The sequence below is a fragment of the Cohnella caldifontis genome, from assembly GCF_029360585.1.
GTDB lineage: Bacteria > Bacillota > Bacilli > Paenibacillales > Paenibacillaceae > Cohnella > Cohnella caldifontis.
In genome coordinates this window covers 1-57,671 of record NZ_JAQZSJ010000026.1, presented here as the reverse complement: position 1 = coordinate 57,671, position 57,671 = coordinate 1, and the positions used below count along the sequence as shown (strand labels likewise).

Sequence of the window (57,671 nt, the reverse complement as noted above, 5' to 3'; positions counted from 1 at the left end):
GATAAAAGCCTTGATCGAGCACGAGCCGCTGAAACACCGATTTGCCGTTGATGCGGAACGCCATGCCGTCCAAGCGGATCGATCTCAGGCCGAAGTACGAGTCGACCTCGTCCGGAGCCGACGGGCCGCCGCTCACCTTCAGCTTCAAATCGTAGAGCTTCGGATCGCCCGGCTGCCAGAGGTGCACCTCCGATACGGGCAGCGTGAGCCGGACGGAAGGTCCCGAAATTCGGGCAGAAGTCCGGCCGACCTCCTGCCCTCCGTAAGACGCCGCCGCCTCCAACACGCACCCGGCCGCCGGCCCCCGAAGCTTGGCTTCGATCTGGACGCACGCGTTGTCCGGGTCCGGATAGAGCCTGAAGGAAGCGATCGAAACGTCCGGCACATGCTCCAGCCACACCGTCTGCCAAATTCCCGTCGTGCGCGTATAGTCGCAGCCGTGGGATTCGTAGCGTTCGCTTTGTTTGCCGCGGGGCTGCAAGCCGGTCCGGTTGTCGTCTTCCGCATAGACGGTTACCGTATTCGTGCCCGGGCGCAGTTGGGCGGTAATATCGAAATGGAACGAGCTGTACCCGCCCCGGTGCTTGCCGACGGACTGGCCGTTGATCCAGACTTCGGCCTCGTAATCGACCGCTCCGAAATGAAGCAGCACGCGGCCCGCAGACCAATCCGCGGGAAGCTCGAACGTCCGCCGATACCAGACGGCCGGCATGAAATCTTTGTGCTCCACTCCGGACAGCTTGCTCTCCGGACAGAACGGCACGAGGATCGTGCGGGTCAAAGCCTCCTCGGTGGCAAACCACCCCCGCTCTTTGCCGCTGCGTCCGGCATCGATTTCGAACTGCCACTCTCCGTTGAGATTCATCCAGGAGGTGCGCGCCATTTGCGGGCGCGGATGCTCCGGACGGGGAATCGCCGTTGTTGCCGACATCGCCGACACTCCTTTCCGTAACCGATTAGAAAACCCTAACTACGATCGTTAATAGACATATAAGTTCCGGTCTTCCGCCTCCCGGATCCAGACCTGCATGAAGCCTTTCTCCCGGTTATCCCACGCATAATAAGGAACCAGCAGGCACGGCTTTCCGTCTTCCGCTCTCCCCATCAATACCGTCACGCCGCCAAGCAGTTCCGGACGGTGACGGACGATCAGCGGTTCCCGCGCGGAAAGGGCGAAGGCGTCATAGGTGAGATCCGGATTATCCGCTTGCTCCACGCAATAAACGATGGGGCCGCGCTGAATCGCGATTCGGCCGCGATCGGCTTCGACTTCCGCCCGGGCGCGCACGGCCTCCACCGGCATGTCTAGTTCAAGCACGACGGAATCTCCCGGCGACCAACGCCGATCCAGAACGAGATACCCCCGGTCTGTCAGCGCTTCGGCTCCAGAGATAGGCGCACCGCAAACCTCGAGCCTGTAGCCTCTGCACCACCCCGGAACGCGCAATCGAACGGCGAAGTTCGCCGCCCGCTCCGGGTGAACCGTAAGCTCGATCCGGCCGTCCCAGGGGTAATTCGTCTTTTGGCTCAGCTTGACGTTCAGACCGTCGCCGATCGCGAACTCCGCTTCGCCGTTCAGGAATTGATTGACGGCAAGCCCATCGCCGGTCCTCGCATACGCATACTGGCCGATGGAAGGCAAATACCGAACGAGATTGGTCGGACAACAGGACGTGCCGAACCATTCCACGCGGTGGTGGTCTCCTTTCGACGCCAGCGGATTGACGTAGAAAAACTTGTCGCCGGACAACGAAATGCCGGCCAAAGCGCCGTTGTACATTTCGCGCTCCACCACGTCGGCATATCGGGCGTCGCCGAACAGCAGGTTCATCCGGTGATTCCAGAACGCCATGGCGATCGCGGCGCATGTTTCGCAATAAGCCGTCTCGTTCGGAAGATCGTAGTCGCGGGTAAAGCCTTCATTGTGCCGGGAAGGCCCGATGCCCCCCGTTACGTACATATTGCGCTCCACCGTATGCGCCCACACGCGATGCAAAGCCTCGACATAGGCCGGGTCGCCCGAAGCGTGAACGACGTCCGCCATGGCCGTATAGAGATACATGGCGCGGACGGCGTGCCCGGTCACTCTCTCGATGTCCCGAACCGGAACGTCGTCCTGGCAGTAGGCCGGCCCCCATTCTTCTTTCTCCCAGATTTCCCCCTGGCCGTAACCGTGACCGCGTTCCTCCAGCAGCCATAGAGCGAGCTTCCAATACCGTTCCTCATGCGTAACGCGATACAGCTTCACGAGAGCGAGTTCGATTTCCTCGTGCCCTTCTACCCAATGGCGTTTGCCCGGGCCGAAGACGCGGTCGTAGTGATCGGCCAACCTGCAGGCTGCGTCAAGCAGCTTGCGTTTGCCCGTCGCCTCATAATAAGCGACCGCCGCCTCGATCAAGTGCCCGCCGTTGTACATTTCGTGCTTTTCCATGTCGGTCCATTTCTTATCGGGCGCCGCCAGCGTAAAGTAGGTGCACAAATACCCGTCCGGTTCCTGCGCCGAAGCGATAAAATCGATGATCCGATCCGTTTCCGCCTCCAGCTCCGAATCCCGGTTCGACATCAGCAGATAGGCAACGCCCTCAAGCACCTTGTACACGTCGGAGTCGTTGAAATAGATGCCCTCGAACGGTCCTTCCATCCGGCCGCCGGCCTTGGCGAAGTTCGAGATCCGCCCCGTCGCCTCGCACTGGGCCAGGCAAGCCTTGATCGTCACTTCGTTCAACGTCTCGAGCCGCGGACGCCAGAAAGCGTCCTCGATGCTCACTTTCGTAAACGGAACGGGTTGCCAACGCATGAGCGGGGGTGCGGTACGTTTCATTTTCCGTTTCTTCCTCTCTTTCGTCCTCTCATCCTTTCAGACCGGTCAACGTAATCCCTTCCAGGAAGTAACGCTGCCCGATGAGGAACACGACGACGCAGGGCAGCACGACGGCTGCCGAAGCCGCCATCAGCAGATCCCATTGGGCGGTATAGGTCCCCTGGAACATCTGAAGCCCGAGCGCAAGGGTAAACAGACTGTCGCTTTTCACATAAATGAGCGGACCCATGAAATCATTCCAGGATCCCAAGAAGCTGAATAAGGCGACCACGATCAGAACCGAACGGCTAAGCGGCAGGATCACTCTCAGATAGATTTGAAAATAAGTCGCTCCGTCCACGAAGGCGGCTTCGTCGAAATCCCGCGGAATCGTGAAATAGAATTGGCGCAGCAGGAAGATATTGAAGACTCCGCCGCCGAAATAAGCCGGTACGATAAGCGGATAGTACGTATCGTAGAAGCCGAGCATCTTCCAACCGAGAAAGCTGGGAATCAGCGTGACGGCCGCCGGCAGCATCATGCTGGACATCAGAATGCCGAATACGGCGTCCCTGCCTTTCCATCGAATCCGCGAGAACCCGAACGCCGCGATGCTGCTGGTCGCCACGGTGCCGACGAGAACGCCGGCCACGATGATCAGCGTATTGGTAAAGAAGGTGCCGAACGGCAGGATCGTGAGCGCGCGATGGAAATTGTCCCAGTGGAACGGCTTCGGGATCCACTCCGGCGGCATGGTGAAGATCTGGGACAAATCCATGAGCGAGCTTCGCAATAACCAAACGAACGGAATGATAAACAGGGCGGAGATCGACAACAGCGCTGCATAGCCTGCCGTAATCGCAAACTTCGATTGCCTCACGCGCGCTCCCCTCCTTCGTAATGCACCCAGGTCTTCGAGGTTCTGAACACGATAAAGGTGAAAAAGAGGATGATGACGAACAGCACCCAGGCCAGCGCGGAAGCGTACCCCATTTCGGTATCCCGGAACCCCGTCCGCCAAAGATAGAACACGTAAAACAAACTCTTATTATTCGGTCCGCCCTGCGTTAAAATATATGCTTCGTTGAACACTTGGAAGGAGCCGATAATCGTCATGATCGTATTGAAGAAAATCGTCGGGGTAACCATCGGAATCGTGATGTGGCGCAGCTTGCGGTACCAGCCGCCGCCGTCCACCTCGATCGCCTCGTAATACTGCATGGGAATGCCCGACAGTCCCGCGAGGAAAATGATGACCGTACCGCCGATTCCCCACAGCGTCGTGAGCACGACGGACGGGATGACGCTGCCCTCCGAAAACAACCAGTTGCTGGTCGGCAGATGAAGCCACCTAAGCGCGGCGTTGACCAGGCCCAGATCGGGGTTCAGCAGCCACAACCAGATCATCGCCGAAGCGACCGCGGGCACGATGCTGGGCAGGTAGATGATCGTGCGGAATACGGCTCTGCCTCTAACATTCAGGTTCAGAAGCAGGGCGATCGCGAAGGAAAGGAGAATCACGGCGGGCACCCGCAGCACGACAAAGTAGAACGTCACGCCGAGCGACGGATAGAACAGATCGTCTTCGCCCGAGAACAAATTGACGTAATGGTCGAATCCGACGAACGAAGTATGGTCTTTGAAGACGTTATAATCGGTCAGGCTCAGCGCCAGACTGGCGACCATGGGACCGAGCGTGAAAAGGATGAACCCGAGGATGGCGGGCGAAGTGAACAACAGACCGTAGAAGAGTCCTTTTCTCATGCTTAACCTCCGATCGCGAAGCTTCCCGCCTAGGACAACGGCGTTCTTCCGCAAGAACGCCGTCTCCTTCATGATCCGTTATTTTCCTAATAACTTTTATGGATTCACGTCGCGACGGCCCTGCACCTGGGCTTGCGCTTTCGCCGCGATCGCGTCCAGGGCTTCCTGGGCGGTCTGCTGGCCGAGCCACACCTTATCCAAAGCGGGATTCACGATATCCATGATCTTGTTGAAGTTTTTGACATACCCCGTAGGCGTCTGGTGGCTGTTATTCAATAGAACGTCGATGACCGCGTCTTTATAGCCCGACGGCCGGGAAGGGAGGTTCTCCGTCCATTTGGCGATCAAAGCCGGTTCCGTATACCAGTCCCGATAAGCGGGCATCCAGGTTCCGGCCGTCAGCAGGTCGATCGCCGCTTCCGGGTCGAGCAGCGCTTTCATGAGCTCCCAAGCCTCCTGGGGATGCTTGGTGGACTTGAACATGGAGAACATCCCGCTGACGACGGTCGTCATCGGTTGTTTCATGACCGGCAACGCGCCGACGTTGTAGTGGACTTTCGATTGGGCCAATCCCGCGCTCGCCCATTGCCCATCCACGACCATGGCCACTTTCTTCGTCTGCAGCGCGACGTTCGTGGCCGGGATGTTCTTGGCTTGAACCGGGGAAGGCGCGACATGATGAACGTTGATCAAGTCCGCGATTTTCTGCAGGGCTTCTACCGCGGCCGGTTGGTTGAGCGCGAAGGTCTTCCCGTCCTCGGAAAGGAAGTCCCCGCCATTGGAGTAGACGAAGTTGCTGTAGTTGCCCCACCAAGTCCCGAAGTTGACGCCGTATTGCTTGATGTTCTTGGGATCGAAGCCGGGATCGGAGGCGTTCCGGCCCTTGTTGTCGATCGTCAGCTTCTTGGCGGCCTCGACGAACTCCTCCCACGTCCACGCTTCCGATGCTCTGGCCGGCGGCGGCGCCATTCCCGCGTCTTTGAAAATATCTTCGTTATAGTACAGGACGAACGTCTCCGGCCCCGGGCCTAAGCCGATGACGTTGCCCGGTTCCAGCGAATACGTGATATTCGGCACCAGCCGGTCCGCCGTGATCTCCGAATCGGCCGAGAGGAAATCCTGCAGGTTGTAGAACTTGCCTTGCTCCGCGAGCGGGAACGCGATGCTGGCGGATTCCATCTGCGCGATATCCGGCTCGTCGTTGCCCGCGACCATCGTCGTGAGTTTGGTATCGTAGTCGGTGGGAATGTGCTGAAGCTTGACGGTGATGTTCGGATACTTCGCTTCGAACTTGGCAATGGCCGACTTGTAAGCCGCCACTTCCTCCGGCGCTCCCCATACCGTCATGCGCAGCGTAATCGGTTCGCCCGGCCCCTCTCCGCCGGACGATTCCGAGCTGCTTGCCGAATCCGCCGGAGCGGCGGAGGAATTCTCGCTCGCCGGGCTCGAGCCGGACTTCGAGCATGCGGATAGAATCGCAACCACGACCAGGAGCAAAGCAATCAGAACGGATAGGGACTTGCGAGAACGCGGCATCTTCCGGAACCCCTTTCGGTTTTACCCCTCATGGATTCATAGCTGCAGTCTATGATGCCTAAATTATAAAACCGGATGCAGCGCTTACATAACCCGAACCTGTTTGGAATGGTGGACTCTGTTTGGGTTTAGAGCGGAAGCGTGATCGTCACTTTCGTCCCGATCCCCGGTTGAGAGGAGAACGCGACCCCATAGTTCTCCCCGTAGGTCATCCGAATCCGGGCGATCGTGTTCTTGATGCCGACCGAAGACGATTCCTCGAACAGGATCGCATGAACCGTATCGCCGCTCATTCCCCGTCCGTTATCCTCCACCTCGAAATACCGGGTTCCCTGCTCGATCCAACCGCGGATCCGGATCCGCCCCCCCGATTCGATCTGATCGAAGCCGTGCAGGATCGCGTTCTCGACGAACGGCTGGAAGAGCAGCCGAGGCACTTTGTAATCGTACAGCGCCGATTCGATCTCGTAGCTGACCGCGAATTTCTCCTCGAACCGGACGGACATGATATAGAAATAGTTTTTCATCCATTCGATTTCCTCGGACAGATGGACGGCTCCCCATTCCTTCCGGGACGTATAGTGCAGCATGTTCGACAAGCAGACCAGCATTTTGCTGAGTTCCTTCTGATCGTTCTCGATGGCCATCCAATTCATGACGTTAAGCGTGTTGTAGAGAAAATGCGGATTCATCTGCATGTTCAGCGCATGGATTTCCGCTTCCTGCTCTTTTAATTTGATCTCGTAATTTTCCGACACCAAGAGACGAATCCGATCGTTCATCAGATTGAACCGCTGAAGCAGAATCCCGAACTCGTCGTTGGTGCTGACCGCGACCCGGGTCTGGAAATCCCCTTCGCCGACGGACCTCATCGCGCCGAGCAGCTTCTTGATCGGATTCGTGATTTTGCCCGAAATGAAAAAAGCGAGCATCAGCGCGACGATTCCCATGATGACGGCCAAGACGGTGGTGGACGAACGGATGATGGGAACCAGGCCGCCGACGAGCGCGGATTCGGGCGTCAGGACGATGGACATCCACCCGGTGACTTGCGAACGGTCGAAGCAGACGATCGTCGGCACGCCGTCCAGTTTCATCCTTAACGTTCCGCTGCCCATCCGTTGGACGCGTTCCACCCAATCGCCCCGGTACGCTTGCGTGATTCTGCCGGACTCGCTGCCCGCCACGATGCGGTTGTCCGAATCCAGCACCATGAATCGGGAACCGTCGGGAATGCTTTTCTCGTACAGCGACCGCAGCGTGTCCGATTTGAAGCTGATCGCGAGAACCGGCCGCTCGATGCCCGGACCCAGCTTCTCCAAGGTCGTGTTGTCCAGATAGGAGAAATCGAGAACCCGGGTCGCGGAGTACAAATAGCGGAATTCGATCGTTCCGGTCTTCAGATACGGTTGATGGAACATGTCGGCGAAATCGTAGGTAGGATACCAGACCATCTTGCCTTCGGCCTGCCTTGCCGCGCGGTAAATATCCGAATCGGTCGGATCGCCTTGAGGCAGCATCTGGCCGAAGGTGAAATAAGACGTCCACAGCTGGTATGCGTACACTTCGTCGATCTGCGAGAAATAACTCCTTAAAGCGTCGGACACCTGGCGGTCGGCGGCAAGCAGCTCCGCCTTGTTGTCCGGGTTCAGCTGATCGAAAATGCGGAACAAATCCTTGTCCACGAACAAAGCCATGCTGTTCTGGTCGATGATCCGCAGCTTGGTGTCCATGATCTCGTTGTTTTTCTTCACGATCTCGTAGACGTTCTTCTGCGCCTGTTCCGTCACGACGTACAGGCTGGTGCGGTAGAAGATCAACCCGAGCACGACCAGCGGGACCGCGATCAGGAAGATGAAGCTGGCTAGCAGCCGGGAGCGGAAGGTCATCTTCATCCTTCCCTTCTCCTTTGCGGGAAGGACGCGTGTTTATAAGCTTCCGGCGACACGCCGTTCTGTTTCTTGAACACCCTGCAGAAATACTTCGTATCCTGATACCCGCACTCCGCGGCGATTTCGTATACTTTCAGCCTGTTCTCCGCAAGCAAATCCTTGGCCCGCCGCATTCTGGCTTCCGTCACGTGTTCGGAGAACGTTCTTCCCGTCCGGTTTTTGATCAGGGTGCTGAAGTAGGACGGATTGAAGAAGAAATGTTCGGCCGCGCGTTCCAACGTCAATTCCTGCTTGGCGTTCTCTTGGATCCATCTCAAGCATTCGGCGACGATGAGCTCGCTTTTGTCCGCCTGCGCGCGCCTCAAAGCCTCGTGCACGTCCTGGAGCCGCGCTTCCAGAATGGCCATGAGCTCTTGAAAGGTCGCGCAACACGGGATCTCTTTCACGGCCGAATCCGTGACAGCGCTTCCAATTTGCCGGTCCACGTAATCGCCGATCCTGCTTTTCAATTGCATCAAGGCAAGCGCGGCGCATTCTTTCATCAGGTTCGGATCCGCATGACCGTTCTCCGCGAGTCGGGCGAAAGCCGCCCGGCACATCTCCACGGCCGCATCCGCATCCCTTCCTTGCAGCGCTTCGAATAACCTCTCCCCGTCAAGCAAGATCGGATCGCTTTGGGGGAGCAGTTCATCGTGAAATACGATTCCGTTCCAACGCTCGTGAAAGTTATAGAGATTGGCCGTCTGGGCGGCCTGGTAAGCCTGGGGCGCATCCGTCCATAAAGATCGGCATGCCGGCCCGATCCCATGTGTAAGCCGTCCGCATGCGGCCCACTCCGCCCCCAAGGCGGCAACCGTTTGACGGATATCCGGCTTTCTTTCATGGATGGGCTTGGAGGTTCGGAGAATCGTGACCGCTTGGAAAACGTCCTTCCGAGAGACGTTGACGGAGAGCGTGCTCGCTTCGCCGAAAACCGCCCACGCCCGTTCCAAATGCCGCGACATGGCCGCAGGATCAAAGCCCTCCGGTCTTCCCGGTCCGATTCGGAATTCCGAGAAGATGACCGTTCCGCTCCCCTGAATCCCTTCCATCGTTTCGAGTTCCGTACGCTCCGTATCCGACAAGCTTCCGTTCAACCAGGACAGAAGCAGATGGTTCCGATAGGTAGAGGAAGCGAGGCTCAGCCGGTGCTTCAACTCTTCCGATTCCGAACGCTGCCGGGACTCCGCGGCAATCTGGCCTTCGATGCGCCGCAATACCTCCTCGACCTTCTCCGCTTCCACCGGTTTCAACAGATAATCGTAAGCCCCGTGGCGAAGCGCGGTCTGGGCGTATTCGAACAGATTGTAGGCCGAAATCATGACCACCTTGGCCCGAAGGCCTTCGTCCGCCAGCATTTTCAGGAAAGAAAGACCGTCCATGTTCGGCATCCGGATATCGGTTAACACCGCATCGGGTTTTTCGGACCTGACGAGCTCCAGGGCGTTCTCCCCGTCTTTGGCGACCAGAACTTGATCTTCCGGCCGCAGGGCATGAATCAAATTATCCATTCCCCTGCGGTGTCTCGGCTCATCGTCGACGACTAAAATTTTCATCCCGCTCAGCCCTCTCGTCTGAATAAGGCAGTGTGAAAGAAAGGAATCAAATTTTATTATAGGCAGTTGCCGAGCGTATAAGAAAGGCCGATTATGTTTAGAATGGTGGATTCTGTTTCGGTGTTTGGGGTTACTCGTCGTCCTCCCATTTTCTCGAGTACGCTTTATTGAGCACCCAGAACGTGATCCAAGCCAACACGGCGATAATAATGGCCGCGGCAATCCACACACCGATCGGAACGTGCATATAATATCTCCTCCGGGTATCATGTCTTGTCATGCACTAATCCTAACTATACCAACAGTGAACGTTGTAACGCAATAAAGCGCGCATGCTTTAAATGGTGTACTTGCAGGAAATTTTTATAAGCGATACACTGGATCATAACGAAAAGCGATGATGGAGAGAGTAAGCGGACCGAGATTCTTGACAGGGACGGCGTGCCGACCGACTGAGAGCACCCGAATGAATCCAACCGCCGAAGTTCACTCCGGAGCCGGATGCTGAACGAACGCCGTTCTGAGTTCGCTAGGCATTCCCGTCCTGCTCTGCGTTAAAGAGCCGAAAGCGAGAAATGGCGTCGTGTCTATGGGCGCGCTCCATTTCTAATAAGGGTGGTACCACGGCTCCTCGTCCCTTGCGGACAGGAGTCTTTTTGTTGTTTTAAAAACATGATCCTAAAGGAGCGGATTGTAATGGCCAAATCCGGTTTGGAGCAATTGAGAGATCAGTTGGACAACATGAATCATCGCCTGTTGGAACTCCTATCCGAACGGGCGCGCATCGTCCAGGAAATCGGGGAGGTGAAGGAGAAACAAGGTACGCCTAAATTCGATCCCGTCCGGGAGAAGGAAATGCTGGCGGAACTCGTTGCCGCGAATCGGGGCCCGTTTGACGATAAGACGATTCAACATTTGTTCAAGCAAATTTTTCAGGCCTCCCTCAATCTTCAAGAATCCGAGCATAAGAAGCATTTGCTGGTGAGCCGAAAAAAGCAGAAGGAAGATACCATCGTCCGAATCGGCGATACAGCCGTTGGAGGGCTCAAGCGGCTGATGGTTGCGGGTCCGTGTTCGGTCGAAAGCTACGAGCAGGTTCGCATTGTGGCCCAAGCGTTAAAAGAGGCCGGCATCGAGGTGATGCGCGGAGGCGCGTTCAAGCCCAGAACATCGCCATACGATTTCCAGGGGCTCGGCGTGGAAGGGCTGAAAATTTTGAAGGAAGTCGCCGACGAGTTCGGGTTAAAAACGATCAGCGAAATCGTAGACCCCAGGCATATCGAGCTGGCTTCCGATTATATCGACGTGATTCAAATCGGGGCCCGCAACATGCAGAACTTCGAATTGCTCAAAGAAGCGGGCGAGACGCGCACGCCCGTGCTCCTCAAGCGGGGGCTGGCCGCGACGATCGACGAGTTCTTGCATGCGGCGGAGTACATCGTTTCGCGCGGCAATACCCAGGTGATGCTGATCGAACGAGGCATCCGCACGTATGAGCGGGCGACGCGCAACACGCTGGATATTTCGGCGGTTCCGATTCTGAAGCAGGAAAGCCATCTGCCCGTTCTCGTGGACGTCACCCATTCGACGGGGCGCAAAGACATCATGGCTCCTTGCGCGAAAGCGGCTCTCGCGGCGGGCGCCGACGGCATCATGGTCGAAGTGCATCCCGATCCCGCTACGGCTCTATCCGATGCGGCGCAGCAGCTGAACATCGAAGAATTCAACCGCTTCTATGAGAGCGTGAAGCAATCCGGGCTTCTGTAAAAGCAGGAAACGAAAAACCGCCCGTTTTGGGCGGTTTTCTTACGGGATTCATCTTTTATGGTGTTAATAAGCCGTCCAGCCCGCGTCCGCCGTAATCGTGGTCCATTGACGATGCTGGAATCAGCTTGGCGTATTGATAGCCGACGTTTTTCGTCAACCCGACCACGGCATGCTTGGAAGCCGTATAAGCGGCACCGGCACGGGAACCGATCAATCCGCCGGCCGACGCGATATTCACGATGACGCCTGCCTGCTTCTCCGTGAAAATGGGAAGCACTTTGCGGATCGTCCGCATCGGCCCCGTCGCGTTGACCGCGAATACTTTCTCCCACTGTTCATCCGTCAGGTCACCGGCAGGCACGAAATTGTCCATGATGCCGTCCTATATGCAGGAGCAATTGGTGAAGATCATCAAACTGTTGCCGTCCGGCACGAAACTGGGGATCAAATCGAAGAAGATTTAGGCCAGGCGGCTAACTTCCAAGCACAGATGATTGTTGTCGAAAAACACGAACGATCCCAGTTGAGGAATGTCCGTGATGGAGACTTGAGCATGGCTTAAACGCTCCCGCAAGGCGTTGGCGGACGTTTCATCCGGGAGCTGCAGGGCAACATGGGGGACGAAACTCAACGCGTGAATGTCCGAAGCGCCGAGCGTTGTTTTTTCGATCGGGCGTTCGAAGAAATGGAAGCCGCAAATGTCATCGTCTTTTCGTTTGAAGAAAATAAGACAATGCCTGCCGCGTCCCCCTTGAGACGGGGCGATATCGCTGATTTGCATCCCCAGCACGTCCCGGTAGAAGCGAATGGTCGCGTCCAGATCCGCAGTATTCAAGGCAATGTGATGAATACCCTGCCAGGGAATTTGTAAGGATTGTTCTGTGTTAGACATCCTATTTTGCTCCTTTTCTTTTTTTAGACGATATATAGGGGCGCATATTGAGATCGAGGGTCGGGAACGATCGGCCTTTGTTTCTCCCTCTGTTTCGCCCGCGCGAGAAACGCCGATGGCGTACAGCCCGCCCATTTCTTGAATTCATGGATGACATGGGCTTGATCATGATAGCCAAGATGGGAAGAGACGTCCGTAAAAGAAACGGTCGGCCCTTGGATCAGTGAGGTCAGCAACGCCTCGAAGCGGAGGAGGCGTGCGAACACCTTGGGCGATACGCCTATGAGCTGCTTAAATCGTCGTTCGAATTGGCGCAAAGAGAGCATGCACTCGGCGGCAAGCGTACTCATAGGGATTTGACCCTGTGAATGGTAAAGCAGCTCTAGCGCAGAACGCAGAAAGGTCAAATCGGCAAGCGTCCAGCGCGTTCGCGCGGCGTTAAATTGCTGCGGGCCAAGGATTTGCCCGGCGTAAGAACTGCGGCGCGCCGTTCCCTCCAATGTGCGGGCAAGGCAGAGCCAGATTCCATCGCGCGGAACCGTGACGGGGATTTCCATCGTGCGACTCACCTCTCTTTTCAAATCAATGTTTCACTTGTGTATCGATGTGGAGGTTCTATGACAGATCGTAGCATAAGACGCCATCGGGAGTATTGTGAAAAAACGACGTTTTTTCAAGAATAACGAAAAACGGATCAAGTTCTCGTCTGGGCATCGAGAACTCGATCCGTTTGAAGACTTTCTCTCGGGCGGCTTCGTCAAGCCGATCTTCTCGTAATACCTCAGCGTATCGATGCTAAAACCCGTCAATTCAGCCGCCTGCCCGATCGAATACATGGGAACGCCTCCTGCTCCTGCACCGTATACCCGTATTCTAAACGCTGGAGTCAACTCCAGGTCAATATCGGATGGATTGAAATTGAAATAGGGCCGTCCTAGCCTATGTAGGACGGCCCTGATATCGAACAATATCTTCATTCGTAGCACTTTGAAAAAGTATCTAAAAGCATCATCGGGACAGTTTTAGGAGCTCAACGGTTTTTTACTGGTTCCACACTTTTTATCACCAGATAGGTGTTCAGTGACATTATAGTTGGTTCCTCAAAAAAACAGTGATATCAAGCATTTTTGGGTCTTTGACTACATTTTCAAGTTACATTATTGTTGGTATCTAAGAACAGACTGCTAACTTCGTAATTACAATAAAGTTTGTATCTTATTGTTACATTATAGTTGGTTATTGCATAGTTGGGCGTGAATAGCATATTTTTAGACCTTTTCGTGTTACCAATCTTATAAACGGTTTAATCATAACTTAAACTAATCTTCTCCATCCTCTAATCCGGGATTTTCTTTAATCATTTTCATTAATTCTTCTATACTAAACCCTTCATTTGGATCATTTGATATTTCATACCCAGCCGCAAGTAATGCCACTCTATTGTATTCCTCTTCCGTTATATCTTCTTCATATTTTTTCGTTACGGAATTACGTTCTATTTCTTGAACCATTATTTGTTTCATTTCTTCCAAGAGCTTAGGGTGTTTTTCAATTACATTGAATAACCTCTCGATGTCTAGAGCATCAGTAGCTTCTGGGTAAAGTGCTGTGCCACTAAGAGCTAACGAAAAATCATTTAATATGCTATGAAGTAATTCGAAGAGATTATCAATTTCCTCATACCTAACTTGCGCATCACTATGGATTCGCTTGCGGTCTAAATAATATTTCTTATCATAATGAGCAAAAACCTTGTCTCTCCATTTAAATAAATTATCTAAAATTGGTTTTTGCTCCTCAAGCTGTTTCTTATATCTTTCAAGAGTTGATGTATTTATTATCGAGATACCTGTATTATTTTGTTCCTCATAAACAGACGAACTAATTCCTTCTGCAACGCTTATTAATTTCCTAAGATTGCCAGCTGCTTTAGAATCACTATCATATAGTTTGGTTAGTGAAATAACAAAATCAGTGAATAACGCTGATGTAGTCATATTAAAATATGCTGGAGATATTCTATTCATAAGGTCATATCGTTCTTTAGATGAATTAATAATTTGCTTCCATACATGATATTTAGATTTAACTCGGATGGTGTCATGATACATTTGCATTATTAATCGTTCCAAACTGCTTTTATCATACGTCATAACCTCACCACTTTCGCTAATATTATCCCAAAGAGGTAACTTAAACCGACTCACTACTGCCAATAAAAAATAGCTCCTGGAGGACATCCAAGGGCTCCTTTTGATATGTAGTAACAATCGATAAAGGCAAGGTCTAACCCAGATAAACATGCTTGTTTAAAGCATGTGATGCAATCACCAGTCGTCCCCGCTGAAATTGAATTACAGTCATAATATAAGACCCAGCTTCACCCTATTTGAAATTCAGTGTTGGCTAATATGTCGAGTATACCAATCATGAAGTGCAATCCAAAAGCGCGATGGCTTCTGATACTAACCTCATTCCTAATATTACTATAGTTTCAAATTCCAGTCCCTTTGAGGAATGGCGAGTGCTTATATTCACTTGGTTCACGGGATTACCCATCCCATTGATAATACACTCCTAAACTGGCATCAAAGCATACTCCTAGGTTAGGAATGTTGTCAAATTGCTTTAGAAGGGGCGTAATTAAAAAGGGCGAAGAACTGTGTACCAGTTTTTTCAAAGTTCTTCGCCTGAGGGAATTCTTTCTCAATCATATCTCAATTAATAACTACCTCTTTTATGATTTTTGATAGGGAGCAAAATTTGATTAAAATTTTTATTAATCTGACGTTCAACATCTTCATAACTACAGTTCCAGACCGAACACAAATATTTCTGAACAAGCGAGATATCTTGGGTTGTAATTACCTTATCACGAATTTTGATAAATGGACCATCCGTTTCAGTTAATAATCGATCTCGAGGTATCTTTTCGATGATCTTACATCCGTTAGTGGAAAGGAGCATTGCAGGATTAACTGAGAAATAGTGACCTGCTGCGACAATTTCTTTAAGAACAGATAAGGAGCCGCTGTACCAATGAAAGATTGCTCCCTTTATCGAGAATTCATCTAACATTTCCAGCACTGTAGATTCGGCTCTTCTAGAATGCAGCGAAATAAACCTCGGACGTTCACTGATATGAGTTAACACATGCCGAAAACTATCGATTTGTTTTGCTTTTGTAGCAATGCCTTCTCGTGAGAAGTCTAAACCTACCTCACCAATGTATGATGTCTTGTGCACAAGACCAACAAATTTCTTCAATTCTGAAGGTGTGTGTTCTTTGACGTAAAGAGGGTGTAGGCCTAGCGCCACCCGAACATGCCTAAATTTCTTTAAGTGGGCAAACCCCAACTCGAAGTGGCTCGGTAAATTTGTAACAGCGATAGTGGGAATACCTTCACTTTCAATTTCTTTCGCCACCATATAGGGACTTCTGTACAAATCTATATGGCAATGTGCGTCGATCAATTATTTCACATCCTTAAGTAAGACCAATCAATCGTTTGATTTCTGTTGTTCCTTTGTCATTTATTAGTTTCTTCACCTCGTACATTGCTCGATCAACAAGGCCAGAATATTCATCAACTTCGTCGATAGTCACACCACTTGAAATCAACAACCTTTTTATTTCCTCAATACTATAGTTATGCCCAAGAAAAGCCAGTACAGCCCTAAAATCATTGGCAGAAGTTTTGCGCCCGTTCAAATCAATTTCATTACTACAAATATCTATCCCATAACTTTCAGTATCTGCATTGATCACATGCAATGATGCTCTTCTAAAAATACATGGAACGCATCTCCCACAACCTTTTGCATCTCTTCTAAGCCAGCTGGATTTGTGCCCACTTTTCCCACAGGACACTGAATCAGGAATCGCATTTCGCAAAATCTGTTGATTTTTACACTGGCTAATTGCCTCACCTTTTGTTTTCATACCTAAAGGATTTATTATTGGATTAGATATCCCGACACTTTGGAGGATATTATCCAGCATTCGTAAATAATTCGGATGAGCAGTTCTAGTGCTGCATGTTCCTCTTCGAGATGGTGTAAGTGGTATATTTAATGCGATTGTCCCATTCTCCGGTATCATCAATGGAATCTCCTCACCAATACTCGCAGCCGCATAGATACCTATGGCAAGAAACAAAATGGAACGGCTTCTGAAAGTTGTCTCCTTTCCTGACGGATTCTGGCCGGCCCTAATTTGTAACGAATCGATTCTATTAGTATACTGAGGCTTTAAAAGGCCGATAAGATTGCTCTGATCTGTCTTTGGTCCGCTAACCTGCCCATCATAATGTCCTACTAACAAAATATTTTTCTCTGGGTTACTCTCCAGCCAGTCAATAGCACCAACTAATGAATCTAATCCGCCAGAGAATAAACAAACCATGTCTGCTTGCACATGTGGCAGAACTCGTCTTGGCGGACGCCTTCTTTCAGTTGGTTTATGTAAAGGAGAGGTATTAAGATAAAACTCAATATCCCAAACGTCTCCGGTTAAAAATGACATGCACTTTTCCAGATCTTCCTTTGTCATTTGCCACTTTGTCAGCTCATAAACCGGGATTTTAATCTTGATATCACGAGTCCATCTATCATCCGTTGCTTTTCTTCCAACAAATTTGTCTGTAGCATAGAACACAGAAGCTATAAACAAGAAGTCTAATACTGTTAAGTTTGGAATTCCGCATCTTTGATGTACTGTTTTAAAATCAACATCGAGATTACAGATTTCTTCAGTTTCGGTATTATGAATGGATACTTTCGCAAGTTCGAGTCTGGTTTTCTCCGTCGCACTTACTGTTACGTTTATCACGGCTAACCTCCGAATACATCTAGTGTTTTTTCTAACACTTGAACACAAATTGCTTCGCCTTCATGTCCGTTCCAATCGACTTGTGTAATGTCTCTATCAAGGGCTAAGACTGTAATTTCGGACTTGATATAATCCAATATATCATTGAGAAAGGCATCAGCTTGAGCGTTTCCAACTTTAGAAGCCAATCTTTCGTAAAACGACCGACAAAATTGTTGATACACATAGTACCCAAAAAATCTTTCCAACAACTTTATAAGGTTGTCCGGCTGAGCGCATCCTTCTAATACTTGACCAATCCCATCAATCCCCTCGACTTCCTCGAACATTTCGTCCATAAGTTGGGAAAGGGCATTTCTAGCATCTACTTGATCAATAGTGCTCGCATCTTCCCCGAAATAGTCGATAAGAGATAGAACAATATCCGATAATGGCTTTCCCCTCAGATGCACTAGTCCTGTTTGTTTCAATGCGTCGTCGAGACCAACACGGTTAACTAACGAAAGGAAAGAACCTAAGTTCCTCGCGACGGCCACTGCGCTTTTAGCACCCATTCCTCCATTTCTTGCCACACCTTGTGAACCGCCATTAGCACGAATAAACTGTCCCACTAATTGCTTAGAGTTATCAATGCCTGGGAGGCCTTCTTTAGCAAGCCTCGAGACTTTCCCCTTCAAATCTCCCCATTGAGGGGTTGTAGGGGCATCATAGCCTTTAGATGTGCCCATTTAATGTTACCCCTTTCTTTCCCTTGGTCTTAAAGCTCGACCTATTCTTGTATCAGTAGATCTCAAATGACTCATTACAGGTTCAAAATGTTCTTTCAGCTTTGGATCACTTATACTTAAGGCGGTCAAATCACTACCAACTGCTGGAGGGATTGCTCCTGCAGGAACATTAAATAATGCACGAGCAAGACATTCTATACTTTCAACAACATCCTTTTCAATCAGTCCCCTTAATGCGTCGTAACCAACTTTTTGATCTGGATTACGCTGAATATGCTTCTCAATCAGGTCCAGCAGTAGAATACGCTCGTCCGCGTTTAACTTCAAAGCGGAATCAACTGCGCGCCCCATCCTTCCTGCATTAGCAGAAAGTATGTCGTCAAGTATGGTTCTTACAAATGGTGGAATCATAGATACCCCGGATAACGTTGAGCTCAGCTTATCTCTCGCTACCCAGAAATAATCCCTTAGATCGATTTCACTCAAGAGCGGTTCCATCACGACCCAGCGACGCATAAAAGAAGAAGCCCATTGAGAATCAATTTTTTTAGCCTCTTCTTCATTATCGATATTACCATCAGGCGGAGCCAAAACCGCTTCAAGCTGCTTTAATTCGCTAGACCTACCTTCTTGTTTAGCCTGCCATTCAAATAAATCCAAAAATTGCTTAGAGTGCCCGTATTCAAGAACCATCAATTTTACCAGAACGTCATCCCGTATATTTTGCAACCCTGCAACTTTTGCCAATTCCTTTCTCAGGAAATAGGCATTTAAAAACCGCTTAACTTGCCTTGGATTCCCCTTGAGTCCTTCTGTAATGAGCGGAGCAATGCTTGAACTGAAAATCAAACTCTCACTTAGCGTAGCTGGAAGTTCTCTCTCGCCAAATGCTTCTTTCACGGCAGCGTAACCAAATACGGAATAACGATTCGCACACCTCTGATCTTCGCAAGCCTTGTGTACCTTTCCAAGTAAGGTTTCATCTTCTATGTCCCTAGCACAAAACAAAAGGGCCATATAGCTTTCAACTTCTGCTGGTGACAGCTTAGGTAATCTATATGGAATTTGTATCAATTTCTCCAAGTAATCAGTAACAAGCCTCTCAGATGCCTCAACTGGGTCTCGCTCATCCTTGAATTTCATTTGCGCATACCTAACCTCAATTGCATGACGTACTATCCGAGGATCAGCTCCTATTACGAATGCAGTTCTTTCAACATTTAAAAATAGTTTAATCGCTTCTAAATTTTCTATGATGCGTTCGTTCGAACATCTGTCTAAATCATCGATTAATACGACCAAGGATTCAATATTTGTTTCTTTAAGTAGCTTTTCGAAGTCATGACGGAACGTTCTTACGTCCATAGCGCTTGCTTCGCTCTGATCTTCCTTGATCATTTCCTCCCAATTAAACTCGGATTTAGATTCCTCCGCCTCTGTTTCTGCTTCCTTTTCACTTTCTTTTTGGGGCAGTATTGAACCCAATATTTTCTTACCAGAACCCACTAAACTCGGTACAATACTTGCCCCCCCTGTGATATATGCGGCTAATGCGGGGAGGCCGATTTCTTTTACTCCGAATTTTGCCACTCGCATCCAATTCACAGACTTTAAGAGCCCAGCAACTTTTTCTTTAATTCTAGGACCAAATCTTTTATGTTCGCCGAGTTGTAATAGGATCGAGCTAAGAAGCGCTGACTTGGCATCATCATAACCTTCGAAGAGCCAACCATTGAAATATAAAACTGCTATTTTTTCATATTTTTCTTTTTCCGGCGAACCCGATGGATAATTCTCGGGATCTAAGTCGTACTCCAACATTTTCATGATACTTGTTTTTCCACTACCCCAGTCTCCAAAGACCCCTAAAGTTACAGGCAACAGTTTTGGGTTTGTAACCACCGACCTAATCAAGTCGGCATGTACTTTAAAACCAAGCAAGTCTTGCGATGTCTCATTATCAGCCCACATATATTAATGCACCTCTAAAAATTAGTATCGAACACACTCAGCTTCTAATCTCAGACTTTCGACATATTTCCTCCAATTTCCTGCCAATTCAATGTAGTACACCATTTCCAATCTCGGTTCTTTGGACTTTATGCCTAAGACTTCAATCGAAAATATTTCTGTGATAATATTGGAAGTGTTGTGAATATTTTTCGAAGTAGAGTGATAACATGCAAACCTTTCCGAAAGATATAACAGATGCGATGCGTACTTGTATCTTGGCTATTTTTTGGCCAAAAGAGCAGATCGTCGACTTTTTTAGAAATAATGGCTGCACAAAACGCGACTTAAAAACGGTCCTAAGTAAAGGTGTAGAAAATATAAATCGAGCTGCTATTGTAGATGAGGTATTTGGTCAATTAAATGCACGCGATGATAAAGGAATTGGGCAGTATAGGGCAATGCTTGCCTCTATTATTAATTGGAATCATTTTGACCCATATTATTTTAAACAACTTAAACGTCTAGATGAGGCTGAAGCTAGACGCAGTATAAATCATTTAAAACAAGTTCAAGAGATACGCGATGCAAAAACAAAAGAATTAAGAAAACAGGCAGATGAAAGAAAAGCCGCCGCAGCTCCTAGAGTTTCATTAGTCGATTTGGAGACAGAATTTATAAATCTATACCGGGGAATTTCTTCAAATCAAAATAGGGGATATCAGTTAGAGATTCTTATGAAGAAACTATCCGAATTCTCGAATGTGCCATTTTCGGAACCGTTTAAACTTAATGGGGAACAATTAGATGGCTCATTAAAGTTTGATGGGGAAAATTACCTAGTAGAAGCAAAATGGCACGATAGTTTAACAGCGAGCGATGCTCTTTATCATTTTGCATATAAAGTCGAAGGAAAAATGTATGGTCGCGGTTTATTCATTTCAGTAAACGGCTATTCTCGAGATGCAGTACGGGCCTTAATTGCCGGAAAATCTATTAAAACGATATTGATTGATGGTGGGGATCTTTCTGTAGTATTTTCCGGAAATATATCCTTCTTTGAAATGCTGGATACAAAAATTAGAGCCGCCCAAACAAAAGGATTAATTTATGTTGATCCGCTAAGTTTAAGGAGTAAGATTGAATAGAAAACACCAATGGGGACTGGTAAGCCCTCACAGGTTTTAATTACTATCCCCAGTCCTCGCTAAGGTCCAATTCTCTATTGCAAATATCACACCGGACTTTAATAACTAAACCAATGCTTGTCGGAATAAAAGTATAAGCAAACTTTGCTCCTGCCACATCAACTGCTTTACAGGAGTCCCACTCCCGAATTCTGTTCTCCATTTCTTCGGTTATTTCGAATACCATTCTAGACCCTCTTCATTAATTAATTTTCGTCATCCTTCATAAAACCATCTATTTTCCTGCCTAAACGGTAAATTAAGAACATCAAAAATCCAATCACTATCGATTCAACGGCATTTCCCCATTCATGATTTATTGTAAAACCTATACCTACTCCCAGCATTATTACAATAAAGACCTTGAAAGATGGATTCTCAAGCTTATCTAACCACCGACTCATTAACAACCCCCCCTTAAAACGTCAACATTTTAAATTGCGCCTTACTCTTTACTATTTCCCACTTTAAATCCATTTAAAAACTGTGTAATTCCAAAATTCCACAAAAACTCATTTGTCTTAAACTTCATCGGAATCCAGTTCTTCTATATTTGCAGATATCTCAAAGTACATTTTGATCCCAGCCACCAAGGATGCATCCTCATCAGGTAACGGCCCGATATTCAAGGTATATCGTTCATCGAATTTCTTTATCCTCAAACCATGCAATAAGATCCGAGCTTCTTTCTGATAACGATACTTGGGAAATTTATAAAACAGTTCTTTTCTTTGATCAGTTGGCTCAATAAAAAACTCTTCATTCTCGAATAATGTGTAGTTAATGTGAGATAACTCAGCTCCAAAACCTTCACGATGGACAGCCTTCATAATCTGTTCGTGAAAAGGTCGTGCTTGAATAATCAAAGTTGCCGGTACATCGTCAGGGCGTGCATTGAGGGCTGCATTTGAGGAAAAGCCACTATACATTCTTTCATCAAAGTCATAACGAACTTGCTGCAGACCAGGTCGTGTTACGTTTTGCAATAAATCAAGGCCACGAAATGAATAAAAACAGAATGTTGGTACAGAGTAGGTGGATTTTCTTCTCAGCAATACATATTCCCCATCGGGCAATACTTCCAAGTCATCCCCAAATTTCCTCCCACATTGCTCAATCCTTGGGTCCTTCTTCTTTAATCGTGCAAAAACACCCTCATACAAATCACCTTGTTCACTGTTACCAGTTTTTTTGGCTATATTGATGTATTGACCAGGACATGAGAAACTTACTTTCCCATCCTTCAAAGCTTTCATCCATTTTGTAGCACCGAACTTAAATAGAATCAATGAATTTTCTTCTGGAACCATAGAACTAATTCTCCTACCTATGATTATCTCAACCCTTTTCGTCCGTATTTTAGCACAATCTCAGAATAACTACCCGTTATTTCGTTAAACGATTAAAAAGGTAGTTGAACCGTTATCTGGATACCTACTGATAATTCTGTAAATTTGGCGAAACTGCTATAATAATAGGAAACGACAAAAAGGGTAGATTCTGTGAACAAAGAATGGCTATTGAACTATTTGAACAACCAAAAAAACCGTACTTTTGATATCCATCGGCTGGAGAAAGCATTTATGTCCGCCGTTGGTATAGATGCCTTTTCCTATAAAAAGTTTGCCGATTTTGTGCGGGATTTAGAATATGATGGGGAGATTACACCTGTAAAAAATAAACAAAAAATCCACAATGGAAAGGACCCCCAACTCCCTGTGGAATGGCGATTGATAAAAAAACAGATTGAATCTAGGTGGAATATAGGGCGGTTTATGACCTTGGCTTCGCTCATTGATTTGTCCTTTTATCAATCCCACCCAGAAGAACAAACGGAAGAAGCCTGGAGTCGCATTTCGGCTGTAGCTGCTTTCTTGGAAAGCCAAGACCCAAAAATTTGGGTTTCCCGGGAAGAACGATCATACCAGTTATTCCATGATGAAAAATGGTTGGATAACAGCGAGGGGAAGGAATTTTTGCGGCGGATTAAAAAGACTCTTCCCGACCTTTATGCTCGTGTCTATGGTGAGCCTTTTGTGTATTGGCTCCAGCCTCGTATGCTGACAGAGGACGTACGCCGCATTTTGATCGTGGAAAACCGTTCCCTCTTTCACTCATGCAGAAGGGTGCTAGAGGAAGGCGGGAACATATATGGCCTAAGCCCAGAACTTCTGATTTTTGGACGGGGGAAACATATTGTCTCTTCCTTGTCATACCTGGAAGACTTGCGAGTCCCTGTGTCTTTAACAACCATTTGGTATGCAGGAGATTACGATCCTAGCGGCTTTGCTATCTACGATAGTTTGAAACGATCCTACCCCGATTATCCCATTCAGCTAGCGATATCCTTCTATGAAGAAATTGCTCAGATGGCAAAATCAGCTGTTCCTGTAAAACCGGGTCAAGTTCAAAACCGGGAACAAGTCGCACAGTTTTTTGAAGAAGTAAAACCGTATCCACTTATTTTGGATAAGGCCGAACAATCATGGAGCAAACGGATTCGCTTCCCTCAAGAAGCAATCTCCTATGAAACGATGCAGAAAGGGGGCCTCACATGAACGTTGAAATTTGGGAAGGGTTCCGGGAACGAACCACCATGCTAAACCCCATTTTTATGTTAGGAAAAGGGATGGAAGTCGGGGCAACCTTAACTCCTTATCTCCCCCAACTGTTATTGGCGATATTACTCGAGGTCTTTTATCGGGAAATCAAAGATGACGAGAAGCGATCCCGGTCTGATCTCGTTGCCATCGCCAAAGCAATTATGGAACATCAAAACTTGCCCCATGACGATGACAAAGCCGAACGGTTAATCAGTGGCCTTGTGTCCTACGGAAATCCCAATCTACGGAACCCGTTTAGCGCCAAAGTGTTTGACCCATCTAGTGGGATGTTTAGTGATAAACCATTCTTATATTTGACGATCGATACAGAATACAGGAAACGGGAAGCCATCTATAAATTGACGCAAGCTTCTCAAAATATGATCTTTTTAAGTCGAGAGGTCATTTTGGAGTTTTCCATTGAGTTCGAACAGCTTTATACCCTTAAACTGATTCGCAATAATAATTTTCGGTCCGCCCTTCAGTCATTGGATGTATTGATTACGAAAATCAAGCAACTGATCGCACAAGAGCATGATTACCGGAGGCATCTGCACCGCAATCCTAAAATCCTCATGGAACAAGGAACGCAGGCAAGAAAAGAACGACGGAATGAAATTGAGCGTCAGTTTGAAGAGTCCAATCAGCGATTTGATAAAATGATTCGCATGTTGGCAAACGTGGATTTGGCCACACCGGAAGCCCGTTTCCACATTCTCGAAATGGAAATGAAAGTCCATGCTACCATGGCTTTATCGGCCAAATTGCATGCGGAGCTATATCAAAATATTGAGTTGGAGCTTTCCATTCGGAAGTACCGGCCATCCGCCTTTATGAAACGTCGTAACGTTTCTTTTAAAACCGATATTTGGGAAAATGAGCTTCTCGCAAAAGGAATTCCGGCCAATACGATGGGGAAGCTGCTCTCCCCCTTCTTTTCCCCTCGGGCACCTTTTATTTATCCAATGGGGTTAATTTGGAGCGAACAGGAAGTACGTCATCATGACGATGAGATTCATGAAGAGGATGAGCCGGAAGAACAGTCCTTGGAACCAAAAGAAACCCGAGACTGGTCCGCCTTATGCCGGTATTGGGCCCCGGTCATCCGTGATTTGATTTACATGGAAGAAGTCAGTTTACGGGACATCCCTGCAAAAGAATGGACTATTGAAGCACTGGAGTTATGGATGATCTTCAAAACGGATGTGCTGGAAATCCCTCACCTGTTTACAACCCATCAACCTTATGAGGATGAGCGGATGGAGTTGATTCGACATCTCATCATCTCAGATCCGTTTTTTAACGAGATTGCAGGAAAAACCATACGGGCCCGTTTTGAACGAGGTGCTCCCCTTCAGTTTTTTGGGGTTCGCATCTCCCCTATCGTTATCAGCATCAAAGATCCTGCCGAGGAGGATACCGCCCATGCCATTTACAGCAGAACAACTTCATAAAAGCGCGTCCATTTATTTTTATTTGCTCCGTCATAAAATGGTCGACCGCAATCAAGATTTTCTGGCTCCCTATTTTTCCGAACAAGAAATTCACGAGGCCACGAACATTATTGCCAAACAATCTGGAACTATGATCCTGGAGACGCCAACGAAACTCCATTTGGTTGTGGAACCAGAAGGCAGTGTGTACGCCTCTTCTTTTACACAGTTAAAGGACAAGCATTCCCGAATCAAAAACCGGGATGAATTGGATTTGCTTCACATCCTTCTCATGGTGCTGCTGTGTGAGATGGACGGGGATTTATTGATTCGTAACGAGCAGGAAATTAGCGGGGTTACAATTCATAAATGGATTGATCTGGTGGACCAAACCATGGCCCGATGGGACCAAGAGTTGCAGAAACAGCCGGAAATCGAAGCCGAATGGGGCATCGCTATTGTCCAGATTAAGGACATGTGGTTTGCCAAACAGCCGTATGAAGATGGAGGGGGTAAGCCTGTAGCGTCTACGAAAACAAAGTATTCGTATTGCACCTTGGCCGCAAACTTGCTGGTGGAAGAACGGCTTCTCCGAATCGTCGAAGATGACGATCAAACCATTCTGCTTCCAACCGATGATCTTTATGACCGGCTTGATCTTCTCTATCACGACCATGACCGGTTTAAACAGCTCAAATCCATTATTGATGCGGGGAGGAACCAAGATGCCAGCCATTAACGCCTTACGCATAACCGGGCCGCGCTATAACAAGCAGCTTAAATTTTACTTGAACAGCGTGTTCGATTTCAATGCCGACCACTCCCTTCTATCCATGATTAACAGCGGCGGTAAGGGCGTATTGCTGCAATTGTTGTTTCAAGTGGTTCTTCCCATGGTTTCTTGGGGAAAAGAGGGGACTTCCACCGTACGCCACTTCTTTTACGATGAGAAGGGAAACTTTAAACCATATCCTTTTTATGTGTCCGTCGAATGGGTACTGGATACGACTCCAAAGCGCTATTTAGTTACGGGGATTGCATTTTTTGCAACGAAATCCATGAAAAAAGAAGATAACAACGAGAACGTTGAGGTGGACTATACAACCTTTGTTCGGGAATACGGGGAACACGAACGGTTTTCTATTCGTGATTTGTCATATTACGACGAGCAGAACCGCTCAATTATGCCTTATAAAGAGTGGTGCGATCTTCTTCACTCCGGAGTATATGAATTCCGGTATTTCACAAACTCTTCCAAAGATAAAAGAAGGTACAAGGAAACGCTAGCGTCCTACGGCATTTATGCGGATGACTGGGCAGAGATGGTCAAAATGAATCGAAATGAAGCCGGCATTCAGGATTATTTTGAGAAGGTGTTTCCCAATTCGCGTACCAATATGGGGTTGTTTAAAGAGCTTTTGATTCCGACGATTGCCGAACGCTTGCACAACGAGGTGGAAAGCAGCACAGATCTGGCCAAATTATTTAAAGATGCAGCTGTTATCGCTGAGCAGCTTCCCTTTTTGCGAAACCGGGAAGAGGCGCTACATGTGCTTATCGAAATGTGTAATGAGCTGGAACTTGCTGTTTCTGCTTGTGTTACCGCCAAAGAGGATTTGGAGAATACCAGACGTGAAGGTGTCCAGTTGTTCAGGTCGATTGAGGAGCTTCTCCGCATGACCAAAGCGAATATAGCACAAAAGCAAACCGATCAGAGCGCCTTACTGAAACAAAAAGAAGACTTTACTTGGCAGCAAAGTAATCTAGGCTATGTACGCGCCTTACGGGCGGAACAACAGCAGCTAGAAGTGTGCAAAGAGGCAGAGAACAGAGACCGCGAAGCCAAAGCTGATTTGAAGCGTAAACAGGATACCCATAAAGAAGCCCAGCTCCAAAAACTAAGAAAAATTCAGCACGACTGTTGGCAGAGTGTCCAAACCATCAAACTTCAAATGGAGGCCATTGAAAACTCGGCCGAAGTGAAAGCGAATAAGCAAAAGTTGACGGAACTTCGGCAAAAGGCCCTTTCCGAGTGGGATATCCTCCGTCAGGAATTGCAGAACGTTCAAGAACAATATGAAGCGTATTATACTCATTTGACTCAATCTAAAACCGAGCGCGATCAGACCTTGAAGAACCTTAATGACGAACTAATTCAAACAAAGGCAACGATACAAAGTCTGGTAACACAAATCGATGATTTCGAAACCAAAACCCGCCAGATGGAAAACTTACATGGAGTCGCCATTCGTTTAGATCCGGAAGGGATCTATAAATTTGAACAAACCGAGTTCGAATCTCGGGTTGAGCAAGAGCGGAAACTTTCCGCAAAAATTGAACAGCTGTCTCAAGAAAGCACAGAGCTTTTTGGCCGTGTGCAAAAGGAAGAGGAGCAGTTTGCTCAGGCTTCCAAAGCAGTATCTCTTGTATATGAACAGTACCATAAACAATATCAGAGCGAAGAAACCCTGGCTGGTGAGTTGATTCGCGAGCTCAGAGCTGTTCCTTCAGAAGAAGTGCCTGTGCCGGAATTTTTACGCGCTCAAAAGCCGGTCTTGGAGGCAAAGATTCAGCACTGGGAACAACGCAAATTGCAGTTTAAAGAAGAGATCTGGACCTTGAAGCAAGAGCTAGACTTGGACCTTGGCACTGAAGATTCACCGGTTTGGGTTCCTAACGCCAGTCTGATTCTGGCCAAACAAAAACTTGAGAAGCGTGGCTTCGCGATTATGTTGGGCACGGAATATGTTCATCATTTAGAGATGCCCAAACGAAGAGATCTGTTGGCATCCTTTCCTCTTCTCCCTTATGCGCTGGTGGCGTATAAGAATGAGGATATTCAGACTATTCTACAGGCAGATTTATTCCAGGACGACGTTCATTTTTCTCCTGTACCTCTTTATGCTGCTGAGCGCCTTGAAGGCAGTGAGACCCATCTGTTTGCGATACCGGCAAACCAGGCTTTTGAGCTGTCTGCCGTTCCCGGGGCATGGGATGCACGGAAACAAACCTTGATTGTTCGGCTGCAGGACTTGACTGATCAGATGGGAAAATGCCAAAAACAAGAAGAGATTCACCGACAACTGTTGGAGAAGGTGAAATCAACGCTTCTTCACACCACCTCTACTCTCCTCTTACAAGAGTATGAGAAGAAAAAGAGTGAGGCTCAAAATATGGAATCGCGCCTACAAGAAAGCCGGAATCTCTTGCAGGTGAAGGCGGAGTTAGTTGACCAAGCGAAGGAAGAGAAGGAACATTTGGAGTTAGCTGTTCGTGAGCTTCGATCCCGTGTACAAGAGTTGGAGACCTATGTGACGGATTATTGGAGAACCATGGAGCGCATGAATGAAAAGGACCGGCAGGTGAAACAGGAACGGAGTTTGGGAAAACAGTATGAAGAAGTATCCGAACAAGCCAAGAACATGGGGGATTTGCTATTTAACTGGAGTATAGCTTATTCCAAATGGAACCAAGACATTCAAGGGAAAATTGAACAAATTCGTTTCTATGTGGACGATGCAGCACTCCCTTCCGCTTCCAAAACTGAACCATCGGAAGAGCCTCCTCATCTGCACGTTCACAGCGAAAGTCTGCTCCATATCATCTCAACCATGAGAAGCATTGACCAGGATATTTCCATGAACAATGCGGAATTGATCCGTTTGCAGACCGAAATGAAGCGTGCACTAGAGGATTTGCAAATAGCAAAAGACCATCTCGAAGATGTTGAACCGAATTGGGATCGGATTCCTGTTCCTATAGAATCGGTCGATTGGCTGGAACGCCGCGAACGTGTCTTGAAAGAGGAAGTCAAAACAGCCGCTAATGCGGAACGAGCCTGCGAAAACGCATTGGTAAAGGCAAAAACCAGCCTCGACCACCTGGTGAAGGACCGACAGAAAGCAGAGCGTAACGTGGAGAACCCTGATCCTTGGAAAGATGTTGTAATCGAAGCCAAAGAACTGGAAATCGAACGCGGCATTGCTGCAGTCGAAGCAGGGCTGCTAACCCTTGGAACTCAAATCAAAAATCTTCAAGGTGACGAAAAACGTTTTGAGTTAATGCACAACAGATTGGAAGCCTACTTGGATACGGATGACGTTCAAACGCAAGTTGCACTAAATCTGCCGTTACTGGATAAAATCAGACAAGATCCTAATATCGTCTCTTCCTGGAATGATTCCCGGAAAAAGAAAGAAGACGTGTATAAATCGGTTATGAAAAAAGCCGATGAGATCTGCAAAAAACATCTGTCAGTCATCGAGGGATCTTCGTGGGACGAGTATTTAAAAGAAGTCATGGTAGGCCAATACCGCCTGCTGAGAGACTCAGAGCCCGAAGACAAGTTGGAAATCTTGAAAGAAAACCGAAATTATGCCCTCTTTGAGTTGGAAAAACAAAAAGACGATATCGGCATTGCGGAAGAGGCACGTAGGAACTGGGGAAAACATGCTTCTAAGTTTTGTATTTCGATTATCAAGGGGTTACGGGAGATGACCCAACGAATGTCCATTCGAAATAAGGGGAACCACAAATTCGATCTCCTGCGCCTTCGGCATGCTGAACGTCTGCCTAAGCTAGTCGAAGATATCGAAATCTATATGTTTGAGTTTTTTGATAATGTCTTAAAAGAACTTTTAAAAACCCATTCAGCTATTGAAGGGCTTGATATGGGTATCATCAAGAAAAAAATAAATCCAAGCGATTTGGTATTCGCGGCTCTTCAAAATCAATTTCCAATCTTGGAAATCTACAATCTGAATACAGACAATACCTTTTTGACGGAACAACCGTTGAGCCACTATTTTACGGAATGGGAAACGATGAATACGGGATCACATACAGAAACTGCCGGCAGCGGCGGTCAATTGGTTGCAGCCCGGACGCTGGTAATGATGATGCTGTTAACCTTTAAACGTAAGAGCACCGATCAGCGGTATTCAGTCCTCATATCGGATAACCCATTCGCCAATGCCATATCGCCCCACGTAGTGGATCCGATATTTGTCATTGCGGATTTGTTGAAATTCCAGTGGCTGGTTGTCACTCCTCCGGAACTGGTGAAGCTCGGCATTTCTCAAAAATTCCCGGTCTACTGTTCCCTGGACCTGCAGAAGCAAAAGAGTGGCAAAGATGCCGTCACTCATCACGTCCATCACGGATTCCGCCAGTTGAAACAAGCTCCGAGGCTTATATAATAGTAATAAATAAGTGGCACCGCCGATAACCTTATTTGGAAACGGCGGTGCTTCCATTTTGTAACGCATGTTTAATTAGTAATCAGGTCGTGGCAACCTAACGTTCAGATCTTCAATAAAATCTAAATAATCCCTAATGACCTCATGCAACTCCTCAAATGAACCAATCTCTCGGTTCTTGAATGCGTGAATAGCATTACGACGTCGCTGAATCTTGGTGACCCATTGATTACGTTCATCCCGTTCGTCGTCCATCCAGATCTTTTCCTTAAAAAAGACAATAAGTTTGTCGAATTTGGCCCCATCCGGATCAACTACTTTACCTTTGTACATAATTGCTTTCTCATCTACCCGGTAATCAGTCAGATATACGGAGAGAAAAAGTTTCATTGTGTTTTCAACAAGAGTCCCTATGTTTGTCCATGCGAGTATCAAGCTGCCGTCATGATCTGGCGCATCGGCTTCCGGTGCGTCCACCCATCGGTGCAAGGTATGTGAAAGTGATACCTGCCAATCCAATCTCGATTTTTCTAACAAATCCGCTGCAGAGGATGGTGCCCAGCCATGAGAATTTGACCAAAATTGCGCAATATCTTCATTTACTTCGATGATTTTGTTGATGGTATCTTGCAGCGGCCAACTTTTTCGTCTTTCCTTGTAGCTGGAGAATTTCAACAAAACACCTCCTCCTAGAAATCACAAAACATTAATTAATGTATCTTTTAGGCAATCGGTTTACCATTTTTTACAGGTTCATCTGGCTTTAAAAGCACCACATCGCCTTCCTCCGGAACTGCCCCAATTACCTAAACTTCCGATTCAAAACCAGCGATACGTCTAACAGGAAAGTTTACTACTGCGATTACTTGGCGGCCAATAAGTTGTTCAGGTTCGTATCTTCTCGTAATTTGAGCCGAACTGCGCTTAAGTCCAATCTCACCAAAATCAATTAATAATTTTATTGCAGATTTTCGTGCTTCCGGAAATGGTTCTGCATGAATTACAGTTCCGATCCGAATATCCAACTTCATTAAATCCTTAATTGTTACCATGAGTCTCGCCTCCAACTTTTGCATGTAATTACCTAATAAATTACCCCAATATAGTGTAGGACCTACCTACCTTGTAAACATTAAGCTCAAAACAGTATACTTCTGATTCTTCTTTTTGTTACGGCTATAAGCCGAATTGATACTATTGCCGCATATGATTGTCCAATATTTCAATCGTCATTTATGTGGAACAACTTGGCAGGAACGTCGGATAGGATTGTCGAATTTTGAAGTTAACGAGTTTATCACATTTCCTGAGGTGTAGAATGAACATAATTCAGAAAATTTTCAAGGCATTTAAACCTTCAAATAACTCCATATCAAAATCCAATATTTCCGCCGACAATACCACGAAAAACCATTTAAAGGAGCCAACCGATAAAATAAATACACCAGCTCCATTGAAGCCGGCTGAATTGCTATTATTAGATTACGTCAATGGATCCTCAAGCAATATCCAGTTTCCAGGTTATTTTGAATATCGTTATGAAATCAACCCACATTTGACGCTGAAAAAACTAATTGATCAAGGATACCTGAGCGTGACACACAATGTTGAAGAGAATATGAGAAAATCAACAATGCCCGTTTTAAAAGACGTGCTAAAGCAAAAATCACTGAAAACATCAGGTAAAAAGGAAGATTTGATCCTACGGATACAAGAACATGTTGACCAGAAAGAGCTATCCCAATTGTTCCCCGACCTCGTATATCAATTGACTGATCAAGGCCAAAAGGCTGTTCAAGAAAATGACCATATTTGGTTTTTTCATTCCCAAAACTACGTAGATGTAACGATTGATGAAGCTCAACAGGAAAAAGTAAAAAACCCTGGTCTTTCAAAGTTTGAAATAGGATATAAAATCCTAAATATTAAAAAGCAAAGCCGTTGGAAAGAGCGGAATTTCGGACTTTACAGAAATATCTTGCTCGGTTTCTCGGTCTTGCAGGAGCAAGAAGGGAAGTACGAGGAATCATTAAGAAATCTATTTGAGATTTGCTTCATTGATCTGAGCGGAATGAGCAATAATTTCGACAAACAATACCTGCACATAGTCGAGAAAAACTTTTTTCCTTACGAGAAGTCAACATGCACGCTCGCTCCCGGTATTAAATCAAGAATCGTACATTTGCGTGATGAATTGAATCTATCAGAAAATGATTTTAAGGAACTTTATTTTGGCGCAGTGAACTCGCTTCAAGTCCCCTTCCATATCTTCACCAAGCAAGAGACTTATCAAATCTTGGTTGAAGAGTTGAACGAAAATCAGGAACGTTTGAAACAAATCTATCTTGAAGCTAAAAAGAGATATAAATTTCAAAATAAAAGGTAACTGCATTTAACGAACTTTCTTAGGAAAATGCAGCGGCGGCCGGGGAAAGTACTGCCGCTGCATCGTTTAAAGATTTATTGACGGCTATAAACCAACAATTGTCCAGGTAGCCGCTATCTTGATCATGGTCACCTTTTCTCGCGGATTTCTTTGTAAATCTGGTCAGCTACCTCCTCCACGCTTTTTATTCCAAGGTCTCCTTCGCTACGTTTTCTGACGGACACTGTGCCGGAAGTTGCTTCATTTTCACCGATTACCAGCATGTAAGGAACTTTCTCTAGCTGGGCCTCGCGGAATTTGTAGCCCAACTTTTCGTTACGCTCGTCGATCGATTCAATCCTCGAGCAATTTGCTCATAACTCCAGTAATATCGGATATTTCATTTTCAAATTCCTACTTTTCAGCCAACCAACGTTCCCTATATAATTTCTCTGCTTCTTCTTCAGACATTTGTTTTAGAAGATCCTCAAACTCAATAATAATCGCAGCAGCATCCATTGAATCAGCATATCCCACTTTATCGAATGCAGCTATTAGTGAACCTACCGCCTGTTTGGAAGTAATACAGTTATTTAAAACATGGGAGAAGTTGTCTATAAATAACTCACTATTAGAGATTGCCGTCTTTTGAAGAATTGGATCTTTAGTCTTTAAAAAAACACGGATTGATTCAAGATAATTTACAAAGCTGTTCTCACTCGGAAGTTTATCAATATGGCGTTCTAATAGATCGATTAAGAAAGTGACTTTTTCTTCGTCATTAAGCAATGTCATTATTATCACCTTCATTGGCAATTTGTTTTCGCATATTCATCTCTACTACTATGTTACAGTGAGGTCATCAATTACATCATGATGAATTTCAATAAACTTCTTTCTTAAGCCAGAAACCCGAATCAGTTCCCAACGCTTAACAATTGCATTCGTATTCATCAATTCTACTGCCTTGAGATTAATTCGTCTTTTTTGAAATTCCTCAACCGTCTCCAATACAACATTTAATTGTTTGGCCGTTTCAGGTAACTTGTGTAACATTTTAAATAAAAGAGGTAACTTACCGATCCTTCGTCCGATCTCTGTTTTCGTTACCCTGATAAGTTTATCAGATTTTCCATACAAAATTTCATTTGCCGCTAATTGAACCTCTTTAGCAATTTGATGATCCCTTTCTTCCCAATTGATCCGTTCACGCTTTTTAATACTCTTCCTATTAACGGGCGAATGTTCATGCAACCACGTCCTATCATGTCTGTACAGCCAGGTATAAGCAGATTGATTTAGTTTTCTAAGCTCGGTTACAGACAACTCACTATTACTACTTATTAATTTCTTCCATTCTTCTTTATAGCGCATGCTTTCTTGATCAACCGCAGATGATATGACTGTTTTGCTATCGGAAAGCCTACTTATCACTGTTTTCGGATCACAACCAAGCCTTCTGGACATTTCTCTCAGCGATATATCTTGTTGAGATATAATTCGCAATTTCTCGTTCCATACTTCACCAAAGTTTTTTATTCGGCCAATCTTAAAACGATCATCATTGGATTGATCTGGCCCTTTCCGCGAATAGACAAATCCACAGGAACAGGAGAAAGTTCCTACTGGCATTCCCGTTTTTGAACATCTTGTAATTTCACATGATGATATCACTGGATCTTTATAATGATTTGCAGCTTTGTTGAGACATGGCCATGGCCCTTTCCCAAAAGGTTCATAAGATATCTTATAATCAGATATTTGATTAGTCATGCTTTCGATAGTCTCGCCTAGAAAACCAAGAACCAGTAGATGCCTTAACGGGTGGCACGTAACACGCGGTTTCCTAAGTAATTTATGTAGCCATGTTGCTTCTTGCGAAAGTTCAATGTGACTTTGAAGTTCTGTTAGCAATTCTTTTCCTAAAAATAGGTTAAATGCAGGTATTAGATCCGCCCACCTGATTCTTCCCGTATGATTGGCCAGACCCATATGTTGCAACTTCGATACATAAAATCGATTCAGTTTAAGCAAACCGAGAGGATTCCAACTACTGCTCAAGAGAAGATTTGTCTGTTCAGCAATAAACTTCAGGATATTAAAAGACTGGGGAGGTACTGGATTGTACTGTAAGTCCTCATTCTTCAAAATAATTTCTAACGATACATATTCGTGCTTATTTCTTTGCTTGGTATGTGTCACATTGGTTGTGATAAGCGCATTAGGGTGATAATGACATACAAATACCCCATCGGCCTGGTGGGACCTATGCCAATACGCCTCTCCATAGATTTCGCGATCTCTAATAACACAAGTCGGGCAATACCTTAATCCTTGTTGTGTTTTAACCGTCGAGGCCGGTTTACCAATCTGCATGTAAGCAGAAGTCCCCTTACCTGACTTCATTATTTCTTTCATTTCTAAATATCTTTTGTCAGAAATAAAAGGCGCATAGTATGGGAGAAATGTATGGTAAATAATTAACTCTTCAGGACTATACAAACTTCCAGGAGGCATTCTATCACATAGAGAAGTCAAATGGGATGGGAATAGTAATGATGCACACACTTGTGTATCCCCAAATAAATCTTCCATCGTCAGTTTATGATTCTCGTTTCCTGAATCTCTATGATATCTGGAAAAAGCACTATATAGTATTTCATCCGGGAACAAAGAAGGAAAATATATCATACTGCCTTCACTCCAAACTAATTGGCAATATGATTATTTTTCCCCTTTCCGATAAGGATATTCCCAACATAGTACGAAATATTTACCTCTGTTTTCCTTTAGACTTCTCGATTGAGTTGCTCTAATAACATCTCAATTTTGGCCCTTGTCTCGTCTCCACATCGACCATATTGCTTAGAATAATTTAAAACAGCTCTATACGTTACGGTCCGATATCCTTTCATCCTCAACTTCTTAAATATTCGGTTAAGGCCTCTAATTAAAAAAGACTCAAAATCTTCAATCGATTGCTGTAATACTCTTGTGCTCTCTGGTAAGCGCTCTTGCATATTTGTTATCCTTGATTTTTCCAAAGGGGTTAATTGATTCAATATTGTGTGTTTTCTTATCCTGGTGCTACAAGTTATTTTCAATTGATTAGTTACTTCCCAAATTTTCTTTGCCAGTATTATGTCGAAATCTTTTAAATCAATTTTTTCTTTAACTCTTGCCTGTCTCGGAAAATGTTTGTTTAGCCACTCCGAATCATGTCGATATAACCAGTTATATTCTCTTGGATGTAAACGAAGCATCGTTATTCGCTTTGTGGTCTTCTTTTCTCTTGCCGTCTCCAACAATATATTTCGAAATATATACTTGTTCTTCAATACCCCAGTAGTTGCAGTTTCTTTTATAGCTAATGAAGTATCATAAGGGATCTTTAATTCTGATGCTTTTACCATCTGGTACTTTAACTGATTTACATAAGTTTTTAACGCGGTTTCGGAAAAGCCGGTTTTTTTTCGAATCTGATAAATTGAATATCCCGCACTATAAAGATCCTTCACTTTTTCTTGCCACAGATGCCCCTTACTAACGACCAAGGGTTTGCGTGATTCATCCCCTTCCGGTTTCCATAACCGTGAATAAGTATAACCACAAATCGGACACACAAATTCAACCGAAACTGTAGAACCACCTGATCCCTTCGAATTACGAGTACAACGGTTAATCACCTTTCGATTATATCCTTCACATATTGTGTTGTAGCACTCCCAAGGGCCATTACCAAAAGGAACTTGAATTGCGATAGGATGATTATAGCTAAGTAACTCATCAACGGAATGAAAAAGATACTGGATTAGCACGATATAAAACAAGACATGTCTTCTCATATCATCCAACGTCAGAAAACGAGCTACAAAATGTTTTGATACTAATTGAGTCTTCTCTAACCCAATTACTTTTAGCTGCTCTGATGAATATTTGGATACCATTTCGCTTAAAAACTCCAATTTCATCACACGACCACGGTAATGAATATATTTTAGTTCCCACAATTTCATCATTAACTTTAATTGAATAATTTCAGCACTAAGCTGATCAGAGTAATCTCGTAGTTTGCATAAATCCTGCATCAGTTTATCTTTGAACATAGTAATGGAGTTTGTCTTTTCAATTAGTGGAGTTTCCATAGTTGATTTGCATTTTTTGCATTTCGATTGGTAAATGAGTTCTTCTGCATAGTCTTTACTCAAAGGATAATTACAATTTGGGCACGCATTAATAAGTTTCGAATAGTGAACTGGACAATAATCAAGGAACGATAGTTGATGAATACGATGTACGTAACAAATTCCGAATTGTTCTTCATCAACTTTCAAACATTCAGGGCAATATCGTATCTGTTTTGAGAATAGCCCTGCTATATGGAGTAGAGTTGTTTGATATAATTTTTCATTACCGAATTTCATGAGCATATGTATTTTTTCTTGATTTGTTTTTGTAAGGAAACAGAATATTAACCCTACCCATGTATGCTTTTCAATGAAGGTATTAAGTCGAAGAGAATGCCCAATCGGAAGTCTGCAACAAAAATATTCAAGTTTCATCGGAAACATAAGATTTTTATGGGACCTTATACCGAACAGTTCTTCCTTTGACTCTGAAAATATGGAATTGGAGGACATAAGGTGATAACGATAAACAATGCTTCGAAAATCTTCATCGGGTAACGGTTCAGGGAAGAAGAGCATTTGAGGCATACAGCACCCCCATCATTGTCTTTTCGAATTTAAGATATGATATCTAGCAACTCATCTACGCCTCTTATATACCCCTTTTCCTCAAGTGCTTCTTCCGTAGTTAACCCTTTTCTGTGCCCAACTTGAACAACATATCGAATATCATCGTGCTTCAATTCAGGTTTTACCTTTCTCACTACTTTCTTTTTCGGAAGCTCTTCTGTTGATTTTATAATATTGCTTTTAGTCACTACCTGAGTATAATCAGCGTTATCTACAACAAGCCGTGCAATCTGACCAAACATTAAGGTAATATCGCCCATTCCAGAACTAGCATCATAAACCTTATTCGCTAGAACTTCTGCATCAGTTGAAGATTGAACAAGCTGCAGTGCAAATTCCGTTAGTTTAGCCAAGATCTCTTCTTTTCTTTTTTCCTGAAGAACTCGCGCATGTTCTTCTGCTAAGCTTCCGTGTACAGTAATCCTATGAGACGCCTCTTTTATATAGCCGTTTAATGGAACCCAATCCGGCTTAATATCATCCAATTCTTTGTACGCGGTTGGATCGCCCGAGCGTATTCTATTAAATATAGGCTGAACTAAGTTCAGACTTCTTTCTGCCACCTCACGAATATAAGACACGCGTATACGCTCATCTCCACCATTTACAATCGTCAGGGATTGAATGTGGATAAATAGCTTGACCGCAATATCTGGAATCCCCATGGAATAAAAATGCATTGCTTTTTTTATCTCAGGCGTGACTTCGGTATATGTTTTTGTATATTGAAGATCCCAAAGATTTTCGATGAAATGGTTCCATTCCCAACTATCCTCAAGCATATAGCCTGATATATTTTCTGCATAGCCATTTGGCAAACACTTCCTGGTATTAGCCAGCGAATCTTTGAACAGGTATAGTGCTTTATATGATCCGATTAAAATAACCGGTACTCCAAGTGTATTTACAAGTTGAGTGATAAAATCGATCATGTCCTCTTCTCCACCAGAGTAAGCCTTCTGAATTTTTTGTATCTCATCAATCACAAGTACACCTAGATTAACTTGGGCCACGGTCTTAATCAGTCTAATTACCAGTTTATCGATTGTTCCAGGCTTTTCAGCATATCTTTCATAGAAGTTCGTTCCCAATAATTTATCTACCTCAGCATAAAAGCTTTTGCAAAATGTACCGACCGATTTATTATATGGACATTCTACTTTTAACCATACCAGTTGAGTCTGCGTTAGCGCTCTCCCTTGATACTCACTATGATGAATGACTTGTGGAAACAATTTGGTTAACATTCGTTCATATATTTGCGTTTTTCCATAACCATTGATGGCGATTTCGACTAGACTCTGGGCTGTCTGAACATTCCCAGCTAAGTTTGCGCCGTTTTCATCAATACCTGATTTAAATATCTCATCCCAACCTACTGCAAACTGACGATTATACATTGCGTGCATCGGATTTCTTGATTGATAACCCATTTTGATCATCGTATATAAATTTCGATACTTATCATAGTGTGAAGGTAGAGGCAACCAAAAATCTGGCCGTATTTGTTGAACCAATTCAAGACGGTCTTCAATGCATAAATTGTTGTACTTTGAATCCATAGGGGGTGCAGAATAAAGTGCATCAATGAAAGTACTTATATCAACCCGGTTAGGCAATGCTTCAATAAAAGGGTTCCCTTGATTTTTGGGATTGATTTGCTCAGTATATTTGGCAAAGATATGCGTTCCTTTTAAACCAACATTTCCATCGCTAATCATCGGACTCATTTCTTCTCCTTCTTTCTAAACTTTTTCTTGAAAAGAGCGATTGAATATCACTATTATTCACATAAGTAATCTCGTCCTTTTCATTTGTAGTAAGAAATACAACTACATTTTCTGCAGAGGGCTTTGTAACATTATTTGACCTATCAGTTGCTTGTGAAATATTAGTCATCGCGCCCATAGCCCCCCAAGTTTTACTATCCGCACTTCTAACTTCACGTTTGTTCTGATTTCTAGAATAAAAACTTCTGTCTTTCGTAGCTGCTTTCGTCTTCTCCTTTGCCGTTTCATCAAGCACTTTGGTAAAAGCGTGCAACTCAGCCCGAGGCTGTTTCTCTAGTTTCTCTTGTTCTTTGATTTGGGAGTCTCGATACTCCATGATTTTTGCAACTTCATCAAAATGCAAGCCATCGAACTCTTTGGATCTTCCTGTAAGTAAACATGAAAGCAAATCGTTCTTATGCTTCAAAAAAATGCTGCTGCAATTTCTTGGATCATATGAGATCTCTATTTTTGTTCTACCATCAATTCCGTTCCCGTTTCCCTCAAACCAACCTTCTCTTATCCCAACATCACAAGTGTAAGTGAGTCCTCGAAACTCAATCCCAAAGCGAGTTACCTTGGCCTCTTCGCGCGGCAATAAATTATACCGCAGTTCTTTTCTTGATTTTTCATGAAGCAATCTTACTCCCTTATCCCAATTCCATACTTTTAAAGGGGTAAGTTCAACTTGATCAGTAAACATTTCTTTTGTTGGAATGTAATCTTTGCTCAAGGCACTTTTGTTGTATGTCAAGAAATATACAATCAAAAAACGATTAAACTCTTCAATAGTCCAGGCTGAATCACGAGCAGGATTATAATCCCCTCTAACCAGTTGCTTAGCCTCTGTTGAACCGGAAAGTAATTGCCTTATCGTTTCATTAGTTATATGAAAGTTTGATTCAACAAATGGCTTTAGATCTCCACGATAGGAAGGGGCGTTTAACACATCCACATTAAGGTTGACAAATCTCTCTGAAAGTTGTGATTTCAGCTCTCCACGGTCACCAACTAAGTTTTGGGGTAAATACTGACAGGGCCAGTCTTCCTCGTGAATTGGAATACCGTATCGCGCACAATTTTCAACCTTGTTTGTAGCAGCATGTTCAACAGCTACCATAGCTTCGAACCATGACTCGGGAGCTAAACTCACATGATAACCGACAACTAATCTGCTAAACACATCAATGACTACATATACTGTTGGCTTGCCCAGTATCGTCTTGCGGTCAAATGAAACTAGAATTATATCTGCTCTAGTTGCATCTACTTCAAATACTGCCCCAACACATATAGCTTTTTCCGAGGCATTTCCCATCATTGCTCGTACATCCATATTTGCACGCCGTTTGCCACGTTTATTCGAATACCGTGAAAAAGGCGAGGAGTTGGTTTTATACCAGTAACGAAATTGTCGCAGACTTGGACTTTTATCCGGATCAACAATCGGAACCTTAACACCATATTTCCGATAAAAACCGCGTTTATAAAAAGTTTCACACATCCTCTCATGTGTTGTAGTAATATTCATTCCCTTCCGGATGTGAAAGACTTTGATTGCTGATTTAAAGATTTCTATGTCCGCTTCCGTTACCATAGTTCTGTTTGTTGATACGGGACCTGGCTTCTGCTTATAAACTCTCTGTTTCCCGGGCACACCACAGTCAAAATAATTATCGAGCAAACCGTTCTTGGACTTGCCATAAAACCAATACTTTTTTAAATAATCCCTGATTACCTTCTTTGATTTTCCTGAAGACAGATGTACCTCATGGATTAACTTTCCTCTACTTTCTGATACATATATTTCTGGCTCTCTTAATACGATATCCTTGATAAGATTCCAACGACGTTCCCGGTTGTCTTTGTATTTTTCTAAATATTTTTCATCAGGAGACAAGAGCCGCATGTCGGTCTCTAGTTCAGTTAATCTACTCTTTTTCTCTTGAATCTCCCTCATAATTTCTTCGTACCTTATAAAGTAAGGGTATAACATGTTACGGTGATCATCGATATTAATCACTACAACATGTTTTCGTTCATCATCAATCCACAAGATACGTAACATCTCTACAACCTCAAGATCTTCATTCAAACGCTCAATGATAGAATTTACTACAATCAGCATGTTCAAAGACACCTCCTTTTAAGCTAAGTGAATCAATTTTTGTGTCGATTTATTCTGATAAATAATTAATGGCTCCCTTTCTCGAATGATTTGTTTATTCATCTCCGTTCCCCAAAATTTGTTTGCTAACATGTACTGGAGTATAAACATACATGTCCCTTTTTCTAAGTGGCATTCATGATCTGTCCGCAAACATAGATTAATAAGCGGCGTTTGCCCAGCATCTTTCACAAATATCCCAAATAACTCATCGGATAGTAACCCAACGAGTTCCTCATTAACACCAGGTCGTGTATCAAAATATTTAGCTTTTGCCATCCATTCTACGTTCTTCACTAGGTTGACGGGGATTTTGTCTTCCGTAATAATGCACCAATCAATCCCCTGCTCTGCAAAGTAAACCCTTTCGATTTCAAAAAGTTCTAAAGTACGGTCAGTTAATTTTTCGCGTGGTTTTATGGTTCGTATAACATCTCGACTGCCGTCTTTTGTTTCCAAGGTGAGCCTGAAATCCGTTGTCATTACTACAGGTTTTCCGTATTGATGTGGATGTTTAATACCAAGTTCTTCAGCAATCTCCATTGTTCTTTCTAAGGGTAACAGCGGCCATTGTTCGCGTATATCAGTCACTCCATCAAGCCATTCACAGTAATATAAGTACTTTCTTTCATGCTCAGACAAGGTGTGGTGAATCCTTTTAGTTTTCCACCCTTTATGTCGTGCCAGCCATCCTTCTGAGGCAATTTTATTGTCATGTGCCTGAATAAAGGGTTGATAATTTTCTCCAACTCCCTGACCCCTGCCTTTTTTAATGTAGTTGGTTTGCAGCTTTTCTTTTCTTGTGCCTCGTTTAGACAAAATAACACCTCCATTTTGGTTTCCATAAAACGGCCTATAGCGAGCTGTCCGTTATAACCCCTAAAAACGACTAATGGCTTCGCCCCCTAAAACAAAGGGCGAAGCCATTAGATTTAAATTGTTTTGCTGTAATACTAGATGGTCTTAATTCCATTTTAACCAAGAACGGCTGTTAAATAAACATTCAGATACCAACTCTATTGTAAAGGCACTAACTTTGTTGTAAAGGTACCAACTATAATGTCTAGGCACTAACTTTAATGTCACCAGACATAGGGATCATCCGAGGCTTCTTCCCTTACTCCACCGTCACGCTCTTCGCCAAATTCCGCGGCTTATCCACGTCGTGGCCCAGCGCGAGCGAAGCGTAGTACGACAGCAGCTGCAGCGGAACGACGGACAGCGCCGGCGTCAGGATCGGCAGCGTGCGCGGGATCGCGAACTGGCGGTCCACCGACTTGGCGGACTCGGCTTCGGCCCCTTCGTTAATGATGCCCAGCACGTGAGCGCCGCGCGCTTTCGTTTCTTTAATGTTGCTAAGCATTTTCTCGTACAGGTCTTCCTGCGTCAGCAGCGCGATGACCGGCACGCCTTCTTCGATCAGCGCGAGCGTGCCGTGCTTGAGCTCGCCCGCGGCGTATGCCTCGGAGTGGATGTACGAGATTTCCTTGAGCTTCAGCGATCCTTCCAGCGTTACGGCGTAGTCGATGCCTCGGCCGATGAAGAACAAGCTGCTGTGGCGGGAGATCGACTCGGCGATGCCTTTGATCACTTCCGCTTGCGCGAGGATCTTCTCGACCTGCTCCGGCAGCGCCTGCATGGCGGCCAGGATATGCGCGATTTCCGCGTCGGTCTTGGTGCCGTTCACTTGCGCCCAGTACAGGCCGAACAGATAGAAAGCGATCAGCTGCGACGTGTAAGCCTTCGTCGAAGCGACGGCGATTTCGGGTCCCGCCAGCGTGATGATGACGTCGTCCGCCTCGCGGGCGACCGAGCTGCCGACGACGTTGGTGATCGCCAGCACGCGGGCGCCGCACCGCTGCGCTTCGCGCAGGGCCGCCAGCGTATCCGCCGTCTCTCCGGATTGGCTCACGACGATAACGAGCGTATCCGGCGTGATGATCGGGGAACGGTAGCGGTATTCCGACGCCACGTCCGTCTCGACCGGCACCCGGGCCAGCTGCTCGATGACGGCTTTGCCGACCATGCCGGCATGCAACGCCGTGCCGCAGGCCACGATATGCACCCGCTTGAAGCCGCGCAGCATTTCCGGCGTCATCTTCAGCTCAGGCAGTTCCACGCGACGTCCGTCTTCGCTCATTCGCCCGCGCATCGTATCCCGATACGCTTTCGGCTGCTCGTGGATTTCCTTGAGCATGAAATGGTCGAAGCCGCCCTTTTCCGCGGTCATCAGGTCCCAATCGACATGGAACAGTTCCTTGGAGATCGGGTTCCCTTCGATCGTCATCAGTTCGACGCCTTCGCGGGTGAGCACGGCCATTTCGCCGTCGTTCAGGATATAGATGTCGCGCGTATGCTCCAGGATCGCCGGAATGTCGGAGGCGATGTACTTCTCGCCGTTTCCGACCCCGATGATCAGAGGGCTCGCGTACCGTACTGCCACGAGCTTATCCGGCTCGTACTCGGTCAACACGCCGAGCGCGAACGCCCCGCGCATTTTGGAAACGGCCCGTTGCACCGCTTTGACGATATCGCCTTCGTACTCCACGGCGATGAGGTGCGAAATTACTTCCGTATCCGTCTCCGAAAGGAAACGGTGCCCTTGGTGCATCAGCTCTTCTTTCAGTTCCAGATAATTCTCGATGATCCCGTTGTGGACGACGGAAAACTTCAGCGTATTGTCCACGTGGGGGTGGGAGTTCACGTCGGAAGGCTTCCCGTGCGTCGCCCAGCGGGTATGCCCGATGCCGACCGTGCCGCGCAGCGGATCGCCCGAGAGGCGCCCTTCCAGGTTAGCCAGCCGGCCGACCGATTTCGTGATTTCCAGCCCGCGCTCCGTAAAAACGGCGATGCCCGCCGAGTCGTACCCGCGGTACTCCAATTTCTTCAAGCCTTCCAACAAAATCGGCTGCGATTCGCGGTTGCCGATGTATCCTACGATTCCGCACATATTCAAACAGACCTCCGTCTCGGTTTCTCTTCGTCCAAGCTACCGAGACCGGCCATAAGCAGTCACAACCCATATTCGAATACGGGAGGTGTCCGCCCGGCCCAATCCCGGCCCGCCGGACTTTCCCATGAATCCATCCTAATCGCAATCCCCGCATCGTATCGGAATATTGGCCGCCCGGTCGCCCGCTGCGTTTTGTCTTCCGATCTGTCGACTTCGATGCCAAGCCGGGAGGTCCCCGCCGAACAATCCGAACACCTCCACCTCGTCAACTTGCCGGTCATCCTTGCTTCCCCGTGTCCTGACCGTCCAAGTTCTGGCGCTTAACTTGCCGAATCGTTCCCAACCCTGCCTTTCCTTCTGAAATCTACCCTTCATCATATTCGTTCTGCCTACGAAAAGCAACCATTCTTCACCGTCCCGCATCATTACCCAGGAAATGACACATTCGATCTCCCCGCGACACCTCGCCAAACGCATAGATCCGACGGAAACCGTCCACTTTAATTAGAAACTTCATGTATCCGGAGGTCCCGACGATGAAGGAGAGATCCATCCTTGCCTACTTCAACACGCCCGAACAAGCGCAGGAAGCGCTGGAGAAGCTGAAGCAACTCCACTTGATCGATTCCCGCATCGAACGGTTCGACGGCATGCCGGGAGACGGCGTTGAGGTCATCATGAATCCGACGACCGGAAACTTCGACAGTCTGGGCGAAATCACGCTGGCGGGCGAATTCGAGAACAAAAGCGCGGGCATCCTGAGCGCGGCCAGCGTCAGCGCAAGCGGGTACGGCTCGGGCGGAACGGACAACCGCATCACGGGACGGGACATCCTTCTGACCGCCATTGTCGGCGAACAGGACTACGAGAAAGCGCAGCGCATCGTCCAGCAGGCGGGAGCTCTTTAATACGCCCCTATAAAAAGACGTCTCCCGGATGCGGACCTTAAATCCGCTCCACGAAGACGTCTTTCTCCATGTTCGAATCGTTATGATGGAATTATGCCAGTTCCTTGCGAATGACCTCCGCGATCGCGGCCGCATGGCGTTCGATTTCCCCAAGCTCCGGCCCTTCCGCCATGACGCGGATCAGCGCTTCCGTGCCGGAAGGCCGCACCAGGATCCGTCCGTTGTCGCCCAGCGCCGCTTGGGCAGTCTCTATCGCCGCCTGGATCGCCGGGTTCCCCGGATACTTGGACTTGTCCGCGACCCTGACGTTCACCAGCGTTTGCGGATATTTTCTCATTAATTGTTTCAGCTCGCCGAGGGTTTTTCCTGAGCCCACCACCGTATCGACCAGCTGCAACCCCGTCAGGATGCCGTCTCCCGTCGTATTATGATCGAGGAAAATGACGTGCCCCGACTGCTCCCCGCCGAGGTTGTACCCCCCGCGGACCATTTCTTCCATTACGTACCGGTCGCCGACGGCCGTCTGCACGGTCTCCAGCCCCAGAGATTTCGCCGCCTGGAAAAAGCCGATGTTCGCCATCACCGTCGTGACCACCGTGTCCCGCTTCAGCGTGCCGGCCCGCTTCATGGCATCTCCGCAAATGCAGAGCACGTAATCGCCGTCCGTCTCCTCGCCGTTCTCGTCGATCGCGATCAACCGGTCGGCATCCCCGTCGAACGCAAGACCCAAATGGGCTCCGTGCTCCCGGACTTTGGCCGCCAGCAACTCCGGATGCGTCGATCCGACGCCGTCGTTGATGTTCAGTCCGTTCGGTTCCGCGCCATAGGCGATCACCTCGGCCCCGAGCGCGCGGAACACCTCGGGCGCGAGCTCGTAGGCCGCCCCGTGGGCGCAATCCAGGACGATTTTCAGGCCTTCGAACCGATGCTTCACCGTCGTCTGAAGGAAGTCGAGATACAGCCGCTTGGCGGACGTATCCGTCGTGACCGTGCCGATGCCGCTTCCGGTCGGACGCGGCAGCGTATCCGCTTCGGCGTCCATCAGGCGCTCGATTTCGGCTTCCGTCTCGTCCAGCAGCTTGAACCCGTCGCCGCCGAAAAACTTGATCCCGTTATCCTGAACCGGGTTATGGGACGCGGAAATCATGACGCCCGCGTCAGCCCCCAGCTTGCGCGTCAAATAAGCTACCGCCGGCGTCGTCACGACTCCCAGGCGCACGACGTCCGCGCCGATCGACAGCAGGCCGGCCGTCAGCGCGCTTTCCAGCATCGCCCCGGAGATCCGCGTGTCGAGGCCGATCACGACCTTCGGCCGATGCGTCCCGCCGGCCAACACGACGCCCCCGCAGCGTCCGATTTTATAAGCAAGTTCCGGAGTCAACTCCAGATTCGCCACGCCGCGAACCCCGTCCGTTCCGAAATATTTTCCCATTTCTCCGCCAAACCCCTTCATTCTGTAATTCCTTGCTGTACTTTACGGCTTACTGCCGCTTCCGTTGCCGCTGCCGCCGTCGCCGGTACTTCCACTCCCGCTCCCGCTTCCGCCAGCCCCGGCTCCGGCATCGTTCCCCGCGCTCCCGCCGGAACCGCCGGACGTTTCGCCGCCGCTCGCGTTCTCTTCCGGGCTCACGGTGGCCGGAACGTCCGCCGCGATTTCGACGGTCGCCGTGCTGACCCCGCCCGACTGCTCGATGAAACGGGGGGAATTCACGATCAGATTGACGTCGTAAGTGCCCGGCCCTTTGCCGCTGAGGTCGGCGTCTACCGTCACGTCGCCCGGCTGCAGCTTGCCGAGCCGAGCCGGAGAACCCGTGACGACGATGTCGGCTTTGCCGGTGGCCGGCTGCACGATTTTGACGGACATGCCCTCGCCCAAACCTTTGAAATTGATCGGCAAGCCTTCCAGCGTGCGGGTGTCGGACAGCACTACGCTGACGTCCACGTTGATCTTGTCCGGCGACATTTCGGTGATCTGATTCGGCATCGCCAGCGTAATCGGGATTTTGCCCGATTTGGCCAAATCCTTGAGCTCGATGTCCGCTTCGATGAAATCGATCTGGTCCAGCGCTTCCTTCGGGCCGTAAATGGTCACCTGCTCCGCGTCCGGTTGGAACGTGTCGATGCTGAGTCCGGGCGGCATCCGCCCTTTCATCACGAACTGCAGCGGCACGGTCTTGAACGGGTACGTGATCGGGACTTCGACCTCGACGACCGCGGGATCGATGTAAGCCCCTTCGATGACTTTCCCGTTCTTATCGTACGCGGCCAGCTTGACCGCCTTGTTCTTGATGGCGCTCGTTTCCCCGTCGACCGAAATGGAGGCGCCCACCCGGCTTACTTGTGCCAGTGTATTCTCCGGCAAGGTGACGTGTACGCGATTGGTCGGGCGGACGATCGGGGTCCCGGCAATGTACCCTTGCGCGGGCACGCCCTTGGTCTGGACGTCGACCTCGAACTCTTTCGTCTGCAGCGATTCGACCGTTACCTTGACCGACCCGGGCGTCATCTGGACGAGCTGTATGCCTTGGGGCAAATCCAGCTGCAATGACAGCGTATGGACGCCTTCGGTGACCGACCGCAAATCGACCCGGATCCGGTAATCCTCCTTGCGGGCGGCATTCAGATTGGTGCGCGTGCCGCGAACGGTCAGCTTCACCGTCTGGGGATCCAGCCCCTTGAGCACGTAATTCTTCTCATCCAAGCCGTAAGCTTCGATTTTGACGCCGTCGATATTATGGTTCTCCAATAAAGAAGCGACGTTGTTCGGCGTCGAGTCGGGATCGAAATGGACGACGGCCCACATGATGATTCCGATGACGAGCGACATGATTTTGATCGCGGTCGGGTGGTTGAGCCATTTATCCACGGGGCTCACCCTCTTTCCGCCGCCGCAGCGCTTTCCACGTCCATCTGGACTCGCCGTCGGCGGTTTTCCGGAATTGCGGACGCAGCTCCTCGAACAGCTTCGAGATCAGCGATTCTTCGTTGATATCGCGCACGACTTGTCCATTGATCGCGAGGGAAATTTGCCCCGTTTCCTCGGAGACGATCAGGCTGATCGCGTCCGACACCTCGCTGATGCCGATCCCGGCGCGATGCCGCGTGCCGAGCTCTTTGCTGATGAACGGATTCTCCGAGAGCGGCAGGTAGCAACCGGCCGCCATGATTTGGCTGCCTCGGAGAATGACCGCTCCGTCATGCAAAGGCGTATTCGGAATGAACACGTTGATGAGCAGTTCCGAGCTGAGCGTGGACGACATCTTGATGCCGGATTCGATGTAATCGGTCAGTCCGGTATTGCGTTCGAAAACGATTAAGGCCCCGATTTTTCTGCGGGCCAAATAATTAACGGTCTTAATGACTTCGTTGATCCGCTCGCCGACTTCCTGGTCCTCCGCCGGGGATCGGCTGAACAGCTTGCCGCGTCCCAGCTGCTCGAGCGCGCGGCGCAGCTCCGGCTGGAAAATGATCAGCACCGTGACGACCCCGAACGTGAACACTTGGTTCATGAGCCATTTCAGCGTGTACAGATTCAGCCAGGCGCTCAGCGCCCAGGTGATGACGAGCAGGAAAATGCCTTTGAGCAGTTGAACGGCGCGGGTCCCCCGGATCAGCAGGATCAACCGGTAGATCAAGTAACTGACGATCAGGATGTCCGCGATATCTTTGATCGAACGTTGCCATGTCAAGCCGGTAAAATAGTCCAAAGTGCGACCTCCCGTCCCGGCGGCGTATCCCATCTGGTGAAATATGTCGGATTATGATTAGGATTGATCTAGATACATTTCTCTACTCCTGGTCCGAAATCCTGTCACGCGCGCAAAAAAACCTCCCTAAGACCCAGGGAGGTTCGTCGGTCACGGTCCGTAGGCCAGCGTGCCGAACCAAGATCTCAGTTTGTACCAAGCCCAATCGACCGCCCGGTCGATCTCCTGCACGTGTCCCGCGATATGGGCGGTGGAAGCCAGGGTGACGTTGCCGTCGATGACCGTCAGGTCTCCTTTGACCTCGCCCAGCACCTCGGCGCTTCCGTTCACGACGGTCAGGTCTCCGGACACTTCCTTGCCCGCGGGAACGATGACTTTGTCGCCTTGGATCACGACATTGTCCAAATCCGGCCCGGCGACCGAAAGCTGGCGGTCCTGGTTCCACATCGTGACGAAGCTGGATAGCATCACGACCAGGAACAAGGCGGCGGCGGAAATCGCCGGATGGCGGCGCACCCAGCCGGTCCAGGCGGCCGGACGGCGGCCGGCTTTCGGAAGCGAAGCCAGGATGCGGGCTTCGAGTCCGGCTGGAGCCGGTTCGAACGGCAAGGCCCGCGCCAGCGCTTCCGTCCTCGCAAGGGCGTCATAGCGCGCCTGGCAGGCTTGGCACTCGCTCATATGCTGTCGGAGCAGAGCCGCGTCCCCGCCGCTCAGATCTCCGTCCAAATATTCTTGCATCCACGCGACGGCAACCTTACATTCCATTTTTGCCATCCCTTTCTTGTAGGTAAGGCGTTCCGCTAGGACCGGGCGCCATACGAGCTGCTTCTATACCATACGCGCCGACTCCGCCTCGGTTTCAAATCCGGCGCGAAAGCGGGCTATAATTTGCGTTCCAGCTTCTTCCGCAGGAATTCCCGCCCCCGGTGGACCCGGGTTTTCACCGTGGTGACCGGCATGCCCAGCACGTCGGAAATCTCCTGCAGCGACAAATCCTGCATATATCGGAGTACCATGACCCCTTTATATTTGGCCGGCAGCGTATCCATGGCCTCTTGCACGATTTTCTGGGTTTCGGACAGCAAAAGCTCGCTCTCGGGAGTACGTTCGTCGCTCGGCAGCATCGCGTACCCGTCCAGCCCTTCATGTTCCGACGATTCCGAGTCCAGCGAGTACACGTTTCTTCTTTTGCGAAGGCGGTCGATGCATAAGTTCGTGGCGATCCGGTAGATCCAGGTCGAAAATTTCTGGTTCTCGTCGTAACGGTCCAAGTTTTTGAATACCCGAAGAAACGCATCCTGAACGACGTCTTCCGCTTCCTGGCGGTTGCCGATCATTCTGTACGCAAGGTGGTACAGCTTGTCCTTATACATGCTTACGAGTTCCGCGAAAGCCCGCTGGTCCCCTTTGCGGGCCAGCCGGGCAAGCCGCGCGTCCATAGCCTCCAACGTCATTCCTCGCTTCCCGGCCGGTTGCCGGCCTTCTCCCCCATACGGCTCTGTGCCGCCACGATCCCCGCCAGGAGAAGGACGACCCCGAATCCCTGCACCCAGGTTAGCGGCTCCCCCAGCAGCGCGAACGATGCCAGAACCGCGATGGGCAACTCCAGCGCCCCCAGGAGCGCCGCCAGCCCGGGACCGATCCTGGGAATCCCCGCGTTGAAACAGATCGCCGGCAGCGCCGAACCCAACAATCCTAGCAGGAAGCCCCATACCGCGATCGGCACGGATCCGGAGCCGGCCGGACCGCCCGTACCCGCTCCATGCATGACGGAGATGAACGCCAAGGACGACAGGGCCATGACGGACGATTTGGTATACGGTTCCTGGGATGAGGGCAGCGAACCCGACAGAAAGAAGAACAAACTGTAGGTCAAGGCGGATAGCAGGCCGAACAGCAATCCCTCGACATCCAGGCGGCCGATCCCTTGTTCGATAAGCCCAGCGGCCAAGAGCGTACCCGCGAAAATCAGGACGGAGGCAACCGCCTCTTGCCGGGTCGGCCAACGTTTCGCCCGTATGCTTTCTAGCAAAATGGTAATCCACGTATATTGAAAAAGCAAGACGACCGCCAATGACGCGTCGAGCCGCGCCAAAGCTTCGTTATAGAAAACGGTCGTGAGCGAGAGCCCGCATATCCCGATGAACGCCAGCCGGATCCAGGTTCCCGGCTTCATCCGCAGGGAGGGACGCAAGCGGAAGCGGATCAGCCAGACGATCAGCAGCATCGCGGTCCCCGATACGATCTGCGCGAAGGAGAGCGCGCCGGGACCCCAGCCGTCCGCTACGGCCATTTTCACGACGGGAGTCATCAGCCCGTAACTCGCCGCGCCCAACATGACCAAGAGTGCCGCGATTCCGTTGCGATAGGTATTCATGTCTTCGCTCGCTTTCCCGGCAAGCAAAAGGCCCGAAGCGCGACGGCCCGGGCCTTAGGCATCGTATTTACGTTTTTGCCGCAGCCTCGGCCCGTCAGCCCGTATTCCGAAGGCCTGCCGCAATTCCGTTGATGGTGAGCAGCACTTGCCGCAACAATTCCGCGTCGTCCTGTCCTTGGCCCCGGAGCTTGCGCAGCTCGGTCAGCATCTGCACCTGCAGGTAGCTGAGGGGGTCGACGTACGGATTGCGCAGCCGGATCGATTCCTGAATGACCGGCACGTTGTCGAGGATTTCCTCCTGCCCGGTAATCGCCAGGATCAAATCGCGGGTCCGGTTGTATTCCTCTTCGATCAGCGTGAAAATGCGCGTCCGGACGGTCTCGTCCTGGATCATGCCGGCGTACTCCCGCGCGATGTTCAAATCCGCCTTGGCAAGCGCCATTTGCAGATTGTCGATCAGCGTACGGAAGAACGAGTATTCCCGGAACATCGTACGGAGCGTCTCCAGACGGCTCCCGTCGCCTTGAACGTAGGACTGGAACGCGGTGCCCGCCGCATACCATGCCGGCAGCAGGTACCGGCTCTGCGTCCACGAGAACACCCACGGAATCGCCCGGAGGTCCTCGAACCGCTCGCTGTTCTTCCGCTTAGACGGACGGGAGCCGATGTTCAGCTCGCCGATCTCCGGCAGCGGCGTCGATTCCTTGAAGAACTTCATGAAGTCCGGATCCCGGAAAATGAGGTCCTGGTACTTGGTTTGCGCCTTCTCGGAAATGTCCCGCATGATCGCTTCCCACTGGGCTTCCGCCTCGGCCTCTTGGGCCGGATGGCGGACGAGGTACGCGCCTTTGAGCAGCGCGCCCGTCGCCTGTTCCAAGCTGCGGTAAGCGATCCCTTTCATCGAATAGCGCTCGGACAGCACTTCGCCTTGCTCGGTAATCTTGATGCCTCCGCCGATCGTATGGGGCGGCTGCGCCAGGATGCTCCGGTTCAGCGGCATGCCTCCGCGGCCCAACGCGCCTCCGCGGCCGTGGAAGAACTTCAGCCGGACGCCGTGCGCTTTGCCCGTGCGGGTCAGTTCCTTCAGCGCAAGCCGCAGCTCCCAGTTAGCGGTCACCATGCCGCCGTCCTTGTTGCTGTCGGAATAGCCGAGCATGATTTCATGCAGGTCGCCGGCATTTTTGAGGCATTCCCGATAAATCGGCAATTCGAACAAGGTACGCATGATGTCCGGGGCCGCATGCAGGTCGTCGATCGTCTCGAACAGCGGCACCGACTGGATGACCGAAGCGACGGTTCCGTCCTCCTTGCGGTAGAACAGACCGGCTTCCTTGGCAAACACCATGACCTCGAGCATGTCGCTCGCCGATTCCGTCATGCTCACCAAGTACGTGCCGATGGCCCCTTCGCCGATTTCCTTGGATGCGCGATAAATCGTATGGAATACCTCTAAGATTTCCCGAGCGGACTCGGACAATTCCGTCTCTTCGCCTACCAGCTTGCGGTCGTCCCCCAGCAGCGAGTGCAGCAGTCGGACCTTTTCATCCTCCGCCAAATCGGCGTAATTCGCGGTCACGCCCGCTTTGGCCAAAATTTCCGCCATGGCGTTCTCGTGCTCTTTGCTGTGCTGGCGGACGTCCAGACGGGCGAGATGGAAGCCGAACAGCTCCACTTGGCGGATCATTTTCTTGATCAGCGTGTCCGCGACGTAGTCCGCGAAATGATGCCGCAAGCTGCGATCGATTAGTTCCAGGTCCCGGATCAGCTCGGAAGGCTGATGGTAGCGTTTGGCCGTGCCGACCAGGCTTTCGTTCCGCATGTTGGCCAGCTTCTGCCTCATATAGGTCAGCTTGATGCGGTACGGCTCGTCCTCGTTCGTCCAAGGCTCTACGGAGGTCAATTCCACGTTCGCGCGGTCCTCGGCGATGGAGGCCAGCAGTTCGTCCGTCACCTCGACGATCGTGGTGCTGAAGCTCATCAAGCCTTTCAAAACGCGGATCGCTTCCTCGTATTTGTAGATCGCCAGGTTCTGCTGCATCTGCAGCGTCTTCCATGTAATCGCCGCCGTTACCGACGGATTGCCGTCGCGGTCTCCGCCGATCCAGGAACCGAAGCGCAAATACGTCGGAACGTGCCACTTTTCTTCGGGATAATATTTGGCCAGGCAGCGCTCCAGCTCGTCATAGACGTCCGGAAGCACGTCGAACAGCGTTTCGTGGAAGTAGTACATCCCGTTGCGCACTTCGTCGAGCACGGTCGGCTTGCGCGCGCGCAGTTCGTCGGTCTGCCACAGGGTGAGGACTTCGTTCAGCAGCTTGTCGCGCAGTTTCTCGCGCTCACGGTAGGTCAACGTTGGATTGTCCAGTTCCATGACTTCGTCGGCAATCCGTTTGTGGATATCGAGAACGGCCCGGCGCGTCGCTTCCGTCGGGTGAGCCGTCATGACCAGCTCCAGCGACATCTCCCCGAGCATATCCCGGATCTCTTCGATCGGAATCTGCTTGTCGCGCAAATCCTGGATCACGCTTTCGATCGATCCCGGCTGCACGGTTTCGCCCGCGGAACGCTCGTAATCCCGCTTGCGCCGGATCCGGTGGTTCTGTTCCGCGATATTGACCAACTGAAAATAGATGGCGAACGCCCGGATGACCTTGCGCCGGATCACGGGATCCATGCCGCGGATCGTCTGCACGAACTCCTCGAACAATTCGGGCAAAAATTCCGTACGCAGCGCTTTGCTCATTTCCCGGATTTTCTCGACGTGCTCCAACAGTTCCCGTCCGCCCTGATGGACAAGCACTTCACCGAGAATGTTGCCGAGGAAACGGACGTCGCGCCGAAGCAAATGGTTGGACGAGGCACGCCCCGCCGCAGCCAATTCCGTCATTTCCCTTCACCTCATAATGCGACTGCCGGCGAACTTAATACGTTTGCGTTCAGTCGTATGCTATATCATTCGAATCGGATCGAATGACTCTCTTTGCTATGATACTACAAATAAGCGTGAAAATCTTCATCGGTTTTGAATAAGTTTCTCGCCGGGACGCGGAATTTCCGAATGTTGGACGGTTACAGGGAGATGCTTGTCCGTTTTTGGATAAGAATGAACTACCGCCCCGGGGTTGTCCGAGGCGGCAGTCCGAAGCGGCTTGAAATGAGTTCAACTACGTACGATCATTCGGTTATCGGGATCCACTGCCTCTGCTTAAACGACCATGCCAGAGAAAAGGATAATGACCAGCAGGATGAAGAGCACGAGGATGAAAGCCGCGCTGGTTCCGGTACCGGTTCCAGTCGTCCCACAGAAACCCATTCTTTTCACCGCCTTCGCCGGAGGATGCGTGATTCGTCATCACACCCCTAACATATGGCCGTGACATTCAGATGGACAGGACTTCCGCACACCGCTGCGCGAAATGTATGGATGTCCAAGTCCGAATGGGAGCGCTTGTCCCTCGCGCGTTCGAGGCGATTCATGTTTCATCCGTTTCTCCCCTCGGTCGAAAATAAAAAAGACAGCGGTCTCGAAGACCGCCGTTCCGTAGGTGAATTTGCGCGATTTTTGTGGATTTCCTTAGACGAAGAATCCTGCAGACAGAATGATGACCAGCAGAATGAAAAGCACGAGAACGAACGCTGCAGCGCCTCCAAATCCTGCACAGCTGAAACCCATGGATTTTCACCACCCCGGAGAACGGATTGTGATGTGTCATCACATCCCTAATATATGGGGAGGGAAGGAGCGGGGACAGGACTTTCACACAGTTCGCGTTTTTTTTATTTTCCCTTCATGATTCCAGCTTATGATCGCATGCATAATTCCCCTCCGAAGGCGCAAGATGAGAACAATCGCCCGCTGGAGGGATCCTATGTACGCCCATGCTCTGATGTGGGGATTGTTAGTCCTCCCTTGGATTTCCTTGTTCTTTCTAAACCCGGCATCGATCCGCCGCTTCATGCCGGTTTCGATTTTCGCGGCGCTTCTCGTCACCATCGTGTTCGAAATGGCCCATGCGTTCCGTTGGTGGACCATTTTGGATAAGGCGATCATCCTGCCCTGGGGGTATATTACCAACACCGCCTACACGTACGGATTCTTTTTCATCGGAACGCTTTGGATATTCAAATTCACCTTTGGCCGGTTCTGGCTCTTCATGCTGACCAACGTGGTGATCGACGGGTTGTTCCAATTCGGATTGGACCCGCTGTTCGCTCGGGCCGGGTATTACCGATTCGTCAATATCACCCACTGGCAAACGTTTTTCATCATGGTCGGAATCGCCGTATTGCTGTATCTGTACCAAGTATGGCAGGAAGGCTCGATCAAGCATCAGGTGAAGGAGCAAGACGATCCTTTAGAAATTCGCGTGTTCGAACGCGAAAAGGCAAGATGATCCCCCGACAGCCGGCTCTCATCGTATCGGTCTTCCCTAGAACCGCTTGCGGGCGGAATAGCCGTTATAAAATTAGAAAAACCGTCAGGGAGAAATTCGTCCACGACGGTCCTATTGTTTCGTGCCTCTGAAGTCACTCTACAGCAACTTTCCCACGANTCTTCCCTAGAACCGCTTGCGGGCGGAATAGCCGTTATAAAATTAGAAAAACCGTCAGGGAGAAATTCGTCCACGACGGTCCTATTGTTTCGTGCCTCTGAAGTCACTCTACAGCAACTTTCCCACGAACATCCTCAATCCTGTACGCAAATGAACATAACCATTGGGACCCGTTTGTCCAGAGGAGCGTGGCTTAAGCTTGCGCGGCAGGCTTAATCAGCTGTTGCCCCACGCGTTGGCGTGGCTTAAGCTTGCACGGCAGGCTTAATCAGCTGTTGCCCGTCCTCCCCGTCACGGGTTCTGATTCTAACGGACACCGAAGCCGCTATTGGATCAAAACCCCTCATTTTCTAAACGTAACGGACACCACGGCCCTTATCCGTAACCCTTTACGGTTATACGCGGGCTTTTCGCTCAATAAGCGCTACTGTGTCCGTTAAAATGCGATTTGCCGAAGATCGCCCCCCATAACGTCCGCTGTGACCGTTAGCCTTACCGCCTCCGCGAATGGGGCAGCCGGCGTCTGGTCGCTCTAACAAAGGGATGCGGCATCCCGAAAAGTTATAGATTCTGATAGGTTCAAAAAACCCCTTACGGAGTAAGGGGTTTTGGCATTCATAAGTATGGAGCGGGTGATGGGAATCGAACCCACGCTACCAGCTTGGAAGGCTGGAGTTCTACCATTGAACTACACCCGCGCACAGTTGGAAATGGTCGGGACGACACGATTCGAACATGCGACCCCCTGGTCCCAAACCAGGTGCTCTACCAAGCTGAGCTACGTCCCGTAAGGAAGTGCCGACTCGAAAACCTTGTGCTACGAATTGGCGCGCCCTGAGAGATTCGAACTCCCGGCCTTTTGATTCGTAGTCAAACGCTCTATCCAGCTGAGCTAAGGGCGCAAAATTATGGAGCGGACGAAGGGATTCGAACCCTCGACCCTCGCCTTGGCAAGGCGATGCTCTACCACTGAGCCACGTCCGCATAATGAAAAGGGTTATTCGATTGTGCCGTTCTTCCGAAGCGGCAAGATACAATATAACAAAGATCGAATCGAAATGCAAGTTGGTGCGCGTGGAGGGACTTGAACCCCCACGGTTGCCCGCCAGATCCTAAGTCTGGTGCGTCTGCCAATTCCGCCACACGCGCAAGTGACTGAGATCATGGTGGGTCATGTAGGGATCGAACCTACGACACCCTGATTAAGAGTCAGGTGCTCTGCCAGCTGAGCTAATGACCCGCGATATGGCTGGGGATCTAGGATTCGAACCTAGGAGTGACGGAGTCAAAGTCCGTTGCCTTACCGCTTGGCTAATCCCCATCATCAAGCGTCGGATTCGAAAATGGTGGAGGCTGAGGGGATCGAACCCCCGACCCTCTGCTTGTAAGGCAGATGCTCTCCCAGCTGAGCTAAGCCTCCATAATGGTGACCCGTAGGGGATTCGAACCCCTGTTACCTCCGTGAAAGGGAGGTGTCTTAACCCCTTGACCAACGGGCCGCGCTATGTAATTAAGTGGAGCTCCCAACCGGGATCGAACCGGTGACCTCATCCTTACCATGGATGCACTCTACCTACTGAGCTATGGGAGCATGGCTCCCCGAACAGGACTCGAACCTGTGACAACTCGATTAACAGTCGAGTGCTCTACCGACTGAGCTATCAGGGAACGGTGCCTAATCGAGGCTTTTGCCCGGCCTGGCGGCGTCCTACTCTCCCAGGACCCTTCGGTCCAAGTACCATCGGCGCTGGAGGGCTTAACGGTCGTGTTCGGGATGGGTACGCGTGGAACCCCTCCGCCATTACCACCAGACCAAGTGAGCGACGAAGTCGTCTCACACCGCGTGCCAAGAGGCAGCTTTGCGAAGCAAAGCGTTCGTGGCAACACGATTGATTCAAGGTTTGCACCCTGAAAACCGGATAGCGAAACGTTCAACATC

The 57,671-nt window shown here is 48.7% G+C and carries 41 protein-coding genes, 11 tRNA genes, 1 rRNA gene and 3 pseudogenes (1 of these 56 running past the window's edge); 9 read left to right on the top strand and 47 right to left on the bottom strand.

The window, feature by feature from the left end:
- The 7 genes from PTZ19_RS23485 to PTZ19_RS23455 all read right to left on the bottom strand — a co-directional run.
- Positions 1-931, bottom strand: partial view of a glycoside hydrolase family 2 protein gene (locus PTZ19_RS23485; RefSeq protein WP_276358063.1) — the 5' portion only. Its footprint begins 818 nt before the window's first position; 931 of the gene's 1,749 nt are visible here — the first part of the coding sequence; the start codon lies at positions 929-931; the stop codon falls past the left edge of the window.
- Between the two features lie 48 nt (positions 932-979).
- Positions 980-2,821: a glycoside hydrolase family 127 protein gene (locus PTZ19_RS23480; RefSeq protein ID WP_276358062.1), complete on the bottom strand. Its 1,842-nt coding sequence runs from the start codon at positions 2,819-2,821 to the stop codon at positions 980-982.
- Between the two features lie 28 nt (positions 2,822-2,849).
- On the bottom strand, positions 2,850-3,680 hold the full coding sequence (locus PTZ19_RS23475) for a carbohydrate ABC transporter permease (protein WP_276358061.1): 831 nt from the start codon (positions 3,678-3,680) through the stop codon (positions 2,850-2,852).
- A complete protein-coding gene (locus PTZ19_RS23470) occupies positions 3,677-4,564 on the bottom strand; it encodes a carbohydrate ABC transporter permease (protein ID WP_276358060.1) in 888 nt (295 codons plus the stop codon). Before PTZ19_RS23470 ends, PTZ19_RS23475 begins: the two co-directional genes overlap by 4 nt.
- Before the next feature lie 96 nt (positions 4,565-4,660).
- A complete protein-coding gene (locus tag PTZ19_RS23465) occupies positions 4,661-6,100 on the bottom strand; it encodes an ABC transporter substrate-binding protein (protein WP_276358059.1) in 1,440 nt (479 codons plus the stop codon).
- A gap of 128 nt (positions 6,101-6,228) precedes the next feature.
- Positions 6,229-7,995: a sensor histidine kinase gene (locus PTZ19_RS23460; RefSeq protein ID WP_276358058.1), complete on the bottom strand. Its 1,767-nt coding sequence runs from the start codon at positions 7,993-7,995 to the stop codon at positions 6,229-6,231.
- The gene (locus PTZ19_RS23455) at positions 7,992-9,587 is read right to left on the bottom strand and encodes a response regulator transcription factor (protein ID WP_276358057.1); all 1,596 of its coding nucleotides are present in this window, start codon (positions 9,585-9,587) and stop codon (positions 7,992-7,994) included. Before PTZ19_RS23455 ends, PTZ19_RS23460 begins: the two co-directional genes overlap by 4 nt.
- A 696-nt stretch (positions 9,588-10,283) precedes the next feature.
- Here PTZ19_RS23455 and PTZ19_RS23450 point away from each other — a divergent pair.
- Positions 10,284-11,354, top strand: a complete 1,071-nt coding sequence (locus tag PTZ19_RS23450; RefSeq protein ID WP_276358056.1) for a bifunctional 3-deoxy-7-phosphoheptulonate synthase/chorismate mutase — start codon at positions 10,284-10,286, stop codon at positions 11,352-11,354.
- A 127-nt stretch (positions 11,355-11,481) separates the two neighbouring features.
- Here PTZ19_RS23450 and PTZ19_RS23445 read toward each other — a convergent pair.
- From PTZ19_RS23445 to PTZ19_RS23405, 9 genes and pseudogenes are all read right to left on the bottom strand, one after another.
- A pseudogene (locus PTZ19_RS23445) lies at positions 11,482-11,733 on the bottom strand (SDR family NAD(P)-dependent oxidoreductase); the annotation flags it as partial.
- An 81-nt stretch (positions 11,734-11,814) separates the two neighbouring features.
- The gene (locus PTZ19_RS23440; protein ID WP_276358055.1) at positions 11,815-12,246 is read right to left on the bottom strand and encodes a VOC family protein; all 432 of its coding nucleotides are present in this window, start codon (positions 12,244-12,246) and stop codon (positions 11,815-11,817) included.
- A gap of 23 nt (positions 12,247-12,269) precedes the next feature.
- The gene (locus tag PTZ19_RS23435; protein ID WP_276358054.1) at positions 12,270-12,803 is read right to left on the bottom strand and encodes a helix-turn-helix domain-containing protein; all 534 of its coding nucleotides are present in this window, start codon (positions 12,801-12,803) and stop codon (positions 12,270-12,272) included.
- A 33-nt stretch (positions 12,804-12,836) separates the two neighbouring features.
- Positions 12,837-13,082 carry a MerR family DNA-binding transcriptional regulator gene (locus tag PTZ19_RS25490; protein ID WP_422615039.1) on the bottom strand — a complete coding sequence of 82 codons (246 nt, stop codon included), beginning with the start codon at positions 13,080-13,082 and terminating at the stop codon, positions 12,837-12,839.
- A gap of 483 nt (positions 13,083-13,565) precedes the next feature.
- The gene (locus PTZ19_RS23425) at positions 13,566-14,453 is read right to left on the bottom strand and encodes an AbiU2 domain-containing protein (protein ID WP_276358066.1); all 888 of its coding nucleotides are present in this window, start codon (positions 14,451-14,453) and stop codon (positions 13,566-13,568) included.
- 514 nt (positions 14,454-14,967) lie between these two features.
- Positions 14,968-15,720, bottom strand: a complete 753-nt coding sequence (qatD, locus tag PTZ19_RS23420; RefSeq protein ID WP_276358053.1) for a Qat anti-phage system TatD family nuclease QatD — start codon at positions 15,718-15,720, stop codon at positions 14,968-14,970.
- A gap of 13 nt (positions 15,721-15,733) precedes the next feature.
- Entirely contained in the window at positions 15,734-17,077 is a 1,344-nt protein-coding gene (gene qatC / locus PTZ19_RS23415; protein WP_276358052.1) for a Qat anti-phage system QueC-like protein QatC, read from the bottom strand.
- A gap of 2 nt (positions 17,078-17,079) precedes the next feature.
- Positions 17,080-17,805, bottom strand: a complete 726-nt coding sequence (locus PTZ19_RS23410) for a hypothetical protein (protein WP_276358051.1) — start codon at positions 17,803-17,805, stop codon at positions 17,080-17,082.
- Between the two features lie 6 nt (positions 17,806-17,811).
- Positions 17,812-19,776, bottom strand: coding sequence for a KAP family P-loop NTPase fold protein (locus tag PTZ19_RS23405; protein WP_276358050.1), 1,965 nt, complete (start codon positions 19,774-19,776; stop codon positions 17,812-17,814).
- Between the two features lie 209 nt (positions 19,777-19,985).
- Here PTZ19_RS23405 and PTZ19_RS23400 point away from each other — a divergent pair, with 209 nt between their 5' ends.
- A complete protein-coding gene (locus tag PTZ19_RS23400) occupies positions 19,986-20,903 on the top strand; it encodes a restriction endonuclease (protein WP_276358049.1) in 918 nt (305 codons plus the stop codon).
- A 245-nt stretch (positions 20,904-21,148) separates the two neighbouring features.
- Here the strand turns inward: PTZ19_RS23400 and PTZ19_RS23395 are convergent, their stop codons facing one another.
- On the bottom strand, positions 21,149-21,346 hold the full coding sequence (locus PTZ19_RS23395) for a hypothetical protein (RefSeq protein ID WP_276358048.1): 198 nt from the start codon (positions 21,344-21,346) through the stop codon (positions 21,149-21,151).
- Positions 21,347-21,463: 117 nt separating this feature from the next.
- Positions 21,464-22,252, bottom strand: coding sequence for a hypothetical protein (locus PTZ19_RS23390; protein WP_276358047.1), 789 nt, complete (start codon positions 22,250-22,252; stop codon positions 21,464-21,466).
- Positions 22,253-22,444: 192 nt separating this feature from the next.
- Between PTZ19_RS23390 and PTZ19_RS23385 the strand changes: the two genes are divergently transcribed.
- Genes PTZ19_RS23385 through PTZ19_RS23370 form a run of 4 tightly spaced genes read left to right on the top strand, consistent with a single transcriptional unit; the run spans position 22,445 to position 30,176 of the window.
- Positions 22,445-23,500 (top strand): Wadjet anti-phage system protein JetD domain-containing protein, encoded by a 1,056-nt coding sequence (locus tag PTZ19_RS23385; RefSeq protein ID WP_276358046.1) that lies wholly within the window; start codon positions 22,445-22,447, stop codon positions 23,498-23,500.
- Positions 23,497-24,999 carry a hypothetical protein gene (locus PTZ19_RS23380; RefSeq protein ID WP_276358045.1) on the top strand — a complete coding sequence of 501 codons (1,503 nt, stop codon included), beginning with the start codon at positions 23,497-23,499 and terminating at the stop codon, positions 24,997-24,999. The genes PTZ19_RS23385 and PTZ19_RS23380 overlap by 4 nt, the downstream gene beginning before the upstream one ends.
- The gene (locus tag PTZ19_RS23375; RefSeq protein WP_276358044.1) at positions 24,971-25,717 is read left to right on the top strand and encodes a DUF6063 family protein; all 747 of its coding nucleotides are present in this window, start codon (positions 24,971-24,973) and stop codon (positions 25,715-25,717) included. The genes PTZ19_RS23380 and PTZ19_RS23375 overlap by 29 nt, the downstream gene beginning before the upstream one ends.
- Positions 25,704-30,176, top strand: coding sequence for a coiled-coil domain-containing protein (locus tag PTZ19_RS23370; RefSeq protein ID WP_276358043.1), 4,473 nt, complete (start codon positions 25,704-25,706; stop codon positions 30,174-30,176). Before PTZ19_RS23375 ends, PTZ19_RS23370 begins: the two co-directional genes overlap by 14 nt.
- 75 nt (positions 30,177-30,251) lie before the next feature.
- On the opposite strand, the gene PTZ19_RS23365 is transcribed toward PTZ19_RS23370, so the two are convergent.
- Both PTZ19_RS23365 and csaA read right to left on the bottom strand, forming a co-directional pair.
- Positions 30,252-30,851, bottom strand: coding sequence for a hypothetical protein (locus PTZ19_RS23365; protein WP_276358042.1), 600 nt, complete (start codon positions 30,849-30,851; stop codon positions 30,252-30,254).
- A gap of 47 nt (positions 30,852-30,898) precedes the next feature.
- Positions 30,899-31,228, bottom strand: a pseudogene (csaA, locus tag PTZ19_RS23360) (chaperone CsaA).
- Positions 31,229-31,494: 266 nt separating this feature from the next.
- On the opposite strand from csaA, the gene PTZ19_RS23355 reads away from it, so the two are divergent.
- On the top strand, positions 31,495-32,562 hold the full coding sequence (locus PTZ19_RS23355; RefSeq protein ID WP_276358041.1) for an SAP domain-containing protein: 1,068 nt from the start codon (positions 31,495-31,497) through the stop codon (positions 32,560-32,562).
- 128 nt (positions 32,563-32,690) lie between these two features.
- On the opposite strand, the pseudogene PTZ19_RS23350 reads toward PTZ19_RS23355, so the two are convergent.
- From PTZ19_RS23350 to glmS, 8 genes and pseudogenes are all read right to left on the bottom strand, one after another.
- Positions 32,691-32,903 (bottom strand): annotated as a pseudogene (locus tag PTZ19_RS23350) (His/Gly/Thr/Pro-type tRNA ligase C-terminal domain-containing protein); the annotation flags it as partial.
- A gap of 52 nt (positions 32,904-32,955) precedes the next feature.
- Positions 32,956-33,336, bottom strand: coding sequence for a hypothetical protein (locus PTZ19_RS23345; RefSeq protein WP_276358040.1), 381 nt, complete (start codon positions 33,334-33,336; stop codon positions 32,956-32,958).
- A gap of 48 nt (positions 33,337-33,384) precedes the next feature.
- The gene (locus PTZ19_RS23340; RefSeq protein ID WP_276358039.1) at positions 33,385-35,232 is read right to left on the bottom strand and encodes a TnsD family transposase; all 1,848 of its coding nucleotides are present in this window, start codon (positions 35,230-35,232) and stop codon (positions 33,385-33,387) included.
- 98 nt (positions 35,233-35,330) lie between these two features.
- The gene (locus PTZ19_RS23335) at positions 35,331-37,256 is read right to left on the bottom strand and encodes a TnsD family Tn7-like transposition protein (RefSeq protein WP_276358038.1); all 1,926 of its coding nucleotides are present in this window, start codon (positions 37,254-37,256) and stop codon (positions 35,331-35,333) included.
- Positions 37,257-37,285: 29 nt separating this feature from the next.
- Complete coding sequence (locus PTZ19_RS23330; protein WP_276358037.1) at positions 37,286-39,028, bottom strand: ATP-binding protein; 1,743 nt, start codon at positions 39,026-39,028, stop codon at positions 37,286-37,288.
- Entirely contained in the window at positions 39,012-41,195 is a 2,184-nt protein-coding gene (locus PTZ19_RS23325; RefSeq protein ID WP_276358036.1) for a Mu transposase C-terminal domain-containing protein, read from the bottom strand. The genes PTZ19_RS23330 and PTZ19_RS23325 overlap by 17 nt, the downstream gene beginning before the upstream one ends.
- A gap of 18 nt (positions 41,196-41,213) precedes the next feature.
- Positions 41,214-42,053 carry a TnsA endonuclease N-terminal domain-containing protein gene (locus PTZ19_RS23320; RefSeq protein WP_276358035.1) on the bottom strand — a complete coding sequence of 280 codons (840 nt, stop codon included), beginning with the start codon at positions 42,051-42,053 and terminating at the stop codon, positions 41,214-41,216.
- A gap of 298 nt (positions 42,054-42,351) precedes the next feature.
- Positions 42,352-44,184, bottom strand: a complete 1,833-nt coding sequence (gene glmS, locus PTZ19_RS23315) for a glutamine--fructose-6-phosphate transaminase (isomerizing) (protein ID WP_276358034.1) — start codon at positions 44,182-44,184, stop codon at positions 42,352-42,354.
- Positions 44,185-44,723: 539 nt separating this feature from the next.
- Between glmS and PTZ19_RS23310 the strand changes: the two genes are divergently transcribed.
- On the top strand, positions 44,724-45,095 hold the full coding sequence (locus PTZ19_RS23310) for a hypothetical protein (RefSeq protein ID WP_276358033.1): 372 nt from the start codon (positions 44,724-44,726) through the stop codon (positions 45,093-45,095).
- A 91-nt stretch (positions 45,096-45,186) separates the two neighbouring features.
- Here PTZ19_RS23310 and glmM read toward each other — a convergent pair whose 3' ends face one another.
- The 7 genes from glmM to ppc all read right to left on the bottom strand — a co-directional run bounded on the left by glmM (position 45,187) and on the right by ppc (position 54,066).
- Positions 45,187-46,527 carry a phosphoglucosamine mutase gene (gene glmM / locus PTZ19_RS23305; RefSeq protein ID WP_276358032.1) on the bottom strand — a complete coding sequence of 447 codons (1,341 nt, stop codon included), beginning with the start codon at positions 46,525-46,527 and terminating at the stop codon, positions 45,187-45,189.
- Between the two features lie 42 nt (positions 46,528-46,569).
- Positions 46,570-47,961: a CdaR family protein gene (locus tag PTZ19_RS23300; protein ID WP_276358031.1), complete on the bottom strand. Its 1,392-nt coding sequence runs from the start codon at positions 47,959-47,961 to the stop codon at positions 46,570-46,572.
- Entirely contained in the window at positions 47,954-48,802 is an 849-nt protein-coding gene (cdaA, locus tag PTZ19_RS23295) for a diadenylate cyclase CdaA (protein WP_276358030.1), read from the bottom strand. Before cdaA ends, PTZ19_RS23300 begins: the two co-directional genes overlap by 8 nt.
- 150 nt (positions 48,803-48,952) lie before the next feature.
- A complete protein-coding gene (locus tag PTZ19_RS23290) occupies positions 48,953-49,567 on the bottom strand; it encodes a zf-HC2 domain-containing protein (protein WP_276358029.1) in 615 nt (204 codons plus the stop codon).
- A gap of 116 nt (positions 49,568-49,683) precedes the next feature.
- Complete coding sequence (gene sigW, locus PTZ19_RS23285; RefSeq protein ID WP_422615038.1) at positions 49,684-50,256, bottom strand: RNA polymerase sigma factor SigW; 573 nt, start codon at positions 50,254-50,256, stop codon at positions 49,684-49,686.
- Complete coding sequence (locus tag PTZ19_RS23280; RefSeq protein ID WP_276358028.1) at positions 50,253-51,179, bottom strand: EamA family transporter; 927 nt, start codon at positions 51,177-51,179, stop codon at positions 50,253-50,255. Before PTZ19_RS23280 ends, sigW begins: the two co-directional genes overlap by 4 nt.
- Positions 51,180-51,273: 94 nt before the next feature.
- Positions 51,274-54,066, bottom strand: coding sequence for a phosphoenolpyruvate carboxylase (gene ppc / locus PTZ19_RS23275; RefSeq protein WP_276358027.1), 2,793 nt, complete (start codon positions 54,064-54,066; stop codon positions 51,274-51,276).
- A gap of 982 nt (positions 54,067-55,048) precedes the next feature.
- Between ppc and PTZ19_RS23265 the strand changes: the two genes are divergently transcribed.
- On the top strand, positions 55,049-55,573 hold the full coding sequence (locus PTZ19_RS23265) for a hypothetical protein (RefSeq protein WP_276358025.1): 525 nt from the start codon (positions 55,049-55,051) through the stop codon (positions 55,571-55,573).
- Positions 55,574-56,356: 783 nt separating this feature from the next.
- Here the strand turns inward: PTZ19_RS23265 and PTZ19_RS23260 are convergent.
- From PTZ19_RS23260 to rrf, 12 genes are all read right to left on the bottom strand, one after another.
- Positions 56,357-56,430, bottom strand: a tRNA-Gly gene (locus tag PTZ19_RS23260).
- A gap of 13 nt (positions 56,431-56,443) precedes the next feature.
- Positions 56,444-56,520 (bottom strand) — tRNA-Pro (locus PTZ19_RS23255).
- A gap of 37 nt (positions 56,521-56,557) precedes the next feature.
- Positions 56,558-56,634, bottom strand: a tRNA-Arg gene (locus PTZ19_RS23250).
- A 7-nt stretch (positions 56,635-56,641) separates the two neighbouring features.
- Positions 56,642-56,716 (bottom strand) — tRNA-Gly (locus PTZ19_RS23245).
- Between the two features lie 82 nt (positions 56,717-56,798).
- Positions 56,799-56,881: transfer RNA gene (locus PTZ19_RS23240), tRNA-Leu, on the bottom strand.
- Positions 56,882-56,896: 15 nt separating this feature from the next.
- Positions 56,897-56,972: transfer RNA gene (locus tag PTZ19_RS23235), tRNA-Lys, on the bottom strand.
- A 6-nt stretch (positions 56,973-56,978) separates the two neighbouring features.
- Positions 56,979-57,053 (bottom strand) — tRNA-Gln (locus PTZ19_RS23230).
- Between the two features lie 23 nt (positions 57,054-57,076).
- Positions 57,077-57,152, bottom strand: a tRNA-Val gene (locus tag PTZ19_RS23225).
- A gap of 4 nt (positions 57,153-57,156) precedes the next feature.
- A tRNA-Glu gene (locus tag PTZ19_RS23220) sits at positions 57,157-57,231 on the bottom strand.
- Positions 57,232-57,247: 16 nt separating this feature from the next.
- Positions 57,248-57,323 (bottom strand) — tRNA-Thr (locus PTZ19_RS23215).
- 1 nt (position 57,324) lies between these two features.
- Positions 57,325-57,400: transfer RNA gene (locus PTZ19_RS23210), tRNA-Asn, on the bottom strand.
- Positions 57,401-57,427: 27 nt separating this feature from the next.
- Positions 57,428-57,544, bottom strand: a 5S ribosomal RNA gene (gene rrf, locus PTZ19_RS23205).
- Positions 57,545-57,671: the final 127 nt, after the last annotated feature.

Bases quoted from the DNA above. Each gene is read 5' to 3' on its own strand.
- PTZ19_RS23480 (WP_276358062.1), bottom strand. From the start codon at position 2,821: ATGAAACGTACCGCACCCCCGCTCATGCGTTGGCAACCCGTTCCGTTT.
- PTZ19_RS23440 (WP_276358055.1), bottom strand. From the start codon at position 12,246: ATGTCTAACACAGAACAATCCTTACAAATTCCCTGGCAGGGTATTCAT.
- PTZ19_RS23290 (WP_276358029.1), bottom strand. From the start codon at position 49,567: ATGGAATGTAAGGTTGCCGTCGCGTGGATGCAAGAATATTTGGACGGA.
- PTZ19_RS23370 (WP_276358043.1), top strand. From the start codon at position 25,704: ATGCCAGCCATTAACGCCTTACGCATAACCGGGCCGCGCTATAACAAG.
- PTZ19_RS23265 (WP_276358025.1), top strand. From the start codon at position 55,049: ATGTACGCCCATGCTCTGATGTGGGGATTGTTAGTCCTCCCTTGGATT.
- PTZ19_RS23375 (WP_276358044.1), top strand. From the start codon at position 24,971: ATGCCATTTACAGCAGAACAACTTCATAAAAGCGCGTCCATTTATTTT.
- sigW (WP_422615038.1), bottom strand. From the start codon at position 50,256: ATGACGTTGGAGGCTATGGACGCGCGGCTTGCCCGGCTGGCCCGCAAA.
- PTZ19_RS23280 (WP_276358028.1), bottom strand. From the start codon at position 51,179: ATGAATACCTATCGCAACGGAATCGCGGCACTCTTGGTCATGTTGGGC.
- ppc (WP_276358027.1), bottom strand. From the start codon at position 54,066: ATGACGGAATTGGCTGCGGCGGGGCGTGCCTCGTCCAACCATTTGCTT.
- PTZ19_RS23470 (WP_276358060.1), bottom strand. From the start codon at position 4,564: ATGAGAAAAGGACTCTTCTACGGTCTGTTGTTCACTTCGCCCGCCATC.
- PTZ19_RS23465 (WP_276358059.1), bottom strand. From the start codon at position 6,100: ATGCCGCGTTCTCGCAAGTCCCTATCCGTTCTGATTGCTTTGCTCCTG.
- PTZ19_RS23310 (WP_276358033.1), top strand. From the start codon at position 44,724: ATGAAGGAGAGATCCATCCTTGCCTACTTCAACACGCCCGAACAAGCG.
- PTZ19_RS23395 (WP_276358048.1), bottom strand. From the start codon at position 21,346: ATGAGTCGGTGGTTAGATAAGCTTGAGAATCCATCTTTCAAGGTCTTT.
- PTZ19_RS23400 (WP_276358049.1), top strand. From the start codon at position 19,986: ATGCAAACCTTTCCGAAAGATATAACAGATGCGATGCGTACTTGTATC.
- PTZ19_RS23455 (WP_276358057.1), bottom strand. From the start codon at position 9,587: ATGAAAATTTTAGTCGTCGACGATGAGCCGAGACACCGCAGGGGAATG.
- PTZ19_RS23355 (WP_276358041.1), top strand. From the start codon at position 31,495: ATGAACATAATTCAGAAAATTTTCAAGGCATTTAAACCTTCAAATAAC.
- PTZ19_RS23435 (WP_276358054.1), bottom strand. From the start codon at position 12,803: ATGGAAATCCCCGTCACGGTTCCGCGCGATGGAATCTGGCTCTGCCTT.
- PTZ19_RS23460 (WP_276358058.1), bottom strand. From the start codon at position 7,995: ATGAAGATGACCTTCCGCTCCCGGCTGCTAGCCAGCTTCATCTTCCTG.
- PTZ19_RS23340 (WP_276358039.1), bottom strand. From the start codon at position 35,232: ATGATATATTTTCCTTCTTTGTTCCCGGATGAAATACTATATAGTGCT.
- PTZ19_RS23345 (WP_276358040.1), bottom strand. From the start codon at position 33,336: ATGACATTGCTTAATGACGAAGAAAAAGTCACTTTCTTAATCGATCTA.
- PTZ19_RS23325 (WP_276358036.1), bottom strand. From the start codon at position 41,195: ATGCTGATTGTAGTAAATTCTATCATTGAGCGTTTGAATGAAGATCTT.
- PTZ19_RS23390 (WP_276358047.1), bottom strand. From the start codon at position 22,252: ATGGTTCCAGAAGAAAATTCATTGATTCTATTTAAGTTCGGTGCTACA.
- PTZ19_RS23405 (WP_276358050.1), bottom strand. From the start codon at position 19,776: ATGTGGGCTGATAATGAGACATCGCAAGACTTGCTTGGTTTTAAAGTA.
- PTZ19_RS23335 (WP_276358038.1), bottom strand. From the start codon at position 37,256: ATGCCTCAAATGCTCTTCTTCCCTGAACCGTTACCCGATGAAGATTTT.
- glmS (WP_276358034.1), bottom strand. From the start codon at position 44,184: ATGTGCGGAATCGTAGGATACATCGGCAACCGCGAATCGCAGCCGATT.
- PTZ19_RS23330 (WP_276358037.1), bottom strand. From the start codon at position 39,028: ATGAGTCCGATGATTAGCGATGGAAATGTTGGTTTAAAAGGAACGCAT.
- PTZ19_RS25490 (WP_422615039.1), bottom strand. From the start codon at position 13,082: ATGTATTCGATCGGGCAGGCGGCTGAATTGACGGGTTTTAGCATCGAT.
- PTZ19_RS23380 (WP_276358045.1), top strand. From the start codon at position 23,497: ATGAACGTTGAAATTTGGGAAGGGTTCCGGGAACGAACCACCATGCTA.
- glmM (WP_276358032.1), bottom strand. From the start codon at position 46,527: ATGGGAAAATATTTCGGAACGGACGGGGTTCGCGGCGTGGCGAATCTG.
- PTZ19_RS23410 (WP_276358051.1), bottom strand. From the start codon at position 17,805: ATGGGCACATCTAAAGGCTATGATGCCCCTACAACCCCTCAATGGGGA.
- PTZ19_RS23450 (WP_276358056.1), top strand. From the start codon at position 10,284: ATGGCCAAATCCGGTTTGGAGCAATTGAGAGATCAGTTGGACAACATG.